This is a genomic window from Microbacterium sp. CCNWLW134 (assembly GCF_037083565.1).
Classification (GTDB): Bacteria; Actinomycetota; Actinomycetes; order Actinomycetales; family Microbacteriaceae; genus Microbacterium.
The window spans coordinates 1-55,537 of the sequence record NZ_JBAOJU010000002.1 but is presented as its reverse complement, the minus strand read 5'-3'; the positions used below and the strand labels follow the sequence as shown (position 1 = coordinate 55,537).

The window sequence follows — 55,537 nt, the reverse complement described above, 5'->3', positions numbered from 1 at the left end:
AGGCCCCCGAAGCGAGCCGCCTCCTCTTCGGTCTTGATCCCCTCGGCGCCCGTGAACAGGCCGCCCGCCGGGATGCCGACGGCGATGAAGGGCCCGTAGTCGGAGCGCCCGGAGAACTCAGTGTCCTGGAACGGCACGCCCTGCGAGGCGTAGAACTGCTCGAAGACGTCCTCGATCTCCGCCGAACCGGCGGGGATGAAGCCCTCCGGGGCGGTGCCGCTGGAGTTGTCGCCGTCGTACACGCCATAGACGTGGTTCGGCGAGCCGATCATGTCGAAGTTCAGGTAGAGGGCGATGTCGTCGATCTGCTCCGGCGTGAGGTTCGACACGTAGTAGTCGGCCCCGAGAAGGCCTTCCTCCTCCGCGCCCCACCAGGCGAAGCGCACGGTGTTCGTGGGATCCACGCGCTGCATCTGGATCGCCGTCTCGAGCAACGCAGCGCTGCCCGATCCGTTGTCGTTGATGCCGGCGCCCGCCTGGACGCTGTCGAGGTGCGCTCCCGCCATCACGACGTTCCCGTCGTCGCCGGTGTTGGTCTCGGCGAAGACGTTGGAGGTGATGCGCTCCTCGGAGAAGTAGTCCACCGTCACGGTGACGGTCGCGCTGGGGGTCGCGGCGAGATCCTCGCCGACCGCAGACGACGTGAACACGGCCGGGATGGTCAGGCCCGTGGCATCCCCGCTCATCTGGACGAGCCCGGCACGGCCGTCGTTCGTCACGATCACCGCGGAGGCTCCGGCGGCCTGGGCGTTGAGCGCCTTCACGACGAAGTCGCACGTGCCGCGCTGGACGAGTGCCACGCCACCGGCGGGGAAGCCGGTGAAGTCGTCGGCCTCGCACCCGCTCGTGCTCGTGCCGTCTGCCGGGAAGGGTGTCACCAGATCGACGGGCACGAGAGCGCCGGTGGCCGTTCCTTCCGGCGCAGCGGGGTCGAAGCCGTTGCGGAGGAAGTCCTGCCCGTCGACCCACGTCGTGGCCGGATCCTGGCGGCTGAGCGCGCTGTTCTCCTCGGTGTAGGTGAAGGGGAACTCCTGGACGACGGGCTCGTAGCCCGCTCGGGTGAGCTCCTTGACGATGTAGTCGACGGATGCGTCGTAACCGGGCAGACCCGACGCGCGGTTGCCGTCGTTGGCGTCGGCGATCTTCTGGAACTGCCGGAGGTGATTCATCACCTGGCTGATCTTGACGGCCTTGACGATCTTCTCGGGCGTGTCGGCAACCGGTACGGCAAAGGCCGGTGCGGCCAATCCCATGGTGGCGATCACGGCTGTGGCGGCGGTGACCGCTGCGATCCTGCGCTTCGTGAGCGGCATGGCTCTCCCTTCGGATGTCGGCGACCTCGTCGACGCCGACCATCCCGACCGTAGTGACGCGGGGGCGGCCGGGGAAGGGGAATCTTCGCAGATGAGAGGGGTCTCATCCGCGGAGACCGTTGCCGCGCGACCGGCGCGCTGGTAAAGTTGAGTCATAACGACTCAGGTTTTCACCACCTGGGCACCCAGACTTTCAGGAGAACCGATGCAAGCCACGCAGATGCCCGGGCAAGAGGAGCAGCAGAGCGCCCTCGAGCAGTTCGGGATCAACCTCACCGACCGTGCCCGCCAGGGCAAGCTCGACCCCGTGATCGGACGCGACAGCGAGATCCGCCGGGTCAGCCAGGTGCTCACCCGGCGCACCAAGAACAACCCGGTGCTGATCGGAGAGCCCGGTGTCGGCAAGACCGCCGTCGTCGAGGGCCTTGCCCAGCGGATCGTCGCCGGCGACGTCGCGGAATCACTCAAGGACAAAGAGCTCATCACCCTCGACATCTCCGCCCTCGTCGCCGGGGCGATGTACCGCGGGCAGTTCGAGGAGCGCCTGAAGAGCGTGCTGAAGGAGATCACCGAGTCCGACGGCCGGATCATCACCTTCATCGACGAGCTGCACGTGCTGATGGGTGCCGGCGGCGGCGAGGGGTCGGTCGCCGCCTCGAACATGCTCAAGCCCATGCTCGCCCGCGGCGAGCTGCGCCTCATCGGTGCGACGACGCTCAACGAGTATCGCGAATTCATCGAGAAGGATGCCGCGCTGGAGCGTCGCTTCCAGCAGGTGTACGTCGGAGAGCCGTCGGTCGAAGACACCGTCGCGATCCTGCGGGGCCTCAAGGAGCGGTACGAGGCGCACCACAAGGTCGCGATCTCCGACGGGGCGCTCGTCGCCGCGGCATCCCTCTCCCATCGCTACATCCCCAGCCGCCAGCTGCCCGACAAGGCCATCGACCTCATCGACGAGGCCGCCTCGCGCCTGCGGATGGAGATCGACTCCGCCCCGCTCGAGATCGACGAGCTGCGCCGTCACGTCGACCGGCTCAAGCTCGAGGAGCTGGCGCTGAAGAAGGAGAAGGATGACGCCTCGCGCGAGCGTCTCGCGGTGCTGCGCGACAGCCTCGCGGGGGAACAGGCGAAGCTCGACGAGCTGCAGGCGCGGTGGGAGCGGGAGCGGTCGTCGCTGAACAAGGTCGGCGACCTGAAGACCCGGCTGGATGCTGCGCGCATCGAGGCCGAGCGCGCGCAGCGCGAGGGCAACCTCGAGAAGGCCTCGCGCATCCTCTACGCCGAGATCCCCCGGCTCGAGCGCGACCTCGTCGAGGCCGAGCGCGAGGAGCCCGCCGGTGACCGGATGGTCAACGACCAGGTGACCGAGGAGGACATCGCCGCCGTGATCGCGGCGTGGACCGGCATTCCGGTCGGTCGCCTCATGCAGGGCGAGACCGAGCGCCTGCTGCACCTGGAGAAGGAGCTGGGCAAGCGCATCATCGGTCAGCGTGAGGCGGTGCGCGCGGTGTCCGACGCGGTGCGCAGGTCTCGCGCGGGCATCAGCGACCCGAACCGGCCGACGGGGTCGTTCCTCTTCCTCGGCCCGACCGGCGTCGGCAAGACCGAGTTGGCCAAGGCGCTCGCGGAGTTCCTCTTCGACGACGAGCACGCCATGGTGCGCATCGACATGTCGGAGTACGGCGAGAAGCACTCGGTCTCGCGGCTCGTCGGCGCTCCTCCCGGGTACATCGGGTACGAGCAGGGCGGTCAGCTCACCGAGGCTGTGCGGCGGCGTCCGTATTCGGTGGTGCTGCTCGACGAGGTCGAGAAGGCGCACCCCGAGGTGTTCGACGTGCTGCTGCAGGTGATGGATGACGGGCGCCTGACCGATGGGCAGGGGCGCACGGTCGACTTCAAGAACGTGATCGTGATCCTCACCTCGAACCTGGGGTCGCCGATCCTCATCGACCCGACACTGTCGACCGAGGTCAAGCGCGAGCAGGTGCAGGCGCTGGTCCGTCAGGCGTTCAAGCCGGAGTTCATCAACCGCCTCGACGACATCGTGATCTTCCAGGCCCTCACCGAGGACGACCTCGCCCAGATCGTGGAGCTCGCCGTCGACCTGCTGCAGCGGCGGCTGAAGGACCGGCGTCTGACGCTGGCCGTCACTCCCGACGCGCGCGCGTGGCTCGCCGAGCGCGGGTACGACCCGGTGTTCGGGGCGCGGCCGCTGCGTCGTCTCATCCAGTCCGAGATCCAGGACCGCCTCGCGATGGCGATCCTCTCGGGCGGGGTGCGCGACGGCGACCTGGTGCGCGTCGACGTCGCCGCCGACGGGTCGGCGCTGGTGCTCACGAGCGACGGTCCTGCGGCGGGGCCGGGCGGCGGAGCGGCGGAGGAGGACGAGGTCATCGAGGCGATCCTCGAGGACTGACCCCTCCCGCCCCGCGAGGGTGCACTCGTCTGCGCGAGGGTGCACTCCCTGCCCGTGAGGGTGCGCCCCCTGCCCACGAGGGTGCGCCCCCTCCCCGCGAGGGTGCACTCGTCCGATAGCTTCAGGGAATGCGGATCGTCCGGGCGCTGTGGGGGTCGTCCCATCCCGGACCGACCCTCGTCGTCACCGCGCTGTCGGCGGGTCTCGGCATCGCCGCGGGGCTGGAGGCCTGGCGCATCGCGCTGCTCGCTGCCGCCGTGTTCTTCGGCCAGCTGTCGATCGGCATCTCCAACGACGCGATCGACGCCGACCGCGACCGCGCGGTCGGCCGCACCGATAAGCCGATCGCCCGCGGAGACGTCAGCGGCCGGGTCGCGTGGATCGGTGCGATCGTCTGCGTCGTCGTGGCGTTGACGCTGTCCGCACCGCTCGGGTGGGGTGTGCTCGTCGGCAACGGCGTGATCATCCTGTCGGGCTGGATCTACAACCGACCCTTGAAGTCGACCCCGCTGTCGATCGTGCCGTTCCTCGTCGCCTTCGGAACACTCCCGTCGCTGGCGACCCTCGCAGCCTCGCCGCCGGCGCTCGCGCCCGCGTGGGCGACGCTCGCCGGTGCGACACTCGGTGCCTCGGTGCACCTGACGAACGTGCTGCCCGACCTCGATGCCGACCGCAAGACCGGGGTGCGGGGGCTTCCCCACCGTATCGGGGCGCGCGCATCGACGGTGCTCGCAGCGCTCGGCGTCGTCGCGGGGGCGCTGGCCGTGCTGCTCGGACCGGTCGCCGGCGACGCGGCACGAATCGCTGTGGTGTCGTGGGTGCTGTTCGCAGCCGTCGTCGCGCTGGCGGTTGCGACGGTGGTGCTGACGGTGAACCGCGCGCCGGGGCGGACGCTCTTCCGGCTGGTGATGCTGTCGGCGCTTCTCCTGGCGGTCCAGCTCATCCTGTCGGGCGGCGCCTTGAGAGGGTGACACGCCCGGCCACGGGGTCAGGGGGCGGCGACGCGGAAGGTGCAGGCGCGGGCGCGCGGAGTGATCGTCTCCTCGACCGATGAGGGCGCGTCGGCGTACTTCGCCCAGAGAGCCTCGTCGATGCGGTCGTTGATCGGGTCGTCGACGGGCACGGGCTCGAGCGCGACGCGCTCACGCGGAAGCTCGAGGGCGGCTTCCTTGTCGCGTTCGGCCACCGCGCCGTCGCGCATTGCGAACGCGACCTCGCGACCGGCCGTCACGTGGCGATACCACCACGCCTTCTCGCCGTAGGCGGAGCGCACATAGGGAACGCCGTCGATCACGACGGCCCAGATCGGGGTGGCGGTGGGCGACCCGTCCTGGCGGCGGGTGATGATCGCGACGACCTGCGTCGCGTCGAGGTGGTTCACGACATCGGAGAAGCTCACGAAACCACGCTACGCGTCGACGGCGAGGCCGGCCAGCGCGTGCACCCTCGCGGGTGGGGAGTGCACTCTCGCGGGTGGGGAGTGCACCCTCGCGGGTAGGGAGTGCACCCTCGCGCTGGGGCGGGCGCCCTCACGCGTCGAGGTCGAGGCCCATCGCGTAGGCGTGGGCGAACGCGCGACCACCCGGCCCCGCGAGGAGCACGCGCAGCGCCGCGCGACGCGCCCGATCCCCGGCTGCGCCGAGCGGTCGCCCGAGCCCGGTGTTGAGCGACGCCAGCATGGCCGCGCGCCGCGCGGAGGCGACCCGGCGCCGCTCCCATCGCGCGAGCTCCGCGTCGGGCGCGTCGCCGCGCCGCGTCCACGCCGCAACGAGCGGTGCGAGCGTGGCGGCATCCAGCAGCCCGAGGTTCATCCCCTGCCCGCCGATCGGGCTGACCTCGTGGGCCGCGTCGCCGATCACCACGACCCTCCCGCGTCGCAGCCGCGGCGCGACGGCCCGGCGCACCCGGAACGACGTCGCCCCCGTGATCGAGGCTGCCTCATCCGCCCCGACGCGGTCGGCGACGGCCGCCCGCAGCCGAGCGGTCCGCGCGGCGGGGGCGTCTTCGTCAGGCGACGGATCCCACGCGACGAACCGGCGCAGTCCACCCGGCATCGGGAACGACTCCAGAACGCCCCCGCGGTCGAGGTGCACCTCGGCGACCGGCCGACCGCCGGCCGGTGCGTCGGACATGAGATACCGGTCGGCGTACTCGCGCACGGCGACGGCGCCGGGGCGGTAGACGAGATCGCGCGCCCCCGCGCCCGAGGCCACGACCACCACCGCCGCACGCATCTCGCCGGGCCCCTCTGCCCGCTCGACATCGATCCGGACCGCCGCGCGCTCGGCCACGACACCTCGCACGGTGACCCCCCGGTCCACGTCCGGCGCGGCATCCGTCAGAACCCGTTCGGTCGCGGCCTGGGGCAGGGTCGCGACGAAGGGGAAGCGGCGCGACAGCCGATCGAAGCGCACCACCCCCAGCACCTCGCCGTCCGCGCGCGCCTCCCCCCGATCCACGCGCAGCGCCTCGGCGAGCAGGCGCTCGGTGTATCCCCCCGGTTCGAGGGCGGCAAGCGACGGCGAATGAAGCCCGATCGCCCGTGATCCGGGCCCCGCGACCGGCCGACGCTCGATCACCGTGACGTCGCAGCCGAGGCGTCGCAGCTCGGCGGCTGCCAGCAGACCGACGGGCCCGGCGCCCACGACGACGACGTCAGGCATGGCGGGCCTCCGCCACGGCCAGCACCCGGAACGGTGCCGGCTGTTCGACTCGCCACCCCGGCCCGAGGGCGGCTGCGAGCTCGGGGGCGGTATACGAGCGACGGATGCTGCGGAGCCCGTCCGTCCGCAGGAACGAGCCCGGGGCGAGCGGCGTGATCCCCACGGCATACAGCCCGTACGCCAGGTGCCCGCGGGCGATGTCGCCGTGCAGCACGACGCCGCCGGACGGTCCCTGAACCAGTGCGAGCGAATCGTCGCGGAACGCCGCGAACGCGGCCGGGTCGAGGTGGTGCAGCACGTGGTTGGAGAGCACGAGGTCGAACCGGTCGCCGCGTGATCGCAGCGCGCCCGAGTCGGTGGCCTCGAACCGTATGCCCGAACCGGCATACCGCGTCGCGACCGAAAGCGCCCGCTCATCGGGGTCGACGCCGAGCCACTCGGCCGCCAGCCCGTCACGGCGCGCGAGCGCGGCGAGCCGGGCGATGACGTCGCCCCCGCCGCATCCGAGATCGAGCACCCGGGCCGGGCGTCCGAGCCCGCGCAGGTACGGCGCGACCCGCGACCGGTAGACGGCGCCCCATCCCGATACCAGGCGGTTGACCACCGCGAAGCGGCGGAGGGTCGCATGCAGGCGCGAGAGATCGCACGCGGGGTCGTCCATCAGCTCCCGCAACTGCGTGTCGCGCACCGCGAGGGTCACGCGTGCCCGCCGGTGCGCGCGGTGAGCAGAGCCGATTCCACGGTCAATCCCGGGCCGAAGGCGAGCGCGGCGACGCGGTCGCCCTCGCCCAGATCGCTCTGCAGCAACCGCTCGAGGATGAACAGGATCGTCGCGCTCGACATGTTGCCGAAGTCGCGCAGCACCGCCCGCGACGCGTCGAGCGCGGTATCCGAGAGCTCGAGACCCTGCTCGACCCGGTCGAGCACGCTTCGACCGCCCGGGTGCACGGCCCACGTCGTCGGCTGTTCGCCGCCGAGGAATCCCCCGACGGCGTTCCGGATCTCGCGACCGATGATGCGGGGGACTTCGGCCGAGAGGGTCATGAGGAAGCCCTCGTCGCCGATCGTCCAGACCATGTCGGACTCGCCCTCACTGGTCAGCGTCGTGGCGAAGCGGTCGAGCTCGAGCGTCGCGCCGGATACCCCGGCCGCCAGATCAGCGCGGGCAGTGACGATCGCTGCGGCCGATCCATCGGCGAACACCGACGCGGCCACGATCTGCTGCGGGTCGTCCGAGGCGCGGATGTGCAGCGAGCAGAGCTCGGTGCACACGACCAGCACGACGGCCTCCGGCTGGGCCGCGCAGATCCGCGCGGCCGCACGAAGCCCCGGAAGCGCCGCCGCACAACCGATGAACCCGAGGTGATACCGCTCGACGATTGTGCTCAGTCCCAGATCGCGGACGAGCCGGTAGTCCGGGCCCGGCGCGAAGAACCCCGTGCAGGAGACGGTCACGACATGGGAGACATCGGATGCCGCGACCCCGCCGTCCTCGAGCGCGGCGCGTGCGGCCCGCGCGGAGAGCTCGGGCGCGAGCGCCGTGTAGGCGGCGTTGCGGTCGCCCGTCGACGGCCGGTTGAGGGCTCCTGCGGCGCTGATGAACCCGCCGCCGGGCGCGGCCGGCGCGGCCGCTTCTCCGACCGACCCGAACTCGTGCAGCACGGTGTGCCGGCGATCGATCGCCGCGGCGTCGAACGCCGCACCGATCAGCCGACCGGTGAGCCGGTCGACGCCCGGCTGCCGGATGAAGAAGTCGCGCACATCGCTCTGGGCGAGCGCGGTGGCGGGAACCGCCGTGCCGATGGAGAGGATGCGTGCGACCATGCTCACACTCAACCACGCCCGGCACCGGGTCGGGCCGGGGCTTGCGTCCCGTGGGAACGGCTCCTAGGCGTCTGCGTGCGCGTCGGGCAGCTCCCGCATCCCCCAGAAGGGGCCGATCACGACGAACAGGCATGACAGCAGTTCGCCGGCTGCGGCGATCCACAGGGTCGGGACTGTGCCGATCCAGGTGCCGAGGGCGCCGGCGACGAGTGCGGCGATCGGCATCACGCCCCAGACGACGAAGCGGATCGAGGCATTCATCCGCCCGAGCAGGCGCGCGGGGGTGATGCGCTGCCGGAATGTGACCTGCGTGATGTTGTACAGCAGCACCGAGAAGCTCAGCGCGAAGAACTGGATGACCAGCAGGGGGAAGGCGAGCTCGGGGACGAGCGAGATCGCGGGGAGGAAGAACGGCACCAGGCAGAAGATGATGGCGCTGATCGGGATGGCGCGCGCCTCGCCGATGAGCTTCACGATGTGCGGCGTCGCGATGGCGCCGAGGAGGCCCCCGACGGCCGAGAGCGAGAACACGACGCCGAGCATCTCGGGGGAGAGACCGAGCTCGCGCAGCACGAAGATCGGCAGCAGCGTCGTGGCGATCGTGCCGAAGAAGTTCGCTGTGCCGGTCGTGCAGACGATCCGGCGAAGCAGCGGATTGCCGAACACCCAGCCGAGCCCCTCGCCGATCTCGCGGTGCAGCGGACGGCGGCTCTCGCGCTCGTGAGGCGGTTCGTGGTCGCGGGTGAACAGCAGGGCGACGAAGGAGGCGAGGTAGGTGGCCACCGTGGCGAGGATCGCGACGGGGGCGGCGAGGACGCCCACGAGCCAGCCGCCCATCGCCGGCCCCGCGAGCCCCGCGACCTGGTGGGTCGCCTCGAGCTTGCCGTTGGCCTCGGCGATCTGACCCGGCCGTACGAGCGAGGGGATGAGGCTCTGGTACGACACATCGAAGAAGACGGTGGCGACACCCATCACGAGCGCGACGGCGATGAGGTGCCAGATCTCGAGGATCCCCGCGAACCACAGCAGCGGCAGCGAGCCGAGCGCGAGCGCCCTGACGAGGTCTGCCCAGATCATGACGTGGCGCTTTCGCATCCGATCGATCCAGGCGCCGGCGGGCAGGCCGACGATGAGGAACGCGGCGACGTTGGCGGCGTTCAGGACGCCGACCTCCCACTCGGTCGCCTCCAGGAGTATGACGGCGAGCACCGGAATCGCGAGTTCGGTGATCTGCGAGCCGAACTGGCTGAACGCCTGCCCGGTCCACATCGTGAGGAAGTTGCGGTCGCGCCAGAGCGATCCTTTCGCTGCGGTGTCGGCCGCGACTGATTGAGACATGTCGATCAGTGTGACCTGCTGATTGAGGAAAGTCAATCGGTGTGGTTGAGTGAGGGGGTGAGCGGCGGACGGGTGGAGCTGCGTCCCGGCGATCCTGAGGCCGAGGCGCGGATGCGCGCGCTCAGCTCGCCTCTGCGTCTCCGGGTGCTGCGCCTGTGCGCGTTCGAGGCGCGCACGAACAAGGAGCTCGCAGAGCTGCTCGGGGTGAACCCCGGGACGATGCTCCACCACGTCCGGACCCTGGTGAACACCGGATATCTCGCCCCCGAGCCCGAGCGCGCCGGTGCGCAGGGCGCGCGCGAGGTGCCCTACCGGGCGACCGGCCTGTCGTGGCGGACCTCGATACCGGGGGGCTCGCACGTGCTGGTCGAGACGTTCCTGCAGCAGATCGAGGGGGTCGCCGACGATGACCTCGACACGACGTGGCTGGGGCTGAAGCTCAACGACGCCCACAGGGAAGAGCTGCAGGAGCGGCTCTACGCGCTGGTGAACGAGTTCAAGGAGCGCGGCCCCGACCCCGACGGCGAGACGTACTCGCTCTTCACGGTGCTGCACCCCGACAAGAACCCGCCCGCCGCGCACACGTGACCCCAACTCCTGCAATCCGCGCCCAGAACCGCGCATAACGCCCCGAGGCCGGCGGATCTGCCGATTCTGCAGGAGTTCGGGACGAGCGCGCTCGGCGTTCCCGGCCTACGCCTCCTCGATCAGCTCGAAAGCGCGGCCGGTGCCGTCCTCCGCCGCGACGAGGGGGCCGAGCTCGGCCGCGCGCGGCCGGCACCGGAGGGCCTCGTCGATGGCGTCACCCGCGTGCCGCGCTGTCACCCGGCGCCGGGAGAGCGGGGCGGCAGCGAGGCCGCGAGCCTCCAGCGTCCGGGCCCAGAAGGGTTGATCCGCCAGGAACGGCACGATCACCGACGGTGTGCCGGCGCGCACGGCGGCCTGGGCGGTCCCCGCACCACCGTGATGCACCGCCACGTCGACGAAGGGGAACACCTGGTCGTGCGGGGCGCCGTCGATGACCAGCACGTCGTCGCCCCGCAGTTCGGGCGGCACGTCGGCACCTCCCCAGCCGCGGAGCACCAGGGTCTGCCGTCCGCGCTCGCGCGCCGCCGCGACGAACGCCGCACCCCGCGCGAGCGGATCGCCCTGTGCCATCGACCCGAAGCCGACCGACACCGAGGGCCCGCGGGCGAGGAACGCCGCCACCGCGGCATCCGATCGCCCGTCGGAGCGGCCGCTCCAGGCGCCTGTGAGATGAGCTGTCGGAGGCCAGTCGGCCGGGCGCGAGAGGATCAGTGGACTGATCGGAAGAAGTGTGGCCCGGGGCGCCCGCGGCCGAGGATCGCCGAGCACCCGCGCCGCCTCGCGCAGCTCTCGCCGGAACATCGACGCCGCGGCCCCGCCCGCGCGGTAGGTGAGGCGGTTGAGGGGACCCAGGTCGAACGACACCGTTCCCGCGGCCGGGAAGTCGCGGGTGGGAACGGTGGTGGGCACGGTTTCGACGGCGAACAGCTTCGCCCTGAGGCGCGCCGCGATGAGGGGAGCCGAGAGCACCTTCGGGTGGGCGATGACCGCGTCGGCTCCGTGGGCGAGCCCGATCTGTGCCGACCCGACGATCACCGCCCGCATGGTCGGGCGGACGACCGAGGAGAAGTTCCGCATGGCCTGGCGGATGGATGTTCCCTGCGCGGCGATCATCGCCTGGAAGTCCGCTCCCAGCGAGGCCGTCTGAAGCCCGTCGAGGTCGACACCGGAGTTGTCCGGGATCGCGAGAGTGACCTCGTGGCCGCGCTCCCGAGCCCGGCGAGCCAGTGCGGCGAAGGGCTCGACGTCTCCGCGCGACCCCGCTGTGAGCAGGAGGAGCTTCACGGTCGAACCCCGCGGACGAGGAGGGGGCCGATGGTCGCCAGGCCGCTGTGGAGGCGCAGGAGCACGTCGGCGTCGACCTCTTCTCGTTCGAAGCGGCGGGCGATGAGGCCGCCGAGGAGAAGGGGGGCGAGCGAATAGGCGGTGAGCGCGACGCGGGCGTCCTCTCGCGCCGCCGCTGAGGCGTCGGCGACCATCCCCTCGGCGTCGAGGACGCGATCGGACGACGAGACGAGCGCGTCGAACACCGCGGCTGCGCCGTCGCCGCCCTCGATCAACGCGCGTGCGATGTAGCGGACGTGAGGCGTCAGGTGTTCCGCCGCGGACCGGCGGCTCGCCTCGTCGTCGGGTGAGCCCTTGTGGGTCACGGCGTGGAGCGCGGCGGCGTCGCAGGCGCGACGAAGGCCGGCTTTGTCGGTGAAGTGGTGGATGACCAGCGCCGCGCTCACGCCCGCCTCAGCGGCGATCGTGCGGACGGAGCAGGCGAACCCGTCGCGGGCGAAGCACGCCACCGCGGCATCGAGGATGCGATGGCGCGTGACGTCGGAAGCCGGGGAGGGAGGTGTCACGAAGCACATCATTGAACAACTGTTCAACGCCTGTCAACAATCAGACGCCGTCAGCCCTGGACGCCGCCCGCCGAACGCGCCAGGCTGGCACCGACACCACTCGGGAGGATCCATGTTCACCACCGACCACGCTTTCCCCGGCTTCAGCGTCGACGACATCGAGGCAGCGCGCCGCTTCTACGGCGACACGCTGGGCATGACGGTCTCCGACAACGACATGGGCTTCCTCGTGCTCGACGTCGCCTCGGGCGGCCGGGTGCTGATCTACGACAAGCCGAATCACGAGCCCGCGAGTTACACGATCCTGAACTTCCCGGTGCGAGACCTCGGCGCCGCCATCGACGACCTAAACGCGCGCGGAGTGAACACGAAGATCTACTCCGACGACGAGTTCCCCACCGATCACCGCGGCATCGTCCACGCCACCGACAACGGGCCCGACATCGCCTGGTTCCGAGACCCGGCCGGCAACGTGCACGCCGTCTTCCAAGACGACGATCTGCCCGGATGACGACCGCGCTGCCCGCCCCGCCGACGCACCCGCCGCTCTTCGACGACGACTTCTCGCGCGGGCTCGACCCCGAGCGGTGGGTGGCGCACTACCTCCCGCACTGGACGACGCCCGACCGGTCGGAGGCGCGCTACGCCCTCAGCGGCACCGGGCTGCAGCTGCGCATCGACGCCGATCAGCTCGACTGGCGACCCGAGGACGCGCCGCTGCGCGTCTCCAACATCCAGACCGGCTCGTTCTCAGGTCCCGTCGGGTCGACGATCGGCACCCACCGCCACCGCGACGACGGTCTGACGGTGCGCACCGAGACGCCGTCACGCCTGCTGTGGGCGCCGACGTCGGGTCGGGTCGACATCACCGTCTCGGCCTCGCGCGACCCGGACTGCATGCTCGCCGCGTGGTTCGTCGGCACCGAGCACCTCTCGGCCGCCGACGCCGGCGAGATCTGCGTCTTCGAGATCGACGCCTCCGCGATCGGTGACTCCACGACTGCGCGCACCGGCATCAAGGCGCACAGCGACCCGCGGCTCACGAGCGACATGAGCGAGGTGACGCTTCCGTTCGACGCCTCGCGCCCGCACACGTGGACGGCGATCTGGGGCGACGGCGAGACGGTGATCGGGTGCGAAGGGAAGGTGATCAAACGGATGCCGCAGGCCCCCGCCTCACCGATGTTCCTGCTCATCGATCTGTTCGAGATCGGACCGCCTTCGGGCGCCTATCCGAAGTCGGCGACGGTGCACCGGGTGCGCGCGTGGGACGGGGGAGTCAGCTAGCCGGGTCGACTACGGCCGCGGCCACGCCGCGGGACCGTCGGTGCCGGCGGGGTACTCGTCCAGCGGCACCTCGCCGCTGCGCCACGCGTCGAGCACGGGCTGCACGATCCGCCAGCACTGCTCGGCCGCGTCGCCACGCACGGCGAGCATCGCATCGCCGTCGAGGATTCCCGACAGCACCTCGGCATAGGCCTTGAGAGTTCCCTCGCCGAGGTCGGCGATGAGCGGGGCGCGTTCGAGTTCGAAGGCGTTGCCGTCTCCGCTGACGTTCAATTCGAGCGTCATCCGGTCGGGACCCAGCGCGAAGCGGAGCACGGTGGGCTCCGTGCTCCCGGTGAGACCGTCGGGCAGGTGGCGCACCGGCTTGAACCGCACGATGACCTCGCGCTCGGCGTCATCCAGCGCCTTCCCCGACCGCAGGGTGAAGGGCACTCCCTGCCACCGCGCGTTGCGCACCTCGAAGACGACCTGGGCGAGCGTCTCGGTGTCGCGTGCCGCGTCCACGCCCGGCTCATCGACATACGACGGGAGGGGGCGCGCCTGCACGACGCCGGCGGTGTAGCGCGCGCGGCGCGAGGAGGCCACCGGATCGTCCTGCCAGACGTCGGTGGCGCGGAGGACCGCGCCGGTCGCCTCGCGGAAGTCGATCTCCGACAGAGACGCCGGGGGCTCCATCGCGACGATCGCGAGCACCTGCAGGAGGTGGCTCTGGATCATGTCCACCAGCGCTCCGGCGTGGTCGTAGTACCCGGCCCTGCCCTCGAGCCCGAGGGTCTCGTCGTAGCCGATGAAGATCGACTCGATGTGCTCGGCCGACCACACCGGCTCGAGCACCCGGTTCGCCAGGCGCGCGCCGAGGATGTTCAGGGTCGTCGAGCGGCCGAGGAAGTGGTCGATGCGGAAGACCTGCGACTCGGGGACGATCTTCGCGACGGTCTCGTTCAGGGCGCGGGCGGTCTTCTCATCGCTGCCGAACGGCTTCTCGATCGCGAGGATGAGGCCCTCGGGAACCTCCAGCCCGGTCAGCGCCTGGCACGCGCGCTCGGTGATCGCCGGCGGCACGGCGAAGTACAGCGCGACCCGGCCGTCGTTGCCGCTCATGAGCGCGGTGAGATCGGCGGGGTCGGTGATGTCGGCTCTCGTATAGGTCGTCGCCGCCACCGAGGGGAAAGCCTTCTCCGATCCGGTCGTGGCGAACGACGCCTTCACGACCTCGCGCCAGTGGTCGTCATCCCAGTCATCCATTCCCGCGCCGCGGAGGTGGATCCGGCGGTCGGACTCACGGGTGAGCAGCTGCCCGAGGGCGGGGAGGAGGAGCCTCGAGGTGAGATCTCCGGAGGCCCCGAGGATGATCAGCGTGGTCAGGTCGGTGGCCGTCTTCTCCGCAGCGCTCATGCTCGCCACCCTAGTTCGTCGATGGGGCTTCTCACCGCGAAGAAGAGGGGGATGCCGGGACTCCGGCATCCCCCCTGGCGCGGCGCCTCAGGCGGCCAGCGCCTCCCGCAGCTTGACGCGTGCCCCCATGCGCAAGAGCGAGTTCTCGTAGATCTTCGCGCCGACGAGGATCGCGCCGACGCAGGTCGCGGCGAGGATCGCGAGCGACACCAGCGGCTCCCACCACTGCGCCTCGCCGAGGAAGAGTCGCATCGGCATGCCCACGGGTGCCGAGAACGGCACGTAGGACATGATCGTCAGCACCAGCGAGTTGTCGTTGAAGAAGATGACCAGGAAGTACGGCGCCATGATCAGCATGGTCAACGGCGTCGTGGTCGACCCGATGTCCTCCTGCCGCGACACCATCGCCGCCGCCGCGGCGAACAGTGCGGCCAGCAGCACGAAACCGAAGAGGAAGAACACGGCGAACCAGGCGATCGGCGCCCCGAGGCCCTGCAGCAACGCGGTCTGGTCGGTGACGGTGAGTCCCACGACGGCGACGGCGGCGAGCACCAGGATCTGCCCCACCGCGAGGACCGTGTTGCCGATGACCTTCCCGGCCAGAAGGGCGCGTGTCGGCACGGCCGAGATCAGCAGTTCGACCACGCGGGTCTGCTTCTCCTCGACGACGCTCTGTGCGATGGTGCCGCCGAAGAGCGACGCGGCGAGGAGGAACACGATGCCGAACCCGAGGGCGACGAAGTAGCGCAGGAGGGGGTTGGTCTCATCCGGGTTCAACAGCTCCACGGGCGGCACCTGCGCCAGGGTGAGCATGAGGTCGGTGGGCGGACTCGAGTCGGCGATGATGACGAAGCCGAGCGGCGACGACGAGTCGCCCACGACCGCGGCGTCGACGTCACCCGAGGCGACGAGATCCTCGGCCTGGGCGCGGTCGCTCACGTCGGTGACCTCGAACCCCTCGACGCCCTCGACGTACTGCGACGCGTTGCTGGTGACCGCGACGGGCGTGCCCGACGAGTTCCCGGCGGTGAAGCCGCCCCAGATCACCAGGGCGAGCGCGCCGAGGATGAGGATCGCGGTGGAGATGACGAAGGCCTTGCTGCGCAGCTTCGACCCGATCTCGCGCTCGGCGACCAGCCACACGCTCTGCGCGGTGCTGGGTGCGGTGGGCAGCGTGGACGTGCTCACTGGATGACCTCCTTGAAGATCTGGGCGAGGGTGGGATGCTGCGGAGCGAAGCTCGCGACATCTCCCTGGGCCACCGCGCGGCGGAGCACCCGCTGCGCGGCTTCCTCGGAATCGACGTCGAACACGGCGTACCCGCCGTCGAAGTCGACGACGTTCACGCCGGGTTCGTCGCGCAGCCACCCGGCGTCGCCGGCCGACACGAGCTCGTACCGGTGGGCCGAGTGCTCCGCGCGCAGGGCGTCGCGGGCGCCGGCGGCGCGCACGCGGCCACCGGCGATGATGACGAGGTCGTCGCACAGGCGCTCGACGACGTCGAGCTGATGCGAGGAGAACAGCACCGATGTGCCGGCCGCGGCCCGCTGCTGCAGCACGCTCGCGACCACGTCGACCGCGAGGGGGTCCAGCCCCGAGAACGGCTCGTCGAGGATCAGCACCTCGGGCTGATGCACGAGAGCGGCGGCGATCTGGGCACGCTGCTGGTTTCCGAGCGACAGCGTCTCGATGTTGTCGTCGAGGCGCTCGCCGAGGCCGAGCTCCTGGAGCAGTGCGGTGGCGCGGGCGGTGGCGTCGGCCTTGGAGAATCCGTGGAGGCGCGCGAGATAGACGATGTGCTCGAGCACCTTCATCTTCGGGTACAGCCCCCGCTCCTCGGGCATGTACCCGAAGCGGCGGCGGTCGGCGGAGGTGACGGGAGATCCATCGAGCGTGACGGTGCCGGCATCTTTGCCCAGGACCCCGAGGACGATGCGCATCGTCGTGGTCTTGCCGGCGCCGTTGCCGCCGACGAAGCCCGTCAGGCGTCCGGGGCGCACGTCGAACGACACGTCGTCGAGCGCGCGGCGGCCGCCGTACGCCTTGGTGATGCCTCTCAGTTCCAGCATGGGTGCTCCTTCTGGTCGGGACCGGCGGGGGATGACATCGACGCTACGGAGAACGCCGCGCCGTGACATCCGTCCCCAGGCGGGTTCTGCGCTCGCTCGGCCCTCCCCCCTGCGGGGGATCCCTCGACATCGAGAGAAAAATTTCCATACGCGGGAATACATAAGGGATGCCGCGACTTTCACCCTCTTGGAATGTCCGACGGCGGTCTCCCGCCGGGAGACGCCATCTATGGAGGAGAACTCAATGAGCAACCGCACCATCGGGTACATCGTCGGGAGCATCTCGTCGACGTCGATCAACCGGCGCCTGGCCGAGGCGCTCGCGCGTCTTGCCCCGGAGGGCACGACCCTCGTCGAGATCCCGATCAAGGACCTGCCGTTCTATTCGCCCGACTACGACGCCGACTACCCCGAGGTCGCCCGCGACTTCAAGCAGGCGCTCGCCGACGTCGACGGCGTCATCATCGTCACCCCCGAGTACAGCCGCTCCATCCCCGGCGTGCTGAAGAACGCCCTCGACTGGGCGGCGCGCCCCTGGGGTCAGAACTCGTTCGACGGCAAGCCCACCGCCGTCATCGGCACCTCGCAGGGCGGCATCGCCACCGCTGCGGGCCAGCAGCACCTGAAGGCCATCCTCAGCCACTTCAACGCCCCGTCGCTCGGACAGCCCGAGGGCTACATCCAGACCACCCCGGGTCTGTTCACCGACTCGGGTGAGGTCACCAACGACGAGACCGCCGCGTTCCTCGTCGGCTACCTCGAGGCGTTCAACGCCCTCGTCGACCGCTACGCGCACGAGCTCGTCAGCGCCTGACGCATCCCCCCTTGACAGCCCCGGCTCCGCTTCGGCGGGCCGGGGCTGTCGCTCTTCCGGCCGGGGTCTCGAGGGGCGAGGATGGCTATCGACGTCAGGGCGACGCCGAGGGGGATCTGTGACCGGACGCATCATCATCGACCTGTTCGTCTCGCTGGACGGTGTCGCCCAGGCGCCGGGGGCGCCCGATGAAGACCGATCGGGCGACTTCCCCTACGGCGGCTGGCAGGAGCCCGTGATGGGCGAGATCGAGGGGCGCGAGATCGCCCGCGGCATCGACGAGATGGACGCGCTCGTGCTCGGGCGGCGCACGTACGACATCTTCGCCGCCTACTGGCCGCACCACGTCGAGGGCGACGGCGCCGGCCGCATCGGCCGGAAGTTCGCCGCGATCCCGAAGTACGTCGCGTCCCGGGGTGCCCCCGCGCTCGCCTGGGAGGGCTCGACGCTTCTGGGTGACGATGCGGTGGCGGGCGTCATCGCGCTCCGCGAGGTGCACGAGAGCATCCACGTCATCGGGAGCGTCGACTACGTGCAGTCCCTCCTCGCCGCGGAGGCCTTCGACGAGCTCCGGCTCTACACCTACCCGGTGGTGATCGGTCGGGGCAAGCGGGTGTTCCCCGAGGGGGCGACGCCCGCGACGCTCGCGCTGCTCGGCGATCCGATCGTGTCCGAGAAGGGGGCCGTGCTGCTTCGCTACGCCCCTGCCGGCCCGCTCCGCACGGGAGAGATGGGCGACTGACGCGCTCTCAGGTGAGGCCGTGCCGGTGGGCGTAGACCACCGCGGCGACCCGGTCGCGGGCGCCGAGCTTCTGCAGCACGTTGGAGACGTGGGTCTTCACCGTGGCCTCGCCGATGAAGAGCCGCTCGGCGATCTCGGCGTTGCTGAGTGCCTGCGCGACGAGGCGCAGCACCTCGGTCTCGCGATCGGTGAGCTCGACGACGGGTGCGGCGGGCGCGGCCTCGGGCGCCGCCGCCGTCGGCCCGGACGAGGAGATTCGGTCCAGACGCGGACGATCCGACGCGAAAGGTCCGCCGCTCGGCCGATCCTCCTCGACCGAGGTGGGCGCGGCCGGGCGCGGCGCCGCGTTCAGGGCCGAGTCCGCGCCGCCGGCGAACCGCTGGATCACCCGGCGCGTGACCTCGGGGGCGAGCAGCGCGTCGCCCGCGGCGGCGACCCGCACCGCGTGGACGAGCTCCTCGGGCCCGGCGTTCTTCAGCAGGAATCCGCTGGCCCCCGCCGACAGCGCCTCGAAGAGGTAGTCGTCGCGGTCGAAGGTGGTCACGATGAGGACGGCAGCCTCCGATCCCGCCTCGACGAGGGCGCGGGTCGCGGTGATCCCGTCCATCCCGGGCATCTGCACGTCCATGCAGATCACGTCGGGAGAATGGACGGATGCCGCGGCGACCGCCTCGGAGCCGTTCGCCGCCTCTGCGACCACCGCGATGTCATCCTCGGATTCGAGGATCATGCGAAAGCCCGCCCGCATGACGGCATGGTCGTCGACGAGGAGGACGCGGATCATCGGATCGCTCCGGTCGTCACGGCAGCGTCATCCCTCGGCGCCGCCGGGGGCGCGGGGGGAAGCGGCACGTGCACCCGCACCCGGAATCCGCCGCGCACGCGGGGCCCGGCCTCGAGCGTGCCGCCGGACGCGGCCGCGCGCTCGCGCATCCCCACGAGCCCGAGACCGGGTCGCATGGGTGTGGCCACGCGGCCGGTGTTGGTGATCTCGAGCTCGACCCCGTCCCGCTCGAATCGCAGGCGCACGTCGGCACGCGCGTCGGGCCCGGCGTGACGCCGTGCATTCGTGAGCGCCTCTTGGGCGATGCGGTAGAGGTTCACCTGCACGACGTCGGGCAGGGGTCTCGGGTCGCCGATGACGGCGTAGGTGGTCGGCAGTCCGTTCTCGTCCGCGTACGCCACGAGGTCGTGGAGATCCTCGACCGAGAGCGTCGAGCCCTCGGTCGACCCGCCGTCCGGTGTCCGCAGTGTCTCCAGCAGCTGGCGGAGCTCATGCAGAGCCGAGCGGGCCGAGGTCTCCACTCCCGCCAGCGCCGTCCGCGCGGCATCCGGGTCCTTCTCGATCACCGCGCGCGCGGCCCCCGCCTGCACTCCCATCGCCGAGACGTGGTGCGCGACGACATCGTGGAGCTCGCGGGCGATCCGCACCCGGTCGAGGGCCACGGCCTGGGCGGCGGTGACTTCCCGCTCGCGCTCGAGCTCTGCGGTGCGCTCCTCCAGCGCGCCGCGCTGAAGGGCCGAAGCGTACGCCCGGTCGCCCATGTACCAGGCGCCGGCGAAGAAGGCCATGTTCACCAGGATCTGGATGAGGGCGTACGCGGCGAACGGCGAGAACGCTCCGGCCATCGACGGCCCGTCGGGGTCGGGGTCGGCGGTGTCGAGGTAGAGGGTGGCGAGGAGCCAGACGAACATCCCCACCGTGACGAGGGCGCGGATGACGACCGCGCGTCGTCGGTCGCGGACCCAGGCGCCGACGCCGTAGAAGGCGATGAACAGGGCGATCTGGCCGACATAGAGGTCGGAGACCCGCAACGAGCCGCCGGCGTAGAACACCGCCGCGACGATCACGAGGCAGAGCGTGGGAAAGCGCCGACGGAAGGCGAGGGGCGCGCTGAGGGCGACGGAGTACACCAGAGCCGTGCCGAGGCCGGCCGCCTCGCCCTGGTAGAACCCGGCGACCAGTCCCAGCCACGAGCTGAGGATCCCCGACAGCAGCAGCCCGGCCGCCAGAAGCACATCGCCGCGCGGCGGGATCCAGCGCGTGGCCGGAGAAGGGAGGGCGTCCGACATGCGTTCCACGGTAGGCCAGACACGCCGGCGCGACATCCGTCTCACGGGGGAGCCCGCGCGACGGGTTCCGGTCAGGTGAGGCGGACGATGTCGGCACGCGCCGCCCGGATGAGGGTCTGCACGCGGTCGCGAACCCCCCACTTGGCCATCACGTTGCCGAGGTGCGTCTTCACCGTCGCTTCCGACAGGTGGAGCTCGGCGGCGATCTCGGCGTTGGACATCCCCCGTCCGAGGAGGACGACCACGTCGCGCTCGCGATCGGAGAGCTGCTCGTGGTCGGCGAGCGACTCGACGGTCGTCGGCCCCGCGCCGTCGCGGATGGAGGAGATGAGCTCTGTCGTGACGCTCGGGGAGATCACCACCGAGCCGTCGACGACGTCGCGGATGGCGGCGACGAGCTCGTCGGGATCGGTGTCCTTCACCAGGTACGCGCTCGCCCCTGCGCGAAGGGCCGGCACGACGTAGCGCACCGACGAGAACGTGGTCACCGCGATCACGCGGATCTCGGGGAAGGCCTCGTGGATGCGGCGGGTGGCCTCGACGCCGTCGACGCCGGGCATCTGCATGTCCATGAGCACGGCGTCGGGACGCAGTTCGGCGCAGAGGTGCACCGCCGCGGCGCCATCGGCCGCCTCGCCGACGACCTCCATGTCGGGGGCGCTGCGCACGAACACCGCCAGCGCGTGACGCATGAGGGCCTCGTCGTCGACGATGATGACACGCAGAGACGCGGGAGCGGCGGTCGGCACACGGGCAGTCTATGGGCCGGGGCGGAACCCGGGTCCGACGAAAGTCGGAGGGGAACGGCGACCTTCGACTGCTGCGCCGCCACGGCTCGACCGCGAGGATGGAGGCATCGACTTCTGAGGAGGAGATCATGGCACCGACGCCGACCCGCCCCCTGCCGGACTTCGCCAGCGTCCTCGGTCGCGGTCCGCTCGCACCGCTGGCGTTCTGGAGCACCCTCTGCAACCTGTTCGGCGGCACCTGCTGAGTCGCCGGCGCCCGGGGACAGCTGCCCGGGCATAATCGGGGGGATGGCTTCCCACGCCTCCACCCCTCGCTCAGCCGGCAGCGGCGCCGCCGGCTGGCGTGACATCTGGCGCATCACCCCCCTCTCCCGCGTCGCCGCACGAGTGGTGGTGGCGCTCGTGGTCGCGATCATCGCTCTCGAGATCGTCGTCGCCGTCATCGACGCCGGGGCCGAGCCCCTCACCACCACCGTCGCCGAGATCCTCATCACCGCGTGCTTCGCCCTGTTCGCGGTGCACCCGCCCACCGCGACGCTCGTGCTCCTGGCCGGCGCCTCCCTGGCCCTCGGGCGGACGGGCGCCGAGCAGACCCTCCTCGCGCTCGCCGTGGCATCCGGATTCGTCGTCGCCACCTGCTCCCGCATCCTTTCTCTCGTCTACGGCGCGGGACTGGTCGTGTGGATCCTCATCGTCATCGTCTTCTCTCCCGGTGCGATTCCCGGCACCTGGATCGTGGTGCTGGCGATCCTCGCCGCCGTCTCGGCCGTGATCGGGTGGTCGGTCAGGCGACTCCGCGAGCGCACGAGCGCGCTGTCGACGGCGCTCGAGCGCCGCGAGCGTGCCGCCGAGGACGCCGCCCGTGTGGAGCGCCAGCGGATCAGCGATGAGCTCCACGACGTCATCGCTCACGAGCTGACGATCATCTCCATGCACGCGAGCGTGCTGGAGCGCACCGACGACAGCGCGATCCGCAGCGAATCGGAGGCGGCGATCCGGGATGCCGCGCGGCAGGCCCTCGCCGATATCCGGCGTCTGCTCGATCTCACCGCGCCGTCGGACGGTGAGGAGGGAGACGGCGGCCGGAGGCGGCTTCGCTCGACGCTCGGCGACGTCGAGCGTGAACTGCGCGCGCTGGGAATGACCGTCGACGCACGCGGCTTCGATGCCGCCGGCTCGCTCTCGCCGACGGTCGACATCGCGCTGGCCCGCGTCCTGCGGGAGGCTGCGACCAACGTCGCGAAACACGGTCGCCCCGACGGTGCCGTCGAGATCGCCCTTTCCCTCGAGGACGGCGAGGCGACCCTCGCGGTCGTCAACCCCGTGGGTGGGGGGTCGGCGCGCACCCGACTCGCCCTGCCTTCCGGCGGCTACGGCCTCGCTCGGATGCGCGAGCGGATGCGCGTGCTCGGCGGCTCGCTCGACGCCTCACCGATCGATGACGGGTGGCGGGTGCAGGCTCGGCTGCCCCAGCGCTGACACGGCGCCGAACCCTTTCGCTCCACCTTTCGTCGGAGCCGGCCTCCGACGCCGGTCGCGGCGAGGTTCGGTCGTCCGGGCGATGTGGCCGGGGGGTGCGCGGCCGGATTCTGAGGGCATGACGACGCCCATGCTGACCGGGACCGACCGCTACGGCGGACGGATCACCGAGATCTACGACCTGATGTATCCCGACCTCTTCGGGGACTTCTCCGGTCTGCTCGACTACCTCGCTCGCCGGGTGTCGGGCCGCCGGGTGCTGGAGTTCGGCGTCGGCACCGGACGACTGGCCTTCGTCCTGGCCGACGCGGGCTACGACGTGACCGGCATCGACGCCTCGCCGGCCATGCTCGAGGTCCTCCGCGAACGCGACGCCGACGGCCGCATCGATGCGCGCCTGGGAGACTTCACCCGCGACCGGGTGGACGGCGAATACGACCTGGCGATGGTGATGGTCAACACCCTCTTCTTCGCCACGAGCCTCGACGACCAGATCGCGGTGTTCCGCTCTGCGCACGACGCGCTGAGCGACGACGGCGTCTTCCTCGTCGAGACCTTCTCGCCCTCGGTCTACCACGCTCAGCGCGCGCCGCTCGTGCAGATGCGCCAGCTGGATGTCACCACGGTGATGGTCGAGCAGTACACCGTCGAGCCCACCGCGCAGCTGCTCGTCGCCGAGCACACGGTGCTCGGTCGGGGGGAGCCGTTCACCTTCACCCACGTCTTGCGCTACGCCTTCCCCTTCGAGCTCGACGCCGTGGCGCGCGCCGCCGGCATGGAGCTGGCCGAGCGGAGTGCCACGTGGCAAGGGGCGCCGTATGTCGATGGCATGGGGCGCTGTCTCTCCCTCTACCGCAAGGCCGCCCGATGATCGGCGAGAACGGGCAGCGACTGCTCGAACGGGTGCGGCCGCTCCTGGAGGCGATGGGCCGCCGCGTCGACGAGGTCACCGAGGCTTCCCCGATCATTGGACGCAACCTCAACGGCGAGATCGTCTTCGACGACGGCGACCGGGTCTTCGTCAAGCAGCTGGGAGGCATGGCCGCCGGCGAGCGTCACGCGCGCAGCGTCTCGTTCCATGACTGCGTGCGTCTCGCCGATGCCGGCGCCGACCTGCGGGCCCCGGCACTCCGGGCCGCGCATGCCCCGTCGGTGTCGCTCGCGTACGAGTGGGTCGACGCCCGCTCGACGTTCGCACAGTCCATTCGCGAGGTCGAGGCCGAGACGGACGAGGTCCGTCGCGCCGGACGCTGCGTCGCCGCCCTGCACTCGCTCGAGGTGATCGATCCCGACGCCATCGACCGCAGCCGGCCGATGTTCCCCCCGGCCGGGCCCAACGCGATGTCACGCGAGACCTTCTACGGCTCCACGATGGGGCAGCTCGACATGTGGCGGTTCATCCAGCGCGACCAGCCGCTGCTGGACGCCCTGAATCTGCTGGTGGATCGCTCCCGCGACGGCCGGCGCACCCCGGCGCACGGCGACCTGCGCGCCGACCAGATCTTCCTCACCGCCGAGGAGGCGTTCATGCTCGACTGGGAGGAGTTCCGCCTGGGCGACCCCGCCCGCGATGTCGGCGCCATGCTCGGCGAGGTCTTCTACCACCGGCTCCGCCGCACCATCGTCGACGCATCGATGCACGCCGACGAACTCGACGACGCCGACGTGGTGCGTTTCGGGTCGGAGGCGATCGACACCTCGCGGCCGTTGGCGCAGGCCTTCTGGCGCGGGTACCGCGACCGCGTCGCCGACGACATCGTCGACGCCGCGTTCGTGGACCGCGCGGTGAGCTACTTCGGCTGGCAGCTGTTCGACCGCTCGCTGGCCTCCGGTACCTACTTCGGTCGCGTGTCGGCGCTCGATCGGGCGCTCGCCGGGATCGGGCGGGAGGCGATCGTCGGCTCCGACCGTTACGGAGCGGTGCTCGGCCTCGACGACCTCAGCACCCAGGAGGTGACGGCATGACCGACCGTGCGACTCCGATCCGCCGCGAGTGGCGTCTCGATCCCGGGGTGGAGGCGCTCATCGCGGCGACGACCGTGGCGTACCGCGACGACGAATGGATCGTCGACTGCGACGGGCACGAGCTGCGGGCGTCGTCGCAGCGCGGCCTCGAACACGCCCTCGCCACCCACCTGTACACGCGGCACCACGCGGGGAGCACACCGCAGCACGCCGATGACTTCGTGCCGGCGCTGCAGAACGACCACGTCTTCGAGGAGCGCCTCGTCGCCGCATCCGCTTCCCTCTCCCGTGTCGAGAGACTGACTGCGATCGACACGGTCGACGGCGCCGAGGGCGGCGCGATCGTGCTGCTTCAGGGGGTGCGGGTCTTCGTGCCCGGCACCGTCCGCCCGGGCCGCGGCCGTGTGCGCATCGACGCCGAGCTGCCCTCGCTCGCCCCGCGCCTGTCGATCGGGTTCCTCTTCTTCACCCCGCGCATCGGCGGGGGCGGTGGGGGGAGGCCGCTGCGGGTCTACCGGCATCTCCGCAACGCCGACGAGGCGGTGTCGGTGTGGGCGCGCTTCACCCGGTGGGCCGAGGACAGCGGCGCACCGCTGCGCGCGAAGGTGATCTCGCAAACCTGGAGCTTCCCCCGCAACGACGCCCTCGTCGTCTACCTGCCCGCCGAGAGCTGGGCTCTCCTCGACGAGGTGGCCGAGGTCCTGCGCGCCGACGACGAGACTCCCGTCTCGATCTTCGCGCGACGGATCGCACCCGGCGTGAGCGTCGCGTGGGAACCGATGGACCTCGCCGCGGGCCCGGGACGCACCAGTTTCGGAGAGCACCGCGCCGCCGCCGTGGCCCAGGGCGTGGTGGCCTCCGCCGACGGCAGCAGCCCCACGGCGCGCGTCCGTGAGGCGCTCCTGGCTGCGAACGTCGACCCGCGCGCGGTCTTCCAGAATCTCGACTCGCCCCCGTGGGAGTGGCGGGTCGGTCGGACTGGCGACAGTCGCCAGAGCGGGAGCGGAGACGCCGCTTCCGTCACCACAGAGAGAAAGGAGCAGTGAATGGATGCTGCCACGCAGTCGCTCATTGCCGGTTACCGCTCGTACGCCGGAGCGGCCGACCTCGTCGAGATGACCGAGGCGGCCCCCGCCGCCACCCCGGGCATCCTCAGCTTCATCGCCGCCTCCAGCGCCGCCTGCGGCACCGCCACCTCCATCGTCAGCGTCGGCGGAACCTCGTTCACCGTCACCTACGGCTGCTGACCCCCCAGGAAAGGAAAACCCGCATGTCACACACCCAGTCGCTCGTCGCCGGTTTCAGCGCCTACGCGCAGGCATCCGAGCTGTCCGCCCTCACCGGCGAGGCGGCCCCCGCCGCCACCCCGTCGACGGTGAGCGTGTTCCTGACCGCCTCCTCGCCCGAGTGCGTCGCCTTCTCCATCGGCGCGAGCGCCGGCGCGGTCACGAGCACCGGCGTCACCATCACCGCCGGCTGCTGATCGCTTCGCCCGCCGCCGCGGTGTCAGCGCCGTCGTGCTGAGGCGCCGGCGCACGTGCCGCGGCGGCGGGCGAGACCGATCCATCGACATCTCGAGAGGAAGAACCGACATGGTGGAACAGGCACAGGGCGTGCTCGCCGACGGCACGCGCGTCGCGGCCCTCCGGGTCCCCGGTGCGCGAGCCCTCGGGGTGAGTGTCGCCGTCGCGGGCGGGTTCGCCGACGACTCCGCTGCCGGCGCCGGACGCGCGCACCTCGTGGAGCACCTGCGCCACCACCACGCCGTCGACGCATCATCGCAGTTCATCGATGCCGCCGTGCTCTCCGCGGGCGGGCTCTCCAACGCCCAGACCTACCCGTTCCACACCGAGTACTCCTTCCTGGTGCCGGCAGACGATCGTCGCTCGGTGCTGGACTGGATCGGCCGCGCCCGCGGGCGTCTCGAGCCGTGGCGGGCCACGCCCGCCGACCTCGCCCGAGAGATCGACCTCGTCCGCCGTGAGGTCGCCGAGCGGGCCGCCCGTTCGCCCCTCGCCGGGTTCCCCTGGTGCACGGCGCTCTCCGGCATCGCGGGCGGCGATCGTCCACAGGATGCGCTGAGCGACCTCGCCGGGCTCGACGATGTCAGCCTCGCCGACCTCGACGGCGGGCGCGTCGACCCTCGGTCCGCCGCGATCGGGATCGCCGGCGACGTCGATCCGGCAACGATCCTGGCAGACCTCGACGCCTCGCCCTCGGTCACGGCCGCGCCGTTTCACCCGCTCTCCTCCCCCACCCCGAGGGAGATCTCCCTTCGGCGGATCGGTCTGGGAGCGCCCGCACGCTCCGACATCCGCCTCATCGACCTCACGCAGCCGGGCGTCTCGCGCGGACTTCTCATGATCGCCACCCGCATTCTGAGCGCGACCTCCGGCAGCGCCTGGCGGAGCGGACTCTTCGGTGAGCTGCTCGGTCCCGACGCGGCCCTCGTCCTCGCGACGCAGATCGGCGCGACCGACGACGGCGTGTTCCGTCTTCCCACCCCCCTCTCGGGCGCGCGAGCCCATCACGCGGCCTTCGAGCCGGCGCGTCGCGGCGCGGCCCGCGCCATCGATGAATACCTGTCGGGCACCGGTACCGCGAGCGCGCTCGTCGCCCGCGACGTGCTCGCCGGGTTCGATGTCGTCGCCGACCGCTCGGCCGTCGCCGATGCGGCCGAACACGACGTGATCGACCTCTGCGCCCACATCCTGCAGGAACCCTCCGGCCGCGTGGTGTGGGAACCGGTGGTCACCCGCCCGGGAGCGGAGGCCGCGGCATGAACACCGTCCTCGGACCCACCGCCCTGACCGTCGTGCGCATCGATCTCGACCTCGCCGTGCCCGCCGCCGAGCGCGCCGCCGCCGGTGACGCCGTCGCGCGATCCCTCACCATGACCGGCCTCGCGCACGACGGGGTCACCGTGACCGACGACGGCGTCGCCGTGGAGGTCACGCTCGATGCGCCAGACGAAGAGACCCGCCTCGTGGCCGCGCTCGCCGCGTGGCGGGTGCACCTGAGCGCGCTGCCGTCGCGCGGCGCGCCGCTCCCTCTCCTGTCACTGTCGGCACGCGCCGACGCCCTCACCGCCGAGCCGACGGAGGTTCCCGTCACGGCTCTTCTCCGCCACGCCCCCGCCCGCGTCGTGGTCGGGCGTGGCGACGCCGCCGTCGCCACGTCGACCGCCGATCTCGAGCGCCGCCTCGCGGAGGTGCTCTCCGTACCCGCGCGCCGCTCGGCGGGGTACCGCCCGACTCGCGCCGGCACCTCTGCCGCCCCGCCCGCTGCCGACGCCGTGCCGCGACGTCGATGGGCCCGCCTGGGCGGCCCGGAGGGCGCCGGCATCCTGTCCCTCGCCCTGGTCCGCCACACCCGCAGGACCCGGCCGCCGCGCTCGCTCGCCGAGCACCTGGCCGACCGCGTGATCCTGGCCGCCTTCGCGGCCGACGCCGACGGCGTCCTCGCCGCCGAGGTGCGCAGCACCGGCCTCGCCTACAGCCCGGTGGCCGAGCTCCGCTCCGCCACCGACCCCGCCGTCCTCGTGGTCGAGGCCGAGGTTGCTCCCGGTGACGAGGACGCCGCCGACGCGGCTCTCGCGCGGGCGCGGGCGCGGTTCGTCGCGACCTTCGACGCCGCCGCCGCGCTCGCGCGGGCACGCGGACGCACGCTCGTCGAGGCCGACTCGCTGCGCGGCCGACTCGCGGCTGAGAGTCGGCGTCGCCGGCGCGCCGCGCACATCGACGCGCCCGACGCCGGTGCCGACGACGCCGCCCTTCTCGACCGGCTCGCATCGCAGGCGGTCACCGCACGCGCCGCGGAGCTCTTCCGCGCCGACGACTTCGACGCGCTCGTCCTCAGCCCGGGGGAGCGCCCCGACGAATGGGAGGAACTGTGAACATCGACGTCGGAGTGATGTACCCCGAGATGCCGGTGGCCCTCGGCCCCGTCATCCCCTACGCCGACGCCGCCCGAGGCGGCGGTCATCGGCTCTGGTTCGGTCAGTCGAACATCGTCGACTCGCATGCGACGATGGCCGCCCTCATCGGCCGCGGCTACACGATCCCCTTCGGCACAGGTGTGGTCCTGCACCCTCTCTGGCATCCGCACGGCCTCGGCATCCAGGCCCTGTCGATCGCGCGACTCTCGGGTCACTCCTACGTCGCCGGAATCGGCCCGGGCGGAACGGAGTTCCAGCAGAAGGCACTGGGTGCCCCGCTGCCGCGTCCCGCGGCGGCCACGGAGGAGTTCGCGCGTCGCCTGCTGTCCGTCGTACCGGTCCCGCTTCGCACCCACCCGCATTCCGGTCAGCCGATCGATCCCCATTTCGGAGCGGTCGAGGTCGGATTCGGAGTCCTCCGTCCCGGGATGGCCCGCGCGTCGGGGCGTTCGGCGCAGTGGGCGATCACCTGGCTCACGCCGGAGGCGTATCTCCGAGACACCCTCATCCCCGCTGCGGAGCGCGGCGCCGACGAGGCGGGGGAGCGGATGCCGCGGGTCGCCGCCATCGTCCACGTGGGCATCCGGCGGCTCGGCCGCGACCCCGACCGGATGGCGTTCCGCGCCGTGGGCGCGCACCTCACGGCGCCCCACTACGTCGACATGCTGAAGAGGGCGGGGATCGAGGTCGACGCCGCCGATCCGGTCGCCGGTGCCCGCCGGATCGTCCGAGACGAGGTCTATCTCTACGGGAGCGCGACCGAGATCGTCGACGCCGCCGAGCGCCTCGGCGACGCCGGCGTCGACGAGGTCGTCTTCAACGTCTTCGGCGTCTCGCAGGAGCACGGCACAGGTGCAGCCCTCCACGACCTGTCCGAGGTGCTCGACGAGGTGCGTCAGCGCCGCGTCCGCTCGCTCCTCCCTCTCCCCACCGAGGCACGCGCTCACACGGAGGTGACCGCGTGAGCGCGTCCGAGTACCTCCCCGCCTCCACCCCCGATCTCACCGCGCTCGAGGGTCGCCGGATCGTCGTGATGGGCACCGCCGCGCCCGGCGCGGCCTTCCTGCCGTCGTGGCTCGGCTGGATGGCGCAGGTCGCCCCCGACATCGAACTGCGGATCGTCCTCACCCGCTCGGCCCGCGCGTTCGTCGGACCCACGGCGCTTCGCACCTTCACCGGCGCCGCGCCGATCATCGACGACTGGGAGACGGCCGACGGTGCGGCTCTGCACGTCGACCTCGCCCAGTGGGCGGAGGGCTGGCTCATCCACCCGGCGACGATGAACCTCGTCTCGCGACTGGCGGCCGGCCTCTGCGACTCACCCGCGGTTCTGGCGATGCAGTCCACCCTCGCCCCGATCGTCGTCGCGGCGTCCGCCCCGCCGGGGTTCGTCGACACCCCGGTCTGGCAGAAGTACACGCGGGAGCTGGGCGACCGGCCCCATGTGCGCCTGCTCGAACCGCTGACGGGGGTGAGCGCCTTCGACCCGAGCATCGCCGGATCGCCACCGGCCATGTTCCCCCACGCGGCGTCGGTGCTGGCCGAGGCCATCATCCGGCACGACACGAAGACGGAGGTGGGGGTCCCGTGACCATGGAGATCGCCTGGGAGTACGACACCCGTGTCTGGCAGCAGCAGCTGCGCAACGAAGACGGCCGCTGGCGTCTGATCCGTCGGATCAAGGACTCCCGCGCCGACGACACGCTGCGTCGGGAGCTCTCGGCCCGGCAGCTCGAAGAGGCCTCGAAGACCGGATCGGTGCGCTTCCCTGCTCCCGAGCGCACGACAGAGGGCGCCGTCTACGCGCTCACCGGCCCCGAGCTGCTGGGAAGCCTCCTCTGGCCCGACCCCCGTGTGTCCGCGGACGAGATCACCGAGGTCATGACGACGCTGGGCGGGGCGCTCGCCGAGCTCCAGCGCGACGTCGCGGCCGCGGCATCCGTCGCCGGTATCGATTCCCCGCACCTGATCCGTCTGACCGACCATCTCGCGGCTCACCCCACCACCCACGCCGGCCTCGTCGTCGTGCAGCAGCAGGCGACGGTGGTCGAGCGACTGCGCGCGTGGCTCGCGGAGCTTCCCCGCGAAGGGGTGCTCTGTCACGGCGGGTTCACCCTCGGCTCGGTGTTCGTCGCCCCCGATCTCAGCCGCCCCGAGGTGCCCGTGGGTGATGAGCTCATGGCGTCGATCCCCGAACTGGACCTCGGATGGATGCTGGGGGAGTTGACCGAGTTCGAATATCTCGCTCAGGGCCGGGGGGCCGACCCGTCCGCCTACCCCACCGCCGCCACCGCGTTCATCGACGGCTGGAGCAGCGCGACGGGACGCCGACCCGACCGGCGGTGGCTCGATCGGGTGATCGCCCTCCGCTACTTCCTCCACCTGTGCGACTTCGCCGAGACCACGAGATCCACCGACACCGGATCGCGCAACGCCGCCTTCCTCGCCTGGCTGGTCGAGCGCGCCGACGCCCCCGCGGGGGCCTGACGAGAGGAGATGAGGAGCATGACCCTGCTGATGGACACGCAACACCGGCACGACTCCGCCCCGACCGCCCCGGTGATCCGGGTGTCGGGACTGACGATGACCTACGGCACCCGTCGAGTGCTCGACGGGATCGATCTCGAGATCGGGATGCGCGAGAAGATCGCGATCCTCGGCCCGAACGGGGCCGGGAAGAGCACGCTCGTCGAGACGCTCGAAGGCATCCGCCGCCCCTCGTCGGGCGAGGTGACGGTGCTGGGCGAGGTCCCCTCCACCGCGCCCGAGGCCTGGAAGTCGCGCATCGGCATCGTGCTGCAGTCCTGGCGCGACCACGGGACGTGGCGGGTGATCGACATCCTGCGCTACGTCGCCGCCGGACATCGCACCGTCGGTCGCGACGACCTCCGCGACCCGGCCGAGATGCTTGCCGCCGTCGGCCTCGCCGACCGCTCCCGCCAGCTCATCCGCACCCTCTCGGGTGGCCAGCGGCGTCGGCTCGACGTCGCGTGCGCCCTGATCAGTCGGCCCGACGTCCTCTTCCTCGACGAGCCGACGACCGGATTCGACCCGAGCGCCCGCCGCTCGTTCCATGAGCTGATGGACTCCATCGCCGAGACCACCACCATCATCTGGGCGACGCACGACCTCAGCGAGGCGCAGCGCATGTGCGATCGGATCCTCGTGCTCGACGGCGGCGCGATCGTCGCCGACGGTTCACCCGACGACCTGCGCGCGGCCATGGCCGGCCGCACGACCGTGACCTGGCGCGACGGCGAGGGGCGGCACAGCCGGGAGGTCGACGACCCCCGCACGCTCCTGGCCGCCCTCTCGGCCGACCCGTCCGCCGTCGACGTCGAAGTGCGCCGCGGCACCCTCGAAGACGCCTACCTCGCCATCGTCGCCCGCGCGGAGGCATCAGACCAGTCCGAACAGAAGGAGGCGTCATGACCACTCAGGCCCTGCCCCGCCGCATCCATCTCGGCGGCGTCCTCAGCGCCGGCCTGCTGCAGGCCCGCATCGAACTCGTGAACCGCTTCACCGGGTGGGGTGCGATCGGCTATCTGTTCCCACCGATCGTCCTGCTGACCGTGTTCAGCCTCGTCGACATCGAGGCGACCATCGGCGTCGACGGGGTGCGGGCGATCGTCGCCGGGCTCGCGGCGGCTCTGCTGTTCGTCACGGGGTTCGTCGGCATCGCCAGCGAGCTGATCACCGAGCAGGATGACGGCACGATGCTGCGTGTGCGGATGCTGCCGCACGGGCTGTCGGCCCACCTCATCGGGAAGGTGGTCATGCTGCTGGTCACCGGGCTGTTGTCGATGATGCTCATCCTCGTTCCCACCCACGTCGTCGTGGCCCCCGTGCTCCCCGACTCCGTCACCGGGTGGCTCGGATTCCTGGGCGTGGCCCTCCTCGCCATCGCCGCGACCGTGCCGCTGGGCGCGATCGCCGGCAGCATCTTCAGATCCCCGCTGGCGATCTTCCCCGCCTCGCTCCTTGCCTACGCGATGCTCGGGATCTCGGGAGTGATCTTCCCGCTCGACGATGCGCCGGGATGGCTGCAGGTGGTGGCGCAGATCTTCCCGGTCGCCGGGCTCGCCGCTCTCGCCCGCGGCGTGCTGCTGCCCACGGCGGCACCTCTGGAGGGCATGGACCTGGCCCTCGCGATCGGCGTGCCGGTGCTCTGGGCGATCGTCGGCCTGCTGCTCGTGCCGCGGGCCCTGCGGGCGATGACCCGGCGTCAGTCGGGGTCGCGCCTGGACCAGATCCGCATCCGCCGCGAGCAGCGAGGCTACTGAGTCCGACGGAGGGCGGGGTGGAATTCCACCTTTCGTCGGATGTGCGATGCCGCCCGGTGCGGCATCGTGGAATCCGAATCATCTGGAACCGGCTCCCGGCACCCCGCCGAAGCCGACGGAAGGAGAGATCATGGCGAAGCTCGAGAAACTGCTGTGGGGCGACCGCACCGACCCCCGTCGTGAGCTGGCGGAGATCTTCCCGGCCGACGACGCTTCCAGCGTCGTCCGGGCCCAGGAGTGGGCGCGCGGGGTCGTGGCGAAGGCGGGCGTCGCCACGTCCGACGAACTGCGCGTCATCCGCACGCTCCGCGATGCGGAGCCGCGGCTCTCGCTGAAGCCCGCCCGCTATCTGGCGGCTCAGCTGAACGTCTGACACCCCTCACGATGCCCCCGCGGGACGCTCCGCGGGGGCATCGGCCTGTCGGGGTCATCCGCTGCTAGCGTGCGGCGGGTGAGCGAACAGCAGATCGAGGAGCCGGCGGCGACGGAGCGGGTGGTCCCGATCGGGGTGGTGATGGTCGGGATGTCGCTGGTGGTGTGGTGGCCCGCCTTCACCCTCGGCGCGTGGGGCGACCTCTTCTTCGATCAGCTGCTGACGCTGTGGGCGGCGTCCACGGCAGCGCTGGTGTTCGTCCTCGTGGAGCGCAAGCCCGTCGGTGCGAAGCTCGTTCGCGCGCTTCTCCTTCTCATCCCTTCGCTGTGGATCGTGCTGTCGTACCTCTTCAACGAGAGCGAGACGAACCTCGCGGCGCTGCTTCTCGCGGTCGGTGGGATCCTCGTCATCGTCGTCGGCCTGCCGCTGACCATGTGGGTGCTGGTGCGCATCGTCTGGCCCGATTTCGGCTCGTTCACGCGGCGCGCGACGCGCTGGCTGATCCTCGGGGTGGTCGGTGGAATCGCCGTCATCTCGTTCATCCTGGGCCTCACGCAGGCGCAGTGGCTGTACTGCGAGGACTTCGCGATCAGCGGCAACTCCGAACCCGCGGGCTGTACACCCGAACCGCCCGACCTCTACGAGTGACGCGCGGGGGTCAGGTGGGGCGGACTTCGCCGTAGAACTGGCCGTGGTAGCCGTGCAACACCGCGTGGGGGAGCTCGGCGCGGGCGATCTCGGTGAACGAGGCGGCGTCGAGCACCAGGAGGAACGACGTCTCCGCCGCGGCGTCCAGCACCACCGACAGCACCACACCGTCGTCCTCGGCCTCGCGCCCCGGGCGTCCGACGAAGACGCCCTCTCCCGGGTAGCAGGCCTCGGCTCGCCAGGTCGTCGTGGTGCGGCTGACGTTGTCGATCTTCACCAGGCGGTCGTAGAAGCCCGGCTCGTCGCCGAGGCTGACGCCGTAGACGTAGCGGTGGTCGGGCCGGGTGTTCATCCGGGCGTAGTCGAGGCTCGGCAGCTCGATCGGCGTCGGCGAGATCTGCTCGCCGGTCACGGTCTTCCCCCCGCCCCGGAGGGGCAGTCGGAATCGGCGCAGGGTGCCGGGAGGAATCCGCGCGTCGGGCTCTTCGAGCCGGTGGAGGTAGAACGCCTCGATCACCGACGCGTCGTCGTAGCCGACGAGGTCGACCACCACATCGTCGCCGTCGTCGTAGGCGTTGACGTGGTGGAAGGCGAAGAAGGCCGGCGAGGTGACGGTCTTCACGTGTGCGCCGGTCTGCCGGTCGAAGATGTGGAACTTCGTCCCGCGCTCGGGCTTCCACCGGAAGTTCTCGATGTACGGCTTCAGCCACAGCAGGAGCGAGACGGGGTTCACCACGAGGGGGAACTCCGCGAGCACGAGGTAGCGCTCCGACATGCCGAAGGAGTGGATGTAGCCGGGTTCGCCCACCCGCCGACGCGCGAGCGTCGTGGGGGTCGCCCCGGGGGTGGCGGTGTCGAGATGGCGGAAGACGTACTGGCTCGAGGCGTTGAAGCGCGTGACGAGGTTGATCGCCTCGCCCCGCGCGTCATCCAGCTGAGGGTGCACCGTCGTCATCCGTCCGAAATTCGACGTGTCCCACCCGGTCACCCCGACGGTCTTGAGGGTCACCGGGTCGAACTCGACCTGGATCGGCGTCTCGGCCAAGGCGAGGAACTTCTCGGCCACCTTGGCGATGTTGACCTTCGCGCTGTCGGTGGGCTGGGGGTCGAACACCGCCATCGCGCGGGCGAAGAGCGACCGGCACGGGTCGGTGGCGAACTCGGGGAAGGCGATGCGCCCCTCGTCGCGCGCCGCGCGGTAGGCCTCCGTCTCGAGGAACCGGTTCTGATACGACACCCGGCCGCTCGAAACGGTGAACCGGTGGAGCATCGCCAGACCGTCGAACCAGTGCCGGTAGCGCCGCTCACCCACCTGGAACGAGCCGGGGCCGTTGCGCAGAAGCGACCCTTCCAACCAGTCGGGAAGGATGCCGCGAACCGGCACGTCGTCGATCGCGACCTCAGGGCTCTCGCCGAACCCGGCGGCGAAGCCCTGCGACGTCGTCCCGGCGCTCACGAGGGCACCTCGTCGGCGACACGGGTCGTGTCGGCGTCACCGGCGCGGCGGGCGACGACACGGGGGTACTCCTCGCCGATCAGGCCGGCAGCGATCTTGCCCGAGGCGAGCACCGCCGGCACTCCGGCGCCGGGGTGCGTGCCGGCACCGACGAGGTAGAGACCGCGGACCGCGCGCGAGCGATTGTGCGGGCGGAACCAGCCGGATTGGAAGAGGGTGGGCTGGAGCGAGAAGGCCGCGCCGCGCGGCGTCTGCAGGACGTCGCGGAAGTGCTCGGGCCCGATCGCGTGCTCGGCGACGATGTGGTCGGACAGGCCGGGGAGGAACCGCTCGTCGAGCGTGTCGAGCACGAGACGGCGCACGCGGGCGGCCTCGTCCGCGGCGGCTTCCGCCGACCGCTCGCCGTGCGAGGGAAGAGCGGGGGAGGCCACGAGCACGTACAGGGCCTCGCACCCGGGCGGCGCGACTGAGGCGTCGGTGCGGGTCGGCACGTGCACGTAGAGGAAGAGGTCGTCGGCCTTCAGGTGCGCGCCGCCCTCGAGGTCGCGGGCTTTCGGACGGAAGACGCGCTGCATGACCGCGCGCGCGTCTCCGCCGAGGAGGAGGTTGTGGTGAGCGAGCGGGGTGTCGGGCCAGGTGCGGTCGGCGCCGAAGTACAGCACGTGCAGCGACATGCTCGGCGTGCTCCGCCGCATCCGCATCCGCGACGGCGCCGCCTGCGGCGCGCCGGCCAGCAGGCGCTCGTAGGTGGCGCCGGGGTCGGCGCCCGAGACGACGACGTCGGCATCGATCTCCGACCCGTCGACGAGCCGCACACCGGTGACCCGCCCGCCGGTGTGGACGATGCGGTCGACCTCCGCGCCGCAGCGGATCGTGCCGCCCAGGCGCTGCACCAGCGCGCCGATCGCCTCGACGAGAGCGCTCGTGCCGCCGATGGCGTAGTGCACGCCCCAGCGGCGCTCGAACTCCACGATGAGGGCGTACAGCGACGGGGTGCGAGCCGGGTCGCCGCCGATGAGGAGCGGATGGAACGCCAGGGCGCGCCGCAGGAACGGGTCGCGCACCGTGGTGTTCACCAGGTGCTGCATGCCGCGCGCCGCTCCGTGTCGCAGGAGGTAAGGGAGCATCCGCAGCATGACGTGCAGCTGCATCATGGAGCGTTCGGTGTACGGGTAGAACGCGTCGAAGATGCCGCTGATCTTGCGCTGCAGCCGGTCGAAGCCGGTGACGTCGGCGGGGCTGCGCCGAGCCACTTCCTCACGGAAGTCGTCGAGCGACGCCCGGAAGTCGAAGCGTCCGCCCGAGGCGTCGAACGCGCGGTAGAAGGGGTCGAGGGGAACCAGCTCGACATGGTCGGACAGTTTCTCCCCAGCGAGGGCGAACAGCTCCTCGAACATGAACGGGGCGGTCAGGACCGTGGGCCCGCCGTCGAAGCGGAACCCGTTGATGTCGTACCGGTACGCGCGCCCGCCGATGAGGTCGCGCTTCTCCAGGACGGTGACATCGTGGCCGGCGGCGGCGAGACGGGCGGCGGCGGCGAGCCCCCCGAACCCGGCGCCCACGACGACGACGCGCGCGCCCCCCGCGGTCACCGGCGGCCGCTCGGTGCCGCGTGCACCACGACGATCGAGGTCACGGCCGTGGCCGCGCCTCTTCCCCACCCGCGGGAGGTCCCCCGGGTCTCTGACACGCTCCCCATTGCGCTCCCCTTTCGAGGATGTGGGGCTAGCATACGGCTCCCCCGTGAGGGAGAGGGTCGCGAGGACGCGGCTTCGGGGTTCAGCCGAAGATCATGGGGCGGTCGTCGTCTTCCTCCACCGGCGGCTTCAGGTCGAGGTCGACCACGACCGGCACGTGGTCGCTCGGCAGCTCGCCCTTGCGCTCGTTGCGGTGGATCTGTGCCCCGGTGACCTTCTCCGCCAGGCCCGCCGAGCCCAGGATGAAGTCGATGCGCATCCCCTCGTTGCGGGGGAACTTCAGCCGCTTGTAGTCCCAGTAGGTGTAGCCGGTGGGCACGAGCGGTCGCACCACATCGGTGAGCCCGGCCGACTGCAGCGCCGAGAACGCCTCGCGCTCGGGCGGCGAGACGTGCGTGGAGAAGCCGGGCACCACCGCGGGGTCGCCGTTGTCGGCGTCGGTGGGGGCGATGTTGAAGTCGCCGACGAGCGCCAGGGGCAGACCGGGCTCCGCGGCGAGGGCGTCGCGGGTGTACTGCTCGAGCGCGGCGAGCCAGTGCAGCTTGTAGTCGTAGTGCGGGTCGCCGAGCGCGCGACCGTTCGGCACATACAGACTCCACACCTCGACCCCGTCGATGCGCGCGCCCAGAGCCCGCGCCTCCTGCGGAGCATCCGGACCTTCATGTCCCTTCGCGAACCCGGGCATTCCCGGGAACGCGGTGCGGAGATCGTCGATCGGCGCCCTGCTCGCGATCGCGACGCCGTTCCACTGCGAGAACCCGTGCGCCTCGACCTGATAGCCGGCCTCTTCGAACCTTTCGTAAGGGAACTGCTCGGCCTTGCACTTGATCTCCTGCATCGCCAGCACGTCGACGCTCTCGCGGACGGCGAAGTCGACGATGCGGTCGACGCGGGCGCGGATCGAGTTGACGTTCCAGGTGGCCAGGCGCATGCCTCCAGCGTAGAACCGCGCCGGATCTAGACTCGTCGTCGTGACCGTCGCCTCCACGCCCGACATCGAAGCCGACCGCCAGGCCCTCATCGCCCTCATCACGGATGAGGCGGTGTTCCACGGTGACTTCACGCTCTCGAGCGGCAAGAAGGCGTCGTATTACGTCGACATGCGCCGGCTGACGCTCGACCACCGGGCGGCTCCCGCGATCGGGCGGATCATGCTGGATCTCATCCGCGATGTCGACGGCGTCGTCGCGGTCGGGGGGCTGACGCTCGGCGCCGACCCGATCGCCAACGCGGTGCTGCACGAGTCGGTGCGGGCGGGGCGCCCCCTCGACGCTTTCGTCGTGCGCAAGGAGCCGAAGGACCACGGCCGGGGCCGGCAGATCGAGGGCGCGGATGTCGCGGGCAGGCGCGTCGTCGTCGTCGAAGACACCTCCACCACGGGCCAGTCGGCGCTGAAGGCCGTCGAGGCCCTCCGGCGCGAGGGCGCGGAGCCGGTCGCGGTCGCGGTGATCGTCGACCGCAAGACCGGGGCGCAGGATGCCGTCGAGGCGGCCGGGCTGCAGTGGCTCGCCGCGATCGACCTCGACGACCTGGGGCTGGCCCCGCAGTAGCGCGCGCCTCGGCGAGGGAGCGGGCTACTCGCCGTCGCGGGGGCCGCGTCCGCGACGCGACCGCACGAGCTGCCAGATCAGCACCACGAGCGTGCCGGCGATGATCAGGGCGCTGGTCAGCAGCAGCAGCGTCTGCTCGGTCTCGGAGATCATGGGCGCTTCCCTTCCGTCGCGTCGGCGACGATCTTCGCGATGCGCGCGGCCCGCGTCTCCGGCCGGCGTGCGGTGTCGATGAACCCGATGCCGTACTTGCGGGATGACGGCGGGAAGGCGTCCCACGCCGCGCGGGCCTGAGGGGTCGCATCCAGGGCGGCGGCGAGATCGTCGGGCTCTCGCAGCGCCTCGGCGTTGTCGAGCACGCCCCAGGCCCCGTTGGCCTTCGCCACCTCGATCGCGCGGATGCCGGCCTCTTCGAGGAGCCCTTCGGCTTCGAGTCGCGCGACCCGCGCCTTGTTCGTCGCCGCCCAGCCGCTGGTGGGTCGGCGCGGCGCGAACCACAGGCCGCTCGTCCGTTCGTCGAAGGTGCGTACCGGTCCGTCGATCCAGCCGAAGCACAGGGCCTGGAGGATGGCGTCTTCGTAGCCGATGAGGTCGAGGTCCGATCCCGGCCGCGGTCTGACGAGCCAGGCGCCCCGCGAGGTGCGGTGGTTCTGGTCCAACCACGAGCGCCACGCCTCGGCATCCTTCGCGATGACCTGCTCGCCGTCGTCGAGCACTCCCATGCGGCGACTCTATCGGCCGAGGGAGGGCGGGGCCGAGAGCGATCTAGAGTCCGTCGAGCGCGCCCATGTCCGACGCCTCGGCGAGGTCGGATTCGAAGGGCTCGGTCGCGAGCAGGTCGGCGACGGAGTCGACGACCTCGTCGGGTCGGAACGGGTACCGCTCGATCTCGGTCTGGTCGCTGATGCCGGTGAGCACCAGGATCGTGTGGAGACCCGCCTCGATGCCGGCCACGACGTCGGTGTCCATGCGGTCGCCGATCATGCCGGTGGTCTCCGAGTGCGCCCCGATGCGGTTCAGCGCCGACCGGAACATCATCGGGTTGGGCTTGCCGACGACATAGGGCTCTTTGCCGGTCGCGCGGGTGATGAGCGCGGCGAACGACCCGGTGGCGGGAACGACTCCGTGGGGGGTCGGGCCCGTGGCATCCGGATTGGTGATGATGAAGCGTGCGCCGTCGTTGATGAAGCGGATCGCCTTGGTGATCGCCTCGAAGTTGTACTGCCGCGTCTCGCCGACGACGACGTAGTCGGGCTGGGTCTCGGTCATGACGAACCCGGCCTCGTGGAGGGCGGTGGTCAGGCCCGACTCGCCGATGACGAACGCGGTGCCGCCGGGGAGCTGCGAGCGGAGGAAGTCGGCGGTCGCGAGGGCGGAGGTCCAGATCCGCTCCTCGGGCACCTCCAGGCCCGACCGGGCCAGCCGGGCGCTCAGGTCGCGCGGGGTGAAGATCGGGTTGTTCGTGAGGACGAGGAACGGCGTCGCGCGGTCGCGCCACTGTGCGAGCAGCTCGGCGGCGCCGGGGATCGGACGATTCTCGTGGACGAGGACCCCGTCCATGTCGGTGAGCCAGCATTCGATATCGGCGCGGGTCCGCATGAGGCCAGCGTACCGGGGGAGTGGGGGATGCCACCGGACGAGGTGAGGTCTACTGTCGGAGAGGTGACCGCGCCCGACTGGGACCCCGAAGCGCTGCCGGATCTGACCGGCCGCACCTATCTCGTGACGGGTGCGACGCGGGGCCTCGGGTACTTCGCCTCGGAGCAGTTGGTGCGCGCGGGGGCGCGGGTCGTCATGACAGGCCGCAATCCGAACCGTCTCGTCGCGGCACGCGCCGCCGTTGAGCGTCGCGTACCCGAGGCGGCCACCGTCGGACCCACCGAGACCCTGCTGCTGGACACCAGCAACCTCGGATCGGTGCGCGCGGCCGCGGCGACCGCCCGCGCCCGGTGGAACATCGACGGCGTGCTGCTGAACGCCGGCGTCGTGCATCCCCCCCGCACCCGTGAGACGACGTACGGCGGCAATGAGGTCGTCTTCGCCACCAACGTGCTCGGCCACTTCGCTCTGGCAGGGGCTCTCCTGACCTCGCTGTCGGCGGTCACGGGGCGGATGGTGTGGGTCGGCAGCATCGCGGCGACGCTCTCGCCGTACGATCCGGTCGATCCGCAGCTCGTCGAGGGCTACACGCCCTGGCGTGCGTATGCGCAGTCGAAGGTGGCGTGCACGTCGCTCGGACTCGAGGCCGACCGCCGGCTGCGCGCGGCCGGTGTGCCGGTGTCGAGCGTCGTCGCGCACCCCGGCTACAGCATCAGCGGGCGAACCCCCGGCATCCACGGGGTCAACGAGCCGTCGCGCTGGGCGCGCTTCGTCGACAACCTGCAGGGGCCCGTCACCCAGTCGAAGGAAGAGGGCGCATGGCCGCTCGTGCGCGCGCTCGTCGACCCGACGGCGGGCGGCGGGGAGTTCTGGGGGCCGCGCTTCACCCTCCGGGGCCGGCCGGCGAAGCAGCGTCCGTCGAAGATCACCCGTGACCCCGAGGTCGCCGAGCGACTGTGGCGATTCTGCGAGGAGACCTCGGGCATCCACTGGCCGTGAGCGAGAGCGAGAGCGAGAGCGGGTGGGGCGCGAGGGCGTCGAGCGAGAAAGAGCTGGCGGGGAAAGAGGGCGGATGCCGCGGGCTCAGGCGCTCAGCCACACGGCCGACGTCGCACCCTCGGGCAGGGTGAGCGCATCGCCGCCGTCGACCGACACCCGCGCTGCCGGGCGGACCTCGATCTCGTGCCCGACCGCGATGCCGATGACCTCGAGGGCTCGGAGCAGATCGGGGTCGCGATCGCTGACGCGCAGCACGCGCCCCCGATGCCCCGCGGGGGCGGCCGAGAGCAGCACGAAGGGCTCGCGCTCGACGCGCCCGGCGGCGTCGGGGATCGCATCGCCGTGCGGGTCGAACCGCGGGTGACCCAGTCGCTCGTCGATGCGGGCGAGCAGCCGGTCGCTGACGGTGTGCTCGAGCACTTCGGCCTCGTCGTGGACCTCGTCCCAGCTGTACCCAAACTCCTGCACCAGCCAGGTCTCGATGAGCCGATGCCGACGGATGATCGCGGCGGCGCGACGTTCGCCGTTCTCGGTGAGCGTGACCGGCCCGTACGGACGGTGGGTGACCAGTCCCTGCGCGGCGAGCTTCTGCACCATCTCGGTGACGCTCGAGGGGGCGAGGCCCAGCACCGCCGCGAGCTGCGACGGCGTCATCCGGGCGTCCTGCCACTCGGTGTGGTGGTAGATCGTCTTCAGGTAGTCGTCGACGGCGGGGGAGGCCACCGCTCCAGGCTACCTACGAGCCTCGACGGAACCGGCGCGTGAGCCGCCACACGTTGCCGCCGGCCACGCCGGAGTGCTCGAGTTCGTCGAGTGTTGCCAGCGCCAGGGCGAGCCCTCGGCCGGACTCGGCGTCTTCGCCGGGCATCGACACGTTCTGCAGGTCGATGAGCGCGGGGTCGGCGTCGTCGGAGAACACCGCTCGGATCCCCGTGTCGTCGATGGACACCTCCAGGCTCACGGAGATCTCCTCTCGGGCGCGCGCGTGCTCGACGATGTTCGTCGCGATCTCGCTCACGGCGAGCGTGAACAGGGTGCGGTCCTCTTCATCGACGTGGGGTCTGCCCGACCAGAGCAGGTCGAGCACCTGGTGCACCTCGTCGAGGAGACTGTCGTCGGCGCGCCCCTCGACCCGGAGCCCGTCAACGCTCATCGAAGGCCGCCTCGACGGTGTCGTACTCACGGAGCACCCGATCGAGGTTGGTCAGTTTCAGCACCCGTCGCACCGGCTCGGTCACCCTGGCGATCCGCAGGTCGCCGCCGGCCAGACGCGCGGACTTCAGCCCGCCGATGAGCGCGCCCAGTCCCGACGAGTCGACGAATTCGGTCCCCGCGAGGTCGATGACGACCCGGTTGCTGCCGCCGTCGACGAGTTCACTGATGGCGGACCGCAGGCGCGGCACCCCCGGAGCAGTCAGCCGCCCCTCGAGGGCGATGACGGCGTAGGCGCTGCCGGAGGTGACGGTGAGGTTCACGGGGCGATCCGCCTTTCGTCGGTGAACGGGGCCTTGGGGCCACGATAGAGCGCGGCCTGGATGATCACGCTCAACACCGCGAGGTCGTAGACGACCCATACCGTGTTGACGAGCGTTCCCGTGCCGTCGGCGGTGCCTACCGCGAGCCGGGCCAGCCCGATCCCGAGGGCGAACACCAGCACCGCGATGGCGGTCAACTGCGGCCAGATCTGCCGCCACGGCGGGCCGCCTTCGGCCCGGCCGTCCTTCTTCGTGACGGCGAAGCCGAGGGGCTGCTTCAGCACGACGTTGGCGAAGGCGGTCACGCACGCATCGATCCACACCGGGAAGAGCGCCAGGGCGTACTGCTGCCCTCGCCAGGTCTTGATCCCGCGCGCGACGACGAGGAAGAGGATCTGGTTGATGATGAAGTACGGCAGGAACCGCGCGAAGAAGTCCACGCTCCAGGCCGTCACCGGCATCACGCCGAAGACGAGGTAGATCACGGGGGCGGCGAGGTAGACCAGCGCGGTGAATCCCGAGAGGTAGCTCCACATCGTGGCGAAGTACATCAGCCGCTGCCCCGCCGACAGCCCCTTCTTGACGAGCGGATTGTCGCGCAGCATCACCTGAAGCGTCCCCTGAGCCCACCGCAGACGCTGCGTGAGCATCGTGCGGAGGTCTTCGGGGGCGAGGCCGTGCGCGAGGATCTCGTGGTGGTACACGCTTCGCCACCCCAGGGAGTGCAGCTGCATCGCGGTCGCCATGTCTTCGGTGACCGAGATCGTCGCCATCGGCTGCACCGGCTGCGCTTCGCCGGGCCGGTCGACCCGCAGGGCGTCGAGGAGTGCCGAGACCGACTCGACCGCACCGAGTGGTGACATCTCGCGCGTGGCGAGGGCGTCGAGGGCGGTGTCGTCGATGACCAGCGCATCGAGTTCGCGGTCGCGTTCGATCGGCAGCTGGGCGATGACATCGAGGTCTGCCTGCAGGGCCGCGAGATCGCGCGAGACCAGTCGACGGGATGCCGCGTCCACGGCGCTCTGCACCCGATAGGTCACCTCGCCGATCGGCTCGCCGTTGGCGATCTGGCGGCGCGCGCCGGCGACCTCGTCGCGCAGCGCCGTCAGCTCGGTGCGGACGGCCTCGTCGGCATCGCGGTCGCGCGCTGCGCGCGAGAGGAGGGACTCCGCAGCCCGGAGGGTGCGGGCCGTGGACTGCTCGAGGTCGCGGACGTAGCCGACGATGCCGAGCTGCATGAGTGCGTCGCGACGGAGGACGGCGTTGGATCCGCAGAAGAAGGCCGCGTTCCAGCCATCCTTCCCCTGCTGGATGGGCCCGTAGAACAGCGGTGCCTGACTGCCCAGCGGGTCGGCGTCGTCGACGTTGACGAACCACTGCGGCGTCTGCACCAGCGCCACGTCGGGGTCGTCGGCGAAGTAGCCGAGCGTCCGGTGCAGAATCAGCGGGTCGGGCACCTGGTCGGCGTCGAGGATGAGCAGGAACTCGCCGTCGGTGTCCATCAGGGCGTTGTTGAGGTTGCCGGCCTTGGCATGGCGGGGTTTGCCCGTCCAGTCCTCCGACCGGGTGATGTACCCGAGCCCCGCCTCCTGCGCGGCCGCGGCCATCTCGGGTCGTGCCCCGTCGTCGAGCACCCACGTGTTGTGGGGGTAGGCGATGCGCTGTGCGGCGAGGGCCGTGGCCATCACCATCTCGATCGGCTCGTTGTAGGTGGTGATGAAGACATCGGCCGTGCCCTGCGGTGGCGAGGTGGGAGCCGGCCGATCTCTGGCGCGCCACATCGTGACGGCGAAGAGGAAGGTGTCGATGAGGCTGTAGGTCTCGGCGATGACGAGGGGGACCGCGATCCACCACGCCGACCAGTTGATCGAATCCAGCCACCGCCAGGCGATGTAGTTCACGCCCAAGAGCACCGACAGGAGGGCGAGGATCCGGATCCAGACGAAGCGCGCGGTCATCGCGCGTGCCCGGCCCTCACGCGTCCCGCCGCACGAGCAGCACCGTGACATCGTCGGGAGCACGGCGCTCGTGGGCGAGCCGCACCGCTTCGGCGACGGCGCCTGCCGGTCCTTCGGTCGAGATGACGTGCAGCACGTGGCCGAACGGGTCCTCCTCGTCGAGGATGTCGAGGAGGCCGTCGCTGCAGCACAGGAACGCATCCCCCGGCTCGAGCTGCACCGAGGCCGCCGTGCGGTCGTAGTCGAACCCCATGCCCAGGGGAAGGCCCGTCGAGCGGAGGGGTGTCCACCTGCCGTCGCTGTGGAGGATGAACGCCAGGCTGTGGCCGGCGTCGACGAAGGAGATCGTGCCCGAGTCGGGCTCGAGCTCGGCGTGCACGGCGGTGACGAACAGGCCCGCGCGTCCGAGATCGGACTCGAGCAGCCGGTCGGCTTCGGCGACCGCGGCGGCGAGAGGGCGGTCGGGCGCGGTGCGCAGCGACGCCCGCACCGATGCGGCGACGATCGCGGGGCCGGTTCCCTTCCCCATGACGTCGGCCAGAGTCATCCGCAGCCGTCCGTCGTGCAGGTACCAGTCGTAGAGATCCCCCATCAGTGTGCCGGACGCCGTCGCCGCGGCCGCCAGGGTGTACCCGGCGACCTCGGGGGTCTCGCGGGGCAGAAGCGCCTGCTGCACGACGGTGGCGTGGTCGAGGTCGTCCTCGGCCATGAGCTCGGTCTGCACCCACTGGGCCATCTCGCGCAGCAACTCGACCTCGCGGGCGTCGAGCGATCGCGGCTGGGTGTCGAGGATGCAGAGGGTGCCCACGTGCTCACCGCCCGGCGCCTGAAGCGGGTGTCCGGCGTAGAACCGGAGGTGCGGATCGCCCACGACGAAGGGATTCTCGGCGAAGTAGTCGTCGATGCTCGCGTCCTCGACGATGAGCGTGTCTCCGGTGCGGACGGTGAGGTCGCAGAAGGCCCCCTCTCGCGACGCGTCGCTGCCGCCGAGGCCGATCTGCGACTTCCGCCACTGACGGTCGCGATCGAGGAGGGTGACGCTCACCATCGGCACGCCGAAGATCTCCTGCGCGAGACGCGTCACCCTGTCCACGCGCTCGTCGGGGCGCGTGTCGAGGAGACCGAGGGCCTCGATGGCACGTTGGCGTCTGTCGTCGTCGAACAAGGAATCCCCCACATGGTCTCGTCGTCGGCGAATCTCTAGTATGTCGAGGATCGGCCGGGCGTGGGGAGGGTTCGGAAAATGGTTGCGCGGGCGGCGATAACCTGTTCCGGTGGATGCCGCACCGTCCGAGCCGCAGCCGGGGTCGGCCTCGACCGAGCCGTCGGAACCCGCCCTGCCCCGCGGCGTCGGGCCCTGGCCCGACGGGCCGGACGCCTGGCCCGACGACCCGCGGTACGACCCCGACCTGCTGGCCGCCGGTGACACCCGGAATGTCGTCGATGCCTATCGGTACTGGCGGATGGACGCGATCGTCGCCGACCTCGACCGACGTCGCCACGGCTTCCACGTCGCCATCGAGAACTGGCAGCACGACATGAACATCGGCTCGATCGTGCGGAGCGCGAACGCCTTCCTCGCCGCCGAGGTGCACATCGTCGGCCGGCGGCGGTGGAACCGGCGCGGGGCGATGGTCACCGACCGGTACCAGCACGTCCGCCACCACGAGGATGTCGCGGCGTTCGCCGCATGGGCGGAGAGCGAGGGGCTTCCCGTCATCGCGATCGACAACGTCGAAGGGTCCGTGGCGCTCGACCGTGCCGACCTCCCCGAGCGATGCGTGCTGCTGTTCGGTCAAGAGGGTCCGGGGCTGTCTCCCGAGGCGCTCGCCGCCGCATCGGCGGTGGTCGAGATCACCCAGTACGGGTCGACGCGATCGATCAACGCCTCCGCCGCGGGGGCGGTCGTCATGTACGAGTGGTGTCGTCGCTGGGCCTGACGGTACTCCCCCGCGGGGCGTGACGGTGCTCCCCCGCGGGGCGTGACCTTCGTCCCCTGGTGGGTGCTGACCTCGACCGCCATGCTGGAGCGATGGGGGTGATGAGGACTCTGGTGCGGTACCCGATCATCGCGGCGACGCTCGTCGTTCTGGCGGCGGTGGCGATCATCGCCTCCGCGGGCGGGGAGCAGCAGGCGCGGTGGATCGCGAGCGCGTACGTGGGGCTGTTCATCGTGTGGACCCTCGTCCGGATGGTGCGCGACGTGCTGCGCGGGCACATCGGTCTGGACGTGCTGGCGGTCGTGGCGATGGTCGCCACCCTCGCCGTCGGGGAGTACCTGGCCTCCCTCATCATCGTGCTGATGCTCTCCGGCGGCGAGGCGCTCGAGGACTTCGCTGCGCGGCGCGCGACACGCGACCTCACCGCTCTCCTCGATCGATCGCCGCGCACGGCGCACGTGGTGGAGCGCCCGACCGGGCTTCCGACGGCGGACGCGGGGGCGGCGGCGACCGAGCGGATCAAGGACGTTCCCGTCGACGAGGTCGCCGTCGGCGACATCCTTCTCGTCCGCCCGTCGGAGATCGTTCCCGTCGACGGCGAACTGCTCAGCGAGACCGGCACGTTCGACGAGTCGTCTCTCACCGGCGAGAGCATGCCGGTGGCCCACGACCGGGGGATGGAGGTCTTCTCCGGAGCCGTCAACGGGTCGGAGGCGGTGCGCATCCGGGCGCGCCGCCCGAGTTCCGAGAGTCAGTACCAGCAGATCGTCGCCCTCGTGAAGCAGGCGCAGGCCTCCCGGGCGCCGGTGGTGCGGCTCGCCGATCGCTTCGCGATCCCGTTCACCGCCGTGTCGCTCGTGCTCGCCGGCACCGCCTGGACGATCTCGGGCGATCCGGCGCGCTTCGCCGAGGTGCTGGTGCTCGCCACCCCGTGCCCCCTCCTCATCGCGGCGCCCGTCGCCTTCCTCGGCGGACTCTCCCGCGCGGCGAAGGCCGGCGTCATCGTCAAGGGCGGCGGCATCATCGAGCGACTCGCACGGGCCCGGTCGGCGTGCTTCGACAAGACCGGGACGCTCACGGCGGGACGGCCCGAGCTCGTCGACGTGCGACCGGCCGAGGGGTTCGATCGCCGCGAGCTGCTGACTCTCGCCGCCTCGGCCGAGCAGTACTCCACCCACGTGCTGGCCGACGGTGTGCGTCGTGTCGCGGCCGCGGAGGGCATCACACTGCGCCCGGCGGAGGCGGCGACAGAGGTGGCGACCAACGGGGTGACCGCGTCCATCGACGGCGCTGCCGTCGCCGTGGGGAAGCCGGCGTTCATCGCCTCGCGCGCACCCGCCCTCACCCGCACGCACCTCGTCTCGGGGCAGGCCGCAGCCTACGTCGCGGTGGGCGACCGTTTCGCCGGCGCCCTCGTGCTCGCCGACGCTGTCCGGCCCGAGTCGGCGGCCGTCGTGGACTGGCTGCGCGGCAACGGCGTCGAACGGGTGGCCATGCTCACAGGCGACGCGGAGTCCACCGCGGCCGCCATCGCGTCGCAGGTCGGGATCACCGAGGTGCACGCCGAGCTCCTCCCGCCCGAGAAGGTCCACCTCGCCGCCGGCATGCAGCCGAGGCCCACGATGATGGTCGGCGACGGTGTCAACGACGCCCCGGTGCTGGCCGCCTCCGACATCGGCGTGGCGATGGGTGCGCGCGGGGCGACCGCGGCCGGCGACGCCGCCGACGTCGTCGTGGTCGTCGACTCCCTCGCCAAGGTCGTCGAGGCCGTGGCGATCAGTCGCCACACGCTTCGCGTGGCGCTCGCGGCGATCTGGATCGGGATCGCCCTCAGCATCGGTCTCATGATCGTGGCGATGACCGGCGTCATCCCGGCCGTCGCAGGCGCGCTCATCCAGGAGGGCGTCGATCTTGCGACGATCCTCTACGCCCTCCGCGCGCTGCGCGGGCCGGTGCCGGTGATCGGTGCGACGCCGCCGGCGGTCACGCTCCCGCGGTCAGCCACGCCCGACCGCGCACCCGGCGCCCCAGCGTGACCAGACGCGCGAGCATGTAGACGCCGAAGAACGCCACCGCCAGCCACGCCAGGCCCGCGGCGCCGGTCGGGGCGAACATGGCCACGAGCACCAGCGCGGGAACGAAGGGCACGAGGTTCAGCACCCCGACGATCGCGAGGTATCTCCCGTCGCCGGCTCCGATCAGCACTCCGTCGAGCACGAACACCACGCCGCAGACGGGTTGGGTCACGGCGAGAACGAGCAGGGCCGGCTGTACGAGCGCGGCAAGCGCCGGGTCGCCGCTGAACACTAGGCCGATGACCCCGGATGCCGCGGCGATGACCGCGCCCACGATGACGCCGAACCACGCTCCCCAGGCCACCGTGCGACCGAGCACGCGGCGCACGAACGGTTCGTCGCCGGCGCCGAGGCCCTTGCCGATCAGCGCCTGCGCGGCGATGGCCAGGGCGTCGAGCGCGAAGGCCGCAGTGGAGAAGATCGTGAAGGCCACCTGCCACCCGGCGAGCTCGTCGGTGCCGAGGCCGGTCGCGACTGCGACGGTCGCGAGCAGCGCCGCGCGCAGCGAGACGGTGCGCAGGAACATCCATCCGCCCTGCAGAGCGGAGCCGCGCACCCCCTCGCGCTGCGGGCGGACGGACGCCGCGTGCCGGCGCGCCAGCCGGCCGATGACCACCACGTAGGCCGCCACCATGCCCCACTGGGCGACGACCGTGCCGGCAGCCGACCCCGCGATCCCCCACCCGAAGACGTAGATGAACACCCAGTTCAGCACCGCGTTGGCGCCGAACCCGAGCCCCGCGATCCACAGCGGCGTCACGGTGTTCTGCATCCCCCGCAGGAGTCCCGTCGCGGCGAAGACGATGAGCATCGCCGGCAGGCCCCACATCGAGATGCCGAGGTAGATCTGCGCGTCGGCGGCGACCTCGGCGCCGGCGCCGAACAGGCCGACGAGGAACGGGGTGGCGAGGTATCCCGCAAGGGCGAGGATCGCTCCGATGCCGAGGGCCAGCCACATGCCGTCGATGCCGACCGACACCGCACGCGAGGGGTCGCCCGCCCCGAACCGCCGGGCGACGGCGGGAGTGGTGGAGTAGGCCAGGAACACCATCAGGCCGACGATCGTCTGCAGGACGGCCGCGCCGATGCCGAGCGCGGCGAGCGGTGCGATCCCCAAGTGCCCGACGAAGGCCGAGTCGAGGATGAGGAAGAGGGGCTCGGCGATGAGCGCACCGAGCGCGGGGACGGCGAGGCTCAGGATGTCGCGGTTCAGCGTCATCCGTCCGGTCTTCTGCTCGCTCCCGCTCACCCCACCGAGCGTAGAACCCGCCGGCGACACCGGTCGCGATCTGCTCCCGAGTCGCGTGGCCGCGGTCGTACGAGTCGCCGACCGGTCAGAAGACGCGGCTTCGCCGCATCCCGAGCCGCGTTTTTCGACGGTTCGCGTGGAGGAAGCGCGTGGAGGAAGCGCGCGGAGAGGGGGTGCGGCGTGGGTGAGCCGCGGGCGACAGCCGCTCGGACGCCGCCCGCAGAACCGCCGCCTATCCTGGAACCCATGACCGATGCACTTCGCTCCGGCCTTGCGCTCGACGAGCTCAGCGACGAGATCCGCCCGCAGGACGACCTTTTCCGCCACGTGAACGGGTCGTGGCTCGACCGCACCGAGATCCCCGACGACAAGGCGAGGTGGGGGTCGTTCCACCTCATCGCCGAACAGGCCGAGAAGGATGTCCGGGCGATCATCGAGGAGTCGCAGGACGCCGAGCCCGGCACCGAGACCCGCAAGATCGGCGACCTCTACGCCAGCTTCATGGACGAAGGCCGCATCGCCAAACTCGGCGCCGCGCCACTGACCGCGCAGCTGGCGCGGATCGACGAGGTCGCGAGCATCCCCGACTTCCTGCGCCTGGTGGGCGCGTTCGAGCGCGAGGGCGCGGGCTCGCTCATGGTGCTCTACGTCGAGCCCGACCCCGGCAACCCGCAGCGGTACGTGCCGTTCTTCGTGCAGGGCGGGCTGAGCCTTCCCGACGAGAGCTACTACCGCCTGGAGAACTTCGCCGACACCCGCACGGCGTTCCGGGCCCACCTCGAGAAGATGCTGGAGCTCGCCGGGGTCGCCGACCCCGCGGCATCGGCTGATCGCATCTTCTCCCTCGAGACCGAGCTGGCGACCCACCACTGGGACAACGTCAAGAGCCGCGACGCGGTCGCGACCTACAACCTGCGCACCTGGGAGCAGGTGAAGAGCCTCGCCGGCGCCGACCTCCAGCCGTGGCTCGAGGGTCTCGCGCCAGGATACGAGGACGCGTTCGGCGAGGTCGTCGTCTACCAGCCGAGCTTCATCGAGGGTCTCGGCGGACTGCTGCGCGACGACCGGCTCGAGGACTGGAAGGCGTGGCTGCGCTTCCAGGTCGTGCACGCGCTCGCGCCCTTCCTGTCGGATGACTTCGTCGCGGCGAACTTCGCGTTCTACGGCACTCAGCTCACCGGCGTGCCCGTCAATCGCGAGCGCTGGAAGCGCGGGGTGAGCCTCACCGAGGCGGCCATGGGCGAGGCGATCGGCAAGGTGTACGTCGAGCGGCACTTCCCGCCGGCGGCGAAGGACGCGATGGACGAGCTCGTCGCGAACCTCATCGAGGCGTATCGGCAGAGCATCTCCGAGCTCGAGTGGATGACCCCCGAGACCCGCGAGCGGGCGCTCGCCAAGCTCGAGGCTTTCACGCCTAAGATCGGCTACCCCGTGAAGTGGAAGGACTACTCCTCGCTCGAGATCGACGAGGCCGACCTCGTCGGCAACGTCCGCCGCTCGCACATCTGGGAGCACGATCGTCAGCTGGCCAAGGTCGGCGGACCGATCGATCGTGACGAGTGGTACATGACGCCGCAGACGGTGAACGCGTACTACAACCCGCTGATGAACGAGATCGTGTTCCCGGCGGCGATCCTGCAGTACCCGTTCTTCGACGAGACCCGGGATGCGGCCGCCAACTACGGCGGCATCGGCGCGGTGATCGGTCACGAGATCGGTCACGGCTTCGACGACCAGGGGAGCCGGTTCGACGGCGACGGGTCGCTTCGCGACTGGTGGACGGATGCCGACCGCGCGGCCTTCGAGGAGCGCACCGCGGTGCTCATCGAGCAGTACAACGCGCTCGTGCCGCAGGGCCTCGCAGAGGAGAACACGGTCAACGGCGCGCTGACGATCGGCGAGAACATCGGCGACCTGGGCGGCCTCGGCATCGCGATCAAGGCGTACCGCCTCTCGCTCGGCGCCGACCTCGAGGGCGGCCCGGTGGCGGGTCCCGAGATCGACGGGTACACCGGCATCCAGCGGCTGCTGCTGTCGTGGGCGCAGATCTGGCAGCAGAAGGGTCGCGACGCCGAGACGATCCGCCTGCTGACGATCGACCCGCACTCGCCGAACGAGTTCCGCTGCAACCAGATCGTCCGTAACATCGATGCGTTCTACGACGCGTTCGATGTCGCCGAGTCCGATGCGCTGTGGCTCGAGAAGGACAAGCGCGTCACCATCTGGTAGCCCGGCCGGTCTGGTGGCGAAGGCCGTCTTCGCGTAGACAGTTGATCGAACCGTCTGGCAGGAGGGACAGTCGCGTGGCGATGCCCATCGAACCGCCGTCGCAGGGGTCATCCGGACCCGGCTCCCGTCGCGAACCCGACACGCTGCGCGGACCCCGCCGCGGGCGCGCGCGCACCTCGCGTCGCGGCGGGGGCGGCACGCGCACGTTCACCACGACGCTGCGCGCCCTCGACGCCGTCGCCGCGTCGGGCGCGCAGGTCTCGGTGCGCGTCACCGACCTCGACCGCGGCACCACCGTGCTCGCCGGCGACGACCATGTCACGCAGCCGGTCGCCGGCCTCGGCGTCGTGCCGTTGCTGATCGAGGTCGCGGCGCAGTTCGAGGGCGGAACCCTCGACCCCCTCGAGCTGTTCGACCGGGCGGGCCTTGCCGGCATCGAGGGGGCGGGGCTCTGGCAGCACCTGAAGGTGCCGACCCTGCCGCTTGTCGACATGGCGGTGCTCGCCGCCGCCGCGGGTGACGGCCTTGCGGCGAACGGACTGCTCGAGCGGGTGGGCCTTCCCGCCGTGCGGGCGCGGATCGACGCGCTCGGGCTCACGCGCACCGCACTCCTCGACCGCTTTCGCGACCACCGGGGGCCCGACGATGCCCCGCACTTCGCCCTGAGCTCGGCCCGCGACCTTGCGCAGGTCTTCGCGGCCCTGGCGAACAGTCAGGCCGTGTCGCCCGCGGTCAGCGCGCAGGTCGCGGAGTGGCTCACCCTCAATCACGATCTCTCCCTCGTCGCTTCGGCCACAGGGCTCGACCCCTTTGCGCACGAGAGCGACGATCACGGACTGCTGTTCTTGAACAAGACCGGCCGCGACCGCGGCATTCGTGTCGAGGCCGGTGTGATCGCCGGTCCGCGCGCGGGAGTCTCCTACGCCCTCATCGTGTGCTTCGACGACCTGTCGGTCATGCACCGCATCCGCGCGCACGAGGCGTTCCGCACTCTCGGGGTGGAGCTGATGGAGTACGTGTACTGAGCCCGGTCGGTCACCCCTGCGGCGAGGGCGCGTTCACGAGTGCCTCGATCTCGTCCGCGAGGTCGGCGACCGGGCGCCGGGCGTCGAGCTCGAGCGTCGCCGACCGACGGAGGAGGGGCTCGACCTCGATCGTGTATCGGCGGATCTCCTCCTGCTGAGCGGGCGTCTTGCCGTACGGGTTGTTCGCGCGCCGCGTGACCCGGTCGAGGAGCACGTCGATCGGTGCGCTGAGCAGGACCACCTGGGCGAACCGGTCGCGGAACACGCCCTGATTCTCAGCAGTGCCCGAGACCACGACGTCCTCATGCGTGGCGAGGAGTCGCGTCATCCGCTCTTCTTCCCAGGGGCCGCCGTCGCCGTCGGTCCAGCCCTCATAGTCCGTGTCGACGGTCAGATGACCGCGCCGCGCGAGCTCGGCGAGAACGGTCGACTTGCCGGTTCCGGACATGCCGGTGATGAGGATGCGGGCCACGAGGCGCCTCAGTTGCTGTCGCCCGACTTCTCGGGCAGGTAGGGCTCGATCGCCGCGGCCAGCTTGGCCGGGGTCATCGACTGCAGCCAGACGTGGCCGGGGCCGTGCAGCTGTGCGAGGAAGAGCGAGTCGCCGAAGAACTTGTTCTTGATGCCCTTGATGCTGGCGAATTCGAGCGGCATCTCGGCGCGGTAGAGCGCCAGGTGGCCCGGGTGGATGAGGAGCGACTGCCCCGCCTGCAGGTCGTACTCGACGATCTCACCCGCCAGCTGCACCCATGCGGTGCCGTTGCCGGCGAGCTTCTGGAAGACGACGCCCGCGCCGCCGAAGATGCCCGCACCGAGCTTCTTCTGGAGGCCCACCGAGACCTCCACGTCGGGCGTACTGGCCATGTACGCGCCCGACTGCACCATGAACTGGTCCTGCGGATCGACGGCGATCTCGCGGATCGTGCCCGGCAGCTGCGCGGCGAATGCGACGAAGCTTCCCGGCGTCTGCGCGGTGTACTGGGTGAGAAAGAGCTGTCCGCCGCCCACGATGCGCTTCAGGCCGCTCATGAAGCCGCCCTTCCCGCCCGAACCGAAGGCCGTCGAGGTCTGGATGTCGAATCCCGGGGTGAGCCACGAGACGTCGCCGCCCTCGGCGATGACCCGCTCCCCGGGGTCGAGGGTCAGTTCGAGAACCGGCATCGTCGTGCCCGCGATCGTCGCCTTCATGCGCACAACATACCGACGCCCATGCTTGCGCGATACCCGCCGGTGGTGGTGCGCGACCTGCCAGGATGTCGGAATGGCCCTCGCCCCGTCATCCGCCGGTGAGTCGCCGCCCCCGGGGACGGGCGCGACCGGTGCAGGCCGTCCCCTGCGGAAGGTTTCACCGGCACGCCAGGTGCTGACCCTCTTCGGCGACTACTGGTGGCGAAACGCAGACCCGTTGCCCTCGGCGGCGCTCGTCGGGGCGATGGGAGACCTCGGGATGAAAGAGCCCGCGGCCCGGGCGACGCTGGCGCGGCTCGTGCGGTTGGATCTGCTCGAGCAGCGGCGAGACGGGCGGCGCACGACCCATGGGCTCACCTCGCGAGGGCGGGCCATCATCGAAGATGAGGCGGCCTGGCTCGAGAGCTTCGGAGTTGCGCCCATCGTGTGGGACGGCTCGTGGAGCGTGGTGACCTTCTCGATCCCCGAGTCTCAGCGCGCGCTGCGGCACACCGCTCGCTCGCGGCTGAAGTTCCTGGGGTTCGGTCCGCTCTACGACGGTGTCTGGATCTCTCCCTCGGATGTCGCTGCGCTCGCCCGTGAGGAGCTCGTCGCCCTCGGGGTGCCGGACGTGACGACGATGCGTGCGCAGCTGGATGTCGCAGGGCCGGGCGGCCCGCAACGGGCGTGGGACCTCGCCGGTGTGCTCGAGCGCTATGAGGTCTTCCGCCGTGAGTTGGAGGCGTCGACCGCAGCGCTCGCGGGTGCGGGAGCGCTCGCCGAGCGCACGGGGCTGATGATCCAGTGGCAGGCGTTCCGAGGCGTGGATGCGGGGCTTCCCGCAGCGCTTCTCCCCTCGGATTGGCCGCGCGAGGAGGTCCGGGCCCGGTTCGGTCGTCGCTTCGACGAACTCGGCCCTGCGGCGGAGGAGCGGATGAGCTGGCATGTGTCCCGAGTGGATGAGGCGCTCGCAGGCGGAGTGCTGCAGCGGCGGCTTGCACGGAGATCGTAACTCTGTTCTATTTTCTGCCGCAAGAACCAGATGCAATGTCGGAACCCTATGCGATGATTCTGGTAGGTCATCGAGACGGGGATTGCAGTGGATGCGGACGAGAAGCGGCGGCGGGCGGAGGACAAGCGCGCCGGGGTGTTCGCGGATGAGCTGGCTCGGTTGCAGCGGGCGGAGGCGAAGCTCGCGGCGAAGAAGACGCGGCTGCTCGCGGATGCGTACGCGCTGACGCTGGAGCAGCGGTCGCGGGTGGGGTCGGTGTCGTCCAGGGAGCGGGACATGCCGTTGCGGTCGATGGCGCTG

General features: G+C 71.1%; 58 protein-coding genes (1 of these 58 cut by a window edge). 30 read left to right on the top strand and 28 right to left on the bottom strand.

Features of this window, described 5'->3' with window-relative positions:
* Positions 1-1,313 carry the 5' portion of a M28 family peptidase gene (locus tag V6S02_RS10695; RefSeq protein ID WP_336400865.1) on the bottom strand. 304 nt of this gene lie to the left of the window's left edge, so 1,313 of the gene's 1,617 nt are visible here — the first part of the coding sequence; its start codon is at positions 1,311-1,313; its stop codon lies beyond the left edge, outside the window.
* A gap of 205 nt (positions 1,314-1,518) precedes the next feature.
* Between V6S02_RS10695 and V6S02_RS10690 the strand changes: the two genes are divergently transcribed.
* Both V6S02_RS10690 and V6S02_RS10685 read left to right on the top strand, forming a co-directional pair.
* Positions 1,519-3,729, top strand: a complete 2,211-nt coding sequence (locus V6S02_RS10690) for an ATP-dependent Clp protease ATP-binding subunit (protein WP_336400864.1) — start codon at positions 1,519-1,521, stop codon at positions 3,727-3,729.
* A 128-nt stretch (positions 3,730-3,857) separates the two neighbouring features.
* Positions 3,858-4,700, top strand: a complete 843-nt coding sequence (locus tag V6S02_RS10685) for a UbiA family prenyltransferase (RefSeq protein WP_336400863.1) — start codon at positions 3,858-3,860, stop codon at positions 4,698-4,700.
* A gap of 17 nt (positions 4,701-4,717) precedes the next feature.
* Here the strand turns inward: V6S02_RS10685 and V6S02_RS10680 are convergent, their stop codons facing one another.
* The 5 genes from V6S02_RS10680 to V6S02_RS10660 all read right to left on the bottom strand — a co-directional run bounded on the left by V6S02_RS10680 (position 4,718) and on the right by V6S02_RS10660 (position 9,554).
* The gene (locus V6S02_RS10680; protein ID WP_336400862.1) at positions 4,718-5,128 is read right to left on the bottom strand and encodes a DUF2255 family protein; all 411 of its coding nucleotides are present in this window, start codon (positions 5,126-5,128) and stop codon (positions 4,718-4,720) included.
* A gap of 130 nt (positions 5,129-5,258) precedes the next feature.
* On the bottom strand, positions 5,259-6,392 hold the full coding sequence (locus tag V6S02_RS10675; RefSeq protein WP_336400861.1) for an FAD-dependent oxidoreductase: 1,134 nt from the start codon (positions 6,390-6,392) through the stop codon (positions 5,259-5,261).
* Positions 6,385-7,092, bottom strand: coding sequence for a methyltransferase domain-containing protein (locus V6S02_RS10670; protein WP_336400860.1), 708 nt, complete (start codon positions 7,090-7,092; stop codon positions 6,385-6,387). Before V6S02_RS10670 ends, V6S02_RS10675 begins: the two co-directional genes overlap by 8 nt.
* Complete coding sequence (locus V6S02_RS10665; protein WP_336400859.1) at positions 7,089-8,216, bottom strand: type III polyketide synthase; 1,128 nt, start codon at positions 8,214-8,216, stop codon at positions 7,089-7,091. Before V6S02_RS10665 ends, V6S02_RS10670 begins: the two co-directional genes overlap by 4 nt.
* A 63-nt stretch (positions 8,217-8,279) precedes the next feature.
* Positions 8,280-9,554, bottom strand: a complete 1,275-nt coding sequence (locus V6S02_RS10660) for an MFS transporter (RefSeq protein WP_336400858.1) — start codon at positions 9,552-9,554, stop codon at positions 8,280-8,282.
* A 57-nt stretch (positions 9,555-9,611) separates the two neighbouring features.
* On the opposite strand from V6S02_RS10660, the gene V6S02_RS10655 reads away from it, so the two are divergent.
* The gene (locus V6S02_RS10655; protein ID WP_336400857.1) at positions 9,612-10,142 is read left to right on the top strand and encodes a winged helix-turn-helix domain-containing protein; all 531 of its coding nucleotides are present in this window, start codon (positions 9,612-9,614) and stop codon (positions 10,140-10,142) included.
* Between the two features lie 105 nt (positions 10,143-10,247).
* On the opposite strand, the gene V6S02_RS10650 is transcribed toward V6S02_RS10655, so the two are convergent.
* Together V6S02_RS10650 and V6S02_RS10645 are read right to left on the bottom strand one after the other, a co-directional pair.
* The gene (locus V6S02_RS10650) at positions 10,248-11,426 is read right to left on the bottom strand and encodes a glycosyltransferase (protein ID WP_336400856.1); all 1,179 of its coding nucleotides are present in this window, start codon (positions 11,424-11,426) and stop codon (positions 10,248-10,250) included.
* Positions 11,423-11,992: a TetR/AcrR family transcriptional regulator gene (locus V6S02_RS10645; protein ID WP_336400855.1), complete on the bottom strand. Its 570-nt coding sequence runs from the start codon at positions 11,990-11,992 to the stop codon at positions 11,423-11,425. The genes V6S02_RS10650 and V6S02_RS10645 overlap by 4 nt, the downstream gene beginning before the upstream one ends.
* A 112-nt stretch (positions 11,993-12,104) precedes the next feature.
* Here V6S02_RS10645 and V6S02_RS10640 point away from each other — a divergent pair, with 112 nt between their 5' ends.
* Complete coding sequence (locus V6S02_RS10640) at positions 12,105-12,503, top strand: VOC family protein (protein WP_336400854.1); 399 nt, start codon at positions 12,105-12,107, stop codon at positions 12,501-12,503.
* Positions 12,500-13,279, top strand: coding sequence for a hypothetical protein (locus tag V6S02_RS10635; RefSeq protein ID WP_336400853.1), 780 nt, complete (start codon positions 12,500-12,502; stop codon positions 13,277-13,279). Before V6S02_RS10640 ends, V6S02_RS10635 begins: the two co-directional genes overlap by 4 nt.
* Positions 13,280-13,288: 9 nt before the next feature.
* Here V6S02_RS10635 and V6S02_RS10630 read toward each other — a convergent pair whose 3' ends face one another.
* The 3 genes from V6S02_RS10630 to V6S02_RS10620 all read right to left on the bottom strand — a co-directional run bounded on the left by V6S02_RS10630 (position 13,289) and on the right by V6S02_RS10620 (position 16,743).
* On the bottom strand, positions 13,289-14,674 hold the full coding sequence (locus V6S02_RS10630) for a glucose-6-phosphate dehydrogenase (RefSeq protein ID WP_124291840.1): 1,386 nt from the start codon (positions 14,672-14,674) through the stop codon (positions 13,289-13,291).
* Positions 14,675-14,761: 87 nt separating this feature from the next.
* Positions 14,762-15,862: an ABC transporter permease gene (locus V6S02_RS10625; protein ID WP_336400852.1), complete on the bottom strand. Its 1,101-nt coding sequence runs from the start codon at positions 15,860-15,862 to the stop codon at positions 14,762-14,764.
* Entirely contained in the window at positions 15,859-16,743 is an 885-nt protein-coding gene (locus V6S02_RS10620) for an ABC transporter ATP-binding protein (protein ID WP_124291838.1), read from the bottom strand. Before V6S02_RS10620 ends, V6S02_RS10625 begins: the two co-directional genes overlap by 4 nt.
* Before the next feature lie 244 nt (positions 16,744-16,987).
* Between V6S02_RS10620 and V6S02_RS10615 the strand changes: the two genes are divergently transcribed.
* Both V6S02_RS10615 and V6S02_RS10610 read left to right on the top strand, forming a co-directional pair.
* Positions 16,988-17,557 carry an NADPH-dependent FMN reductase gene (locus V6S02_RS10615; RefSeq protein ID WP_124291837.1) on the top strand — a complete coding sequence of 190 codons (570 nt, stop codon included), beginning with the start codon at positions 16,988-16,990 and terminating at the stop codon, positions 17,555-17,557.
* A gap of 118 nt (positions 17,558-17,675) precedes the next feature.
* On the top strand, positions 17,676-18,299 hold the full coding sequence (locus V6S02_RS10610; protein WP_336400851.1) for a dihydrofolate reductase family protein: 624 nt from the start codon (positions 17,676-17,678) through the stop codon (positions 18,297-18,299).
* Positions 18,300-18,306: 7 nt separating this feature from the next.
* On the opposite strand, the gene V6S02_RS10605 is transcribed toward V6S02_RS10610, so the two are convergent.
* The 3 genes from V6S02_RS10605 to V6S02_RS10595 all read right to left on the bottom strand — a co-directional run bounded on the left by V6S02_RS10605 (position 18,307) and on the right by V6S02_RS10595 (position 21,121).
* Positions 18,307-19,083 (bottom strand): response regulator transcription factor, encoded by a 777-nt coding sequence (locus tag V6S02_RS10605; protein WP_336400850.1) that lies wholly within the window; start codon positions 19,081-19,083, stop codon positions 18,307-18,309.
* The gene (locus tag V6S02_RS10600) at positions 19,080-20,372 is read right to left on the bottom strand and encodes a sensor histidine kinase (protein ID WP_336400849.1); all 1,293 of its coding nucleotides are present in this window, start codon (positions 20,370-20,372) and stop codon (positions 19,080-19,082) included. The genes V6S02_RS10605 and V6S02_RS10600 overlap by 4 nt, the downstream gene beginning before the upstream one ends.
* Positions 20,373-20,443: 71 nt before the next feature.
* Positions 20,444-21,121: a response regulator transcription factor gene (locus tag V6S02_RS10595; protein WP_336400848.1), complete on the bottom strand. Its 678-nt coding sequence runs from the start codon at positions 21,119-21,121 to the stop codon at positions 20,444-20,446.
* A 288-nt stretch (positions 21,122-21,409) separates the two neighbouring features.
* On the opposite strand from V6S02_RS10595, the gene V6S02_RS10590 reads away from it, so the two are divergent.
* From V6S02_RS10590 to V6S02_RS10520, 15 genes are all read left to right on the top strand, one after another.
* The gene (locus V6S02_RS10590; protein WP_141936419.1) at positions 21,410-22,600 is read left to right on the top strand and encodes a sensor histidine kinase; all 1,191 of its coding nucleotides are present in this window, start codon (positions 21,410-21,412) and stop codon (positions 22,598-22,600) included.
* 118 nt (positions 22,601-22,718) lie between these two features.
* Positions 22,719-23,471: a class I SAM-dependent methyltransferase gene (locus V6S02_RS10585; protein WP_160141336.1), complete on the top strand. Its 753-nt coding sequence runs from the start codon at positions 22,719-22,721 to the stop codon at positions 23,469-23,471.
* Positions 23,468-24,565, top strand: a complete 1,098-nt coding sequence (locus V6S02_RS10580) for a phosphotransferase (RefSeq protein ID WP_336400847.1) — start codon at positions 23,468-23,470, stop codon at positions 24,563-24,565. The genes V6S02_RS10585 and V6S02_RS10580 overlap by 4 nt, the downstream gene beginning before the upstream one ends.
* Positions 24,562-25,611: a T3SS effector HopA1 family protein gene (locus tag V6S02_RS10575; RefSeq protein WP_336400846.1), complete on the top strand. Its 1,050-nt coding sequence runs from the start codon at positions 24,562-24,564 to the stop codon at positions 25,609-25,611. The genes V6S02_RS10580 and V6S02_RS10575 overlap by 4 nt, the downstream gene beginning before the upstream one ends.
* Positions 25,612-25,812 carry a hypothetical protein gene (locus V6S02_RS10570; RefSeq protein WP_141936427.1) on the top strand — a complete coding sequence of 67 codons (201 nt, stop codon included), beginning with the start codon at positions 25,612-25,614 and terminating at the stop codon, positions 25,810-25,812.
* Positions 25,813-25,835: 23 nt separating this feature from the next.
* The gene (locus V6S02_RS10565) at positions 25,836-26,048 is read left to right on the top strand and encodes a hypothetical protein (protein WP_141936428.1); all 213 of its coding nucleotides are present in this window, start codon (positions 25,836-25,838) and stop codon (positions 26,046-26,048) included.
* A 109-nt stretch (positions 26,049-26,157) separates the two neighbouring features.
* Entirely contained in the window at positions 26,158-27,348 is a 1,191-nt protein-coding gene (locus tag V6S02_RS10560) for an insulinase family protein (protein ID WP_336400845.1), read from the top strand.
* Complete coding sequence (locus tag V6S02_RS10555; RefSeq protein ID WP_336400844.1) at positions 27,345-28,460, top strand: hypothetical protein; 1,116 nt, start codon at positions 27,345-27,347, stop codon at positions 28,458-28,460. Before V6S02_RS10560 ends, V6S02_RS10555 begins: the two co-directional genes overlap by 4 nt.
* Positions 28,457-29,467: an LLM class flavin-dependent oxidoreductase gene (locus tag V6S02_RS10550; RefSeq protein WP_336400843.1), complete on the top strand. Its 1,011-nt coding sequence runs from the start codon at positions 28,457-28,459 to the stop codon at positions 29,465-29,467. Before V6S02_RS10555 ends, V6S02_RS10550 begins: the two co-directional genes overlap by 4 nt.
* Positions 29,464-30,093, top strand: coding sequence for a flavoprotein (locus tag V6S02_RS10545; RefSeq protein ID WP_141936436.1), 630 nt, complete (start codon positions 29,464-29,466; stop codon positions 30,091-30,093). Before V6S02_RS10550 ends, V6S02_RS10545 begins: the two co-directional genes overlap by 4 nt.
* Positions 30,090-30,989, top strand: coding sequence for a hypothetical protein (locus V6S02_RS10540; protein WP_336400842.1), 900 nt, complete (start codon positions 30,090-30,092; stop codon positions 30,987-30,989). The genes V6S02_RS10545 and V6S02_RS10540 overlap by 4 nt, the downstream gene beginning before the upstream one ends.
* A gap of 18 nt (positions 30,990-31,007) precedes the next feature.
* Entirely contained in the window at positions 31,008-31,934 is a 927-nt protein-coding gene (locus V6S02_RS10535) for an ABC transporter ATP-binding protein (RefSeq protein ID WP_336400841.1), read from the top strand.
* Positions 31,931-32,785, top strand: coding sequence for an ABC transporter permease (locus V6S02_RS10530; protein ID WP_336400840.1), 855 nt, complete (start codon positions 31,931-31,933; stop codon positions 32,783-32,785). Before V6S02_RS10535 ends, V6S02_RS10530 begins: the two co-directional genes overlap by 4 nt.
* Before the next feature lie 130 nt (positions 32,786-32,915).
* On the top strand, positions 32,916-33,158 hold the full coding sequence (locus V6S02_RS10525) for a hypothetical protein (protein ID WP_336400839.1): 243 nt from the start codon (positions 32,916-32,918) through the stop codon (positions 33,156-33,158).
* Positions 33,159-33,236: 78 nt separating this feature from the next.
* Complete coding sequence (locus V6S02_RS10520) at positions 33,237-33,806, top strand: hypothetical protein (protein ID WP_336400838.1); 570 nt, start codon at positions 33,237-33,239, stop codon at positions 33,804-33,806.
* A gap of 10 nt (positions 33,807-33,816) precedes the next feature.
* Here the strand turns inward: V6S02_RS10520 and V6S02_RS10515 are convergent, their stop codons facing one another.
* The 3 genes from V6S02_RS10515 to V6S02_RS10505 form a co-directional block, all read right to left on the bottom strand.
* A complete protein-coding gene (locus V6S02_RS10515; protein ID WP_336400837.1) occupies positions 33,817-35,262 on the bottom strand; it encodes a carotenoid oxygenase family protein in 1,446 nt (481 codons plus the stop codon).
* Positions 35,259-36,854, bottom strand: a complete 1,596-nt coding sequence (crtI, locus tag V6S02_RS10510) for a phytoene desaturase family protein (RefSeq protein WP_336400836.1) — start codon at positions 36,852-36,854, stop codon at positions 35,259-35,261. The genes V6S02_RS10515 and crtI overlap by 4 nt, the downstream gene beginning before the upstream one ends.
* 187 nt (positions 36,855-37,041) lie before the next feature.
* On the bottom strand, positions 37,042-37,890 hold the full coding sequence (locus tag V6S02_RS10505) for an exodeoxyribonuclease III (protein ID WP_336400835.1): 849 nt from the start codon (positions 37,888-37,890) through the stop codon (positions 37,042-37,044).
* Positions 37,891-37,930: 40 nt separating this feature from the next.
* Here V6S02_RS10505 and pyrE point away from each other — a divergent pair, with 40 nt between their 5' ends.
* A complete protein-coding gene (gene pyrE, locus V6S02_RS10500; RefSeq protein WP_124291831.1) occupies positions 37,931-38,509 on the top strand; it encodes an orotate phosphoribosyltransferase in 579 nt (192 codons plus the stop codon).
* Positions 38,510-38,533: 24 nt separating this feature from the next.
* Here pyrE and V6S02_RS10495 read toward each other — a convergent pair whose 3' ends face one another.
* Genes V6S02_RS10495 through V6S02_RS10485 form a run of 3 tightly spaced genes read right to left on the bottom strand, consistent with a single transcriptional unit; the run spans position 38,534 to position 40,108 of the window.
* A complete protein-coding gene (locus tag V6S02_RS10495) occupies positions 38,534-38,662 on the bottom strand; it encodes a hypothetical protein (RefSeq protein WP_276310441.1) in 129 nt (42 codons plus the stop codon).
* Positions 38,659-39,231, bottom strand: coding sequence for a YdeI/OmpD-associated family protein (locus tag V6S02_RS10490; RefSeq protein WP_336400834.1), 573 nt, complete (start codon positions 39,229-39,231; stop codon positions 38,659-38,661). Before V6S02_RS10490 ends, V6S02_RS10495 begins: the two co-directional genes overlap by 4 nt.
* Positions 39,232-39,274: 43 nt before the next feature.
* A complete protein-coding gene (locus V6S02_RS10485; RefSeq protein WP_124291829.1) occupies positions 39,275-40,108 on the bottom strand; it encodes an HAD-IIA family hydrolase in 834 nt (277 codons plus the stop codon).
* 63 nt (positions 40,109-40,171) lie between these two features.
* Here V6S02_RS10485 and V6S02_RS10480 point away from each other — a divergent pair, with 63 nt between their 5' ends.
* Positions 40,172-41,107 carry an SDR family NAD(P)-dependent oxidoreductase gene (locus V6S02_RS10480; protein WP_336400833.1) on the top strand — a complete coding sequence of 312 codons (936 nt, stop codon included), beginning with the start codon at positions 40,172-40,174 and terminating at the stop codon, positions 41,105-41,107.
* An 84-nt stretch (positions 41,108-41,191) separates the two neighbouring features.
* Here the strand turns inward: V6S02_RS10480 and V6S02_RS10475 are convergent, their stop codons facing one another.
* From V6S02_RS10475 to V6S02_RS10455, 5 genes are read right to left on the bottom strand one after another with little or no spacing between them, the layout of a single operon-like run.
* Positions 41,192-41,830 carry a metal-dependent transcriptional regulator gene (locus V6S02_RS10475; RefSeq protein ID WP_336400832.1) on the bottom strand — a complete coding sequence of 213 codons (639 nt, stop codon included), beginning with the start codon at positions 41,828-41,830 and terminating at the stop codon, positions 41,192-41,194.
* A 13-nt stretch (positions 41,831-41,843) separates the two neighbouring features.
* Positions 41,844-42,260 (bottom strand): ATP-binding protein, encoded by a 417-nt coding sequence (locus tag V6S02_RS10470; RefSeq protein ID WP_124291826.1) that lies wholly within the window; start codon positions 42,258-42,260, stop codon positions 41,844-41,846.
* A complete protein-coding gene (locus tag V6S02_RS10465; protein ID WP_240638684.1) occupies positions 42,250-42,582 on the bottom strand; it encodes an STAS domain-containing protein in 333 nt (110 codons plus the stop codon). Before V6S02_RS10465 ends, V6S02_RS10470 begins: the two co-directional genes overlap by 11 nt.
* The gene (locus tag V6S02_RS10460) at positions 42,579-44,540 is read right to left on the bottom strand and encodes a glycosyltransferase family 2 protein (RefSeq protein ID WP_336400831.1); all 1,962 of its coding nucleotides are present in this window, start codon (positions 44,538-44,540) and stop codon (positions 42,579-42,581) included. Before V6S02_RS10460 ends, V6S02_RS10465 begins: the two co-directional genes overlap by 4 nt.
* 16 nt (positions 44,541-44,556) lie before the next feature.
* Complete coding sequence (locus tag V6S02_RS10455; protein ID WP_336400830.1) at positions 44,557-45,717, bottom strand: PP2C family protein-serine/threonine phosphatase; 1,161 nt, start codon at positions 45,715-45,717, stop codon at positions 44,557-44,559.
* A 97-nt stretch (positions 45,718-45,814) separates the two neighbouring features.
* Here V6S02_RS10455 and V6S02_RS10450 point away from each other — a divergent pair, with 97 nt between their 5' ends.
* Complete coding sequence (locus tag V6S02_RS10450) at positions 45,815-46,480, top strand: TrmH family RNA methyltransferase (RefSeq protein WP_124291822.1); 666 nt, start codon at positions 45,815-45,817, stop codon at positions 46,478-46,480.
* A 92-nt stretch (positions 46,481-46,572) separates the two neighbouring features.
* Positions 46,573-48,516, top strand: a complete 1,944-nt coding sequence (locus V6S02_RS10445; RefSeq protein WP_336400829.1) for a heavy metal translocating P-type ATPase — start codon at positions 46,573-46,575, stop codon at positions 48,514-48,516.
* On the opposite strand, the gene V6S02_RS10440 is transcribed toward V6S02_RS10445, so the two are convergent.
* Positions 48,464-49,774: an MATE family efflux transporter gene (locus V6S02_RS10440; protein ID WP_336401652.1), complete on the bottom strand. Its 1,311-nt coding sequence runs from the start codon at positions 49,772-49,774 to the stop codon at positions 48,464-48,466. The genes V6S02_RS10445 and V6S02_RS10440 overlap by 53 nt on opposite strands.
* Before the next feature lie 276 nt (positions 49,775-50,050).
* Here V6S02_RS10440 and V6S02_RS10435 point away from each other — a divergent pair, with 276 nt between their 5' ends.
* Positions 50,051-52,033 carry a M13 family metallopeptidase gene (locus V6S02_RS10435; RefSeq protein ID WP_336400828.1) on the top strand — a complete coding sequence of 661 codons (1,983 nt, stop codon included), beginning with the start codon at positions 50,051-50,053 and terminating at the stop codon, positions 52,031-52,033.
* Between the two features lie 80 nt (positions 52,034-52,113).
* Positions 52,114-53,058, top strand: a complete 945-nt coding sequence (locus V6S02_RS10430; protein WP_336401651.1) for a serine hydrolase — start codon at positions 52,114-52,116, stop codon at positions 53,056-53,058.
* A gap of 10 nt (positions 53,059-53,068) precedes the next feature.
* Here the strand turns inward: V6S02_RS10430 and V6S02_RS10425 are convergent, their stop codons facing one another.
* Both V6S02_RS10425 and V6S02_RS10420 read right to left on the bottom strand, forming a co-directional pair.
* Entirely contained in the window at positions 53,069-53,530 is a 462-nt protein-coding gene (locus V6S02_RS10425; RefSeq protein ID WP_336400827.1) for a shikimate kinase, read from the bottom strand.
* A gap of 8 nt (positions 53,531-53,538) precedes the next feature.
* Positions 53,539-54,246 carry an AIM24 family protein gene (locus V6S02_RS10420; RefSeq protein ID WP_336400826.1) on the bottom strand — a complete coding sequence of 236 codons (708 nt, stop codon included), beginning with the start codon at positions 54,244-54,246 and terminating at the stop codon, positions 53,539-53,541.
* 73 nt (positions 54,247-54,319) lie between these two features.
* On the opposite strand from V6S02_RS10420, the gene V6S02_RS10415 reads away from it, so the two are divergent.
* Both V6S02_RS10415 and V6S02_RS10410 read left to right on the top strand, forming a co-directional pair.
* Positions 54,320-55,237, top strand: coding sequence for a PaaX family transcriptional regulator (locus V6S02_RS10415; RefSeq protein WP_336400825.1), 918 nt, complete (start codon positions 54,320-54,322; stop codon positions 55,235-55,237).
* An 87-nt stretch (positions 55,238-55,324) separates the two neighbouring features.
* The coding region (locus V6S02_RS10410; protein WP_336400824.1) for a hypothetical protein at positions 55,325-55,537 on the top strand (213 nt) is incomplete at its 3' end.

Excerpts from the sequence above, each read along its gene's own strand:
- V6S02_RS10690 (WP_336400864.1), top strand. The coding sequence starts at position 1,519 with ATGCAAGCCACGCAGATGCCCGGGCAAGAGGAGCAGCAGAGCGCCCTC.
- V6S02_RS10685 (WP_336400863.1), top strand. The coding sequence starts at position 3,858 with ATGCGGATCGTCCGGGCGCTGTGGGGGTCGTCCCATCCCGGACCGACC.
- V6S02_RS10675 (WP_336400861.1), bottom strand. The coding sequence starts at position 6,392 with ATGCCTGACGTCGTCGTCGTGGGCGCCGGGCCCGTCGGTCTGCTGGCA.
- V6S02_RS10665 (WP_336400859.1), bottom strand. The coding sequence starts at position 8,216 with ATGGTCGCACGCATCCTCTCCATCGGCACGGCGGTTCCCGCCACCGCG.
- V6S02_RS10660 (WP_336400858.1), bottom strand. The coding sequence starts at position 9,554 with ATGTCTCAATCAGTCGCGGCCGACACCGCAGCGAAAGGATCGCTCTGG.
- V6S02_RS10640 (WP_336400854.1), top strand. The coding sequence starts at position 12,105 with ATGTTCACCACCGACCACGCTTTCCCCGGCTTCAGCGTCGACGACATC.
- V6S02_RS10635 (WP_336400853.1), top strand. The coding sequence starts at position 12,500 with ATGACGACCGCGCTGCCCGCCCCGCCGACGCACCCGCCGCTCTTCGAC.
- V6S02_RS10630 (WP_124291840.1), bottom strand. The coding sequence starts at position 14,674 with ATGAGCGCTGCGGAGAAGACGGCCACCGACCTGACCACGCTGATCATC.
- V6S02_RS10620 (WP_124291838.1), bottom strand. The coding sequence starts at position 16,743 with ATGCTGGAACTGAGAGGCATCACCAAGGCGTACGGCGGCCGCCGCGCG.
- V6S02_RS10615 (WP_124291837.1), top strand. The coding sequence starts at position 16,988 with ATGAGCAACCGCACCATCGGGTACATCGTCGGGAGCATCTCGTCGACG.
- V6S02_RS10605 (WP_336400850.1), bottom strand. The coding sequence starts at position 19,083 with ATGATCCGCGTCCTCCTCGTCGACGACCATGCCGTCATGCGGGCGGGC.
- V6S02_RS10600 (WP_336400849.1), bottom strand. The coding sequence starts at position 20,372 with ATGTCGGACGCCCTCCCTTCTCCGGCCACGCGCTGGATCCCGCCGCGC.
- V6S02_RS10590 (WP_141936419.1), top strand. The coding sequence starts at position 21,410 with ATGGCTTCCCACGCCTCCACCCCTCGCTCAGCCGGCAGCGGCGCCGCC.
- V6S02_RS10585 (WP_160141336.1), top strand. The coding sequence starts at position 22,719 with ATGACGACGCCCATGCTGACCGGGACCGACCGCTACGGCGGACGGATC.
- V6S02_RS10580 (WP_336400847.1), top strand. The coding sequence starts at position 23,468 with ATGATCGGCGAGAACGGGCAGCGACTGCTCGAACGGGTGCGGCCGCTC.
- V6S02_RS10575 (WP_336400846.1), top strand. The coding sequence starts at position 24,562 with ATGACCGACCGTGCGACTCCGATCCGCCGCGAGTGGCGTCTCGATCCC.
- V6S02_RS10570 (WP_141936427.1), top strand. The coding sequence starts at position 25,612 with ATGGATGCTGCCACGCAGTCGCTCATTGCCGGTTACCGCTCGTACGCC.
- V6S02_RS10565 (WP_141936428.1), top strand. The coding sequence starts at position 25,836 with ATGTCACACACCCAGTCGCTCGTCGCCGGTTTCAGCGCCTACGCGCAG.
- V6S02_RS10560 (WP_336400845.1), top strand. The coding sequence starts at position 26,158 with ATGGTGGAACAGGCACAGGGCGTGCTCGCCGACGGCACGCGCGTCGCG.
- V6S02_RS10555 (WP_336400844.1), top strand. The coding sequence starts at position 27,345 with ATGAACACCGTCCTCGGACCCACCGCCCTGACCGTCGTGCGCATCGAT.
- V6S02_RS10535 (WP_336400841.1), top strand. The coding sequence starts at position 31,008 with ATGACCCTGCTGATGGACACGCAACACCGGCACGACTCCGCCCCGACC.
- V6S02_RS10530 (WP_336400840.1), top strand. The coding sequence starts at position 31,931 with ATGACCACTCAGGCCCTGCCCCGCCGCATCCATCTCGGCGGCGTCCTC.
- V6S02_RS10525 (WP_336400839.1), top strand. The coding sequence starts at position 32,916 with ATGGCGAAGCTCGAGAAACTGCTGTGGGGCGACCGCACCGACCCCCGT.
- V6S02_RS10505 (WP_336400835.1), bottom strand. The coding sequence starts at position 37,890 with ATGCGCCTGGCCACCTGGAACGTCAACTCGATCCGCGCCCGCGTCGAC.
- V6S02_RS10495 (WP_276310441.1), bottom strand. The coding sequence starts at position 38,662 with ATGATCTCCGAGACCGAGCAGACGCTGCTGCTGCTGACCAGCGCCCTG.
- V6S02_RS10490 (WP_336400834.1), bottom strand. The coding sequence starts at position 39,231 with ATGGGAGTGCTCGACGACGGCGAGCAGGTCATCGCGAAGGATGCCGAG.
- V6S02_RS10485 (WP_124291829.1), bottom strand. The coding sequence starts at position 40,108 with ATGCGGACCCGCGCCGATATCGAATGCTGGCTCACCGACATGGACGGG.
- V6S02_RS10470 (WP_124291826.1), bottom strand. The coding sequence starts at position 42,260 with ATGAGCGTTGACGGGCTCCGGGTCGAGGGGCGCGCCGACGACAGTCTC.
- V6S02_RS10460 (WP_336400831.1), bottom strand. The coding sequence starts at position 44,540 with ATGACCGCGCGCTTCGTCTGGATCCGGATCCTCGCCCTCCTGTCGGTG.
- V6S02_RS10445 (WP_336400829.1), top strand. The coding sequence starts at position 46,573 with ATGGGGGTGATGAGGACTCTGGTGCGGTACCCGATCATCGCGGCGACG.
- V6S02_RS10440 (WP_336401652.1), bottom strand. The coding sequence starts at position 49,774 with ATGACGCTGAACCGCGACATCCTGAGCCTCGCCGTCCCCGCGCTCGGT.
- V6S02_RS10435 (WP_336400828.1), top strand. The coding sequence starts at position 50,051 with ATGACCGATGCACTTCGCTCCGGCCTTGCGCTCGACGAGCTCAGCGAC.
- V6S02_RS10430 (WP_336401651.1), top strand. The coding sequence starts at position 52,114 with ATGCCCATCGAACCGCCGTCGCAGGGGTCATCCGGACCCGGCTCCCGT.
- V6S02_RS10420 (WP_336400826.1), bottom strand. The coding sequence starts at position 54,246 with ATGAAGGCGACGATCGCGGGCACGACGATGCCGGTTCTCGAACTGACC.
- V6S02_RS10415 (WP_336400825.1), top strand. The coding sequence starts at position 54,320 with ATGGCCCTCGCCCCGTCATCCGCCGGTGAGTCGCCGCCCCCGGGGACG.